General features: G+C 62.9%; 62 protein-coding genes and 3 pseudogenes (1 of these 65 running past the window's edge). 40 read left to right on the top strand and 25 right to left on the bottom strand.

The window, feature by feature from the left end:
- The 7 genes in view from MESCI2_RS0118470 to MESCI2_RS0118440 are tightly spaced (at most 11 nt apart) and all read left to right on the top strand, a layout consistent with a single transcriptional unit that may run on beyond the window.
- Nucleotides 1-2,996 carry the 3' portion of a phage tail tape measure protein gene (locus tag MESCI2_RS0118470; RefSeq protein WP_027037876.1) on the top strand. It extends 223 nt beyond the left edge of the window, so only the last 2,996 of its 3,219 coding nucleotides appear in the window; its start codon lies beyond the left edge, outside the window; it ends in the stop codon at nt 2,994-2,996.
- The gene (locus MESCI2_RS0118465; RefSeq protein WP_027037875.1) at nt 2,997-3,437 is read left to right on the top strand and encodes a hypothetical protein; all 441 of its coding nucleotides are present in this window, start codon (nt 2,997-2,999) and stop codon (nt 3,435-3,437) included.
- Between the two features lie 3 nt (nt 3,438-3,440).
- Nucleotides 3,441-5,216: a hypothetical protein gene (locus MESCI2_RS0118460; RefSeq protein ID WP_027037874.1), complete on the top strand. Its 1,776-nt coding sequence runs from the start codon at nt 3,441-3,443 to the stop codon at nt 5,214-5,216.
- Nucleotides 5,216-5,656 carry a hypothetical protein gene (locus MESCI2_RS0118455; protein ID WP_027037873.1) on the top strand — a complete coding sequence of 147 codons (441 nt, stop codon included), beginning with the start codon at nt 5,216-5,218 and terminating at the stop codon, nt 5,654-5,656. The genes MESCI2_RS0118460 and MESCI2_RS0118455 overlap by 1 nt, the downstream gene beginning before the upstream one ends.
- A gap of 11 nt (nt 5,657-5,667) precedes the next feature.
- The gene (locus tag MESCI2_RS0118450) at nt 5,668-6,228 is read left to right on the top strand and encodes a hypothetical protein (RefSeq protein ID WP_027037872.1); all 561 of its coding nucleotides are present in this window, start codon (nt 5,668-5,670) and stop codon (nt 6,226-6,228) included.
- Complete coding sequence (locus MESCI2_RS0118445) at nt 6,228-7,109, top strand: hypothetical protein (protein ID WP_027037871.1); 882 nt, start codon at nt 6,228-6,230, stop codon at nt 7,107-7,109. The genes MESCI2_RS0118450 and MESCI2_RS0118445 overlap by 1 nt, the downstream gene beginning before the upstream one ends.
- A complete protein-coding gene (locus tag MESCI2_RS0118440; RefSeq protein WP_027037870.1) occupies nt 7,106-7,750 on the top strand; it encodes a hypothetical protein in 645 nt (214 codons plus the stop codon). Before MESCI2_RS0118445 ends, MESCI2_RS0118440 begins: the two co-directional genes overlap by 4 nt.
- Here the strand turns inward: MESCI2_RS0118440 and MESCI2_RS0118435 are convergent.
- The gene (locus tag MESCI2_RS0118435) at nt 7,747-7,953 is read right to left on the bottom strand and encodes a hypothetical protein (RefSeq protein WP_027037869.1); all 207 of its coding nucleotides are present in this window, start codon (nt 7,951-7,953) and stop codon (nt 7,747-7,749) included. The genes MESCI2_RS0118440 and MESCI2_RS0118435 overlap by 4 nt on opposite strands.
- Nucleotides 7,954-8,006: 53 nt before the next feature.
- Between MESCI2_RS0118435 and MESCI2_RS1000000136990 the strand changes: the two genes are divergently transcribed.
- From MESCI2_RS1000000136990 to MESCI2_RS0118410, 5 genes are read left to right on the top strand one after another with little or no spacing between them, the layout of a single operon-like run.
- Nucleotides 8,007-9,125 carry an N-acetylmuramidase domain-containing protein gene (locus MESCI2_RS1000000136990; protein WP_081738791.1) on the top strand — a complete coding sequence of 373 codons (1,119 nt, stop codon included), beginning with the start codon at nt 8,007-8,009 and terminating at the stop codon, nt 9,123-9,125.
- Complete coding sequence (locus MESCI2_RS0118425) at nt 9,122-9,418, top strand: DUF6527 family protein (protein ID WP_027037868.1); 297 nt, start codon at nt 9,122-9,124, stop codon at nt 9,416-9,418. Before MESCI2_RS1000000136990 ends, MESCI2_RS0118425 begins: the two co-directional genes overlap by 4 nt.
- Nucleotides 9,418-9,711 (top strand): hypothetical protein, encoded by a 294-nt coding sequence (locus MESCI2_RS1000000137975; RefSeq protein WP_155936631.1) that lies wholly within the window; start codon nt 9,418-9,420, stop codon nt 9,709-9,711. The genes MESCI2_RS0118425 and MESCI2_RS1000000137975 overlap by 1 nt, the downstream gene beginning before the upstream one ends.
- Nucleotides 9,698-9,868, top strand: a complete 171-nt coding sequence (locus MESCI2_RS1000000138860) for a hypothetical protein (RefSeq protein WP_245270385.1) — start codon at nt 9,698-9,700, stop codon at nt 9,866-9,868. The genes MESCI2_RS1000000137975 and MESCI2_RS1000000138860 overlap by 14 nt, the downstream gene beginning before the upstream one ends.
- Nucleotides 9,869-9,895: 27 nt before the next feature.
- Nucleotides 9,896-10,300, top strand: coding sequence for a DUF1515 family protein (locus MESCI2_RS0118410; RefSeq protein WP_027037866.1), 405 nt, complete (start codon nt 9,896-9,898; stop codon nt 10,298-10,300).
- Here the strand turns inward: MESCI2_RS0118410 and MESCI2_RS01000000134860 are convergent.
- A complete protein-coding gene (locus tag MESCI2_RS01000000134860; protein ID WP_081738805.1) occupies nt 10,258-10,509 on the bottom strand; it encodes a hypothetical protein in 252 nt (83 codons plus the stop codon). The two genes, MESCI2_RS0118410 and MESCI2_RS01000000134860, sit on opposite strands and share 43 nt — an antisense overlap.
- A gap of 82 nt (nt 10,510-10,591) precedes the next feature.
- Here MESCI2_RS01000000134860 and MESCI2_RS0118400 point away from each other — a divergent pair, with 82 nt between their 5' ends.
- Together MESCI2_RS0118400 and MESCI2_RS0118395 are read left to right on the top strand one after the other, a co-directional pair.
- A complete protein-coding gene (locus tag MESCI2_RS0118400; protein ID WP_032900953.1) occupies nt 10,592-11,479 on the top strand; it encodes an RNA ligase family protein in 888 nt (295 codons plus the stop codon).
- 31 nt (nt 11,480-11,510) lie between these two features.
- The gene (locus tag MESCI2_RS0118395) at nt 11,511-11,828 is read left to right on the top strand and encodes a hypothetical protein (RefSeq protein WP_027037864.1); all 318 of its coding nucleotides are present in this window, start codon (nt 11,511-11,513) and stop codon (nt 11,826-11,828) included.
- 236 nt (nt 11,829-12,064) lie between these two features.
- Here MESCI2_RS0118395 and MESCI2_RS0118385 read toward each other — a convergent pair whose 3' ends face one another.
- Genes MESCI2_RS0118385 through MESCI2_RS0118380 form a run of 3 tightly spaced genes read right to left on the bottom strand, consistent with a single transcriptional unit; the run spans nt 12,065 to nt 12,945 of the window.
- The gene (locus MESCI2_RS0118385) at nt 12,065-12,340 is read right to left on the bottom strand and encodes a hypothetical protein (protein WP_027037863.1); all 276 of its coding nucleotides are present in this window, start codon (nt 12,338-12,340) and stop codon (nt 12,065-12,067) included.
- Between the two features lie 39 nt (nt 12,341-12,379).
- Nucleotides 12,380-12,661: a helix-turn-helix domain-containing protein gene (locus tag MESCI2_RS1000000136985; RefSeq protein ID WP_081738790.1), complete on the bottom strand. Its 282-nt coding sequence runs from the start codon at nt 12,659-12,661 to the stop codon at nt 12,380-12,382.
- The gene (locus MESCI2_RS0118380; protein ID WP_027037862.1) at nt 12,658-12,945 is read right to left on the bottom strand and encodes a hypothetical protein; all 288 of its coding nucleotides are present in this window, start codon (nt 12,943-12,945) and stop codon (nt 12,658-12,660) included. The genes MESCI2_RS1000000136985 and MESCI2_RS0118380 overlap by 4 nt, the downstream gene beginning before the upstream one ends.
- Nucleotides 12,946-13,251: 306 nt before the next feature.
- On the opposite strand from MESCI2_RS0118380, the gene MESCI2_RS0118375 reads away from it, so the two are divergent.
- The 3 genes from MESCI2_RS0118375 (at nt 13,252) to MESCI2_RS0118365 (ending at nt 15,879) form a co-directional block, all read left to right on the top strand.
- Entirely contained in the window at nt 13,252-13,473 is a 222-nt protein-coding gene (locus MESCI2_RS0118375) for a hypothetical protein (RefSeq protein ID WP_027037861.1), read from the top strand.
- A gap of 256 nt (nt 13,474-13,729) precedes the next feature.
- Nucleotides 13,730-14,518, top strand: coding sequence for a GGDEF domain-containing protein (locus MESCI2_RS0118370; RefSeq protein WP_027037860.1), 789 nt, complete (start codon nt 13,730-13,732; stop codon nt 14,516-14,518).
- A 134-nt stretch (nt 14,519-14,652) separates the two neighbouring features.
- Nucleotides 14,653-15,879: an anion transporter gene (locus tag MESCI2_RS0118365; RefSeq protein WP_027037859.1), complete on the top strand. Its 1,227-nt coding sequence runs from the start codon at nt 14,653-14,655 to the stop codon at nt 15,877-15,879.
- A gap of 75 nt (nt 15,880-15,954) precedes the next feature.
- Here the strand turns inward: MESCI2_RS0118365 and MESCI2_RS0118360 are convergent, their stop codons facing one another.
- Entirely contained in the window at nt 15,955-16,542 is a 588-nt protein-coding gene (locus tag MESCI2_RS0118360; protein WP_027037858.1) for a TetR/AcrR family transcriptional regulator, read from the bottom strand.
- Between the two features lie 88 nt (nt 16,543-16,630).
- Between MESCI2_RS0118360 and MESCI2_RS0118355 the strand changes: the two genes are divergently transcribed.
- A complete protein-coding gene (locus tag MESCI2_RS0118355) occupies nt 16,631-17,491 on the top strand; it encodes a crotonase/enoyl-CoA hydratase family protein (RefSeq protein ID WP_027037857.1) in 861 nt (286 codons plus the stop codon).
- A 63-nt stretch (nt 17,492-17,554) separates the two neighbouring features.
- On the opposite strand, the gene MESCI2_RS0118350 is transcribed toward MESCI2_RS0118355, so the two are convergent.
- The 4 genes and pseudogenes from MESCI2_RS0118350 to MESCI2_RS0118335 all read right to left on the bottom strand — a co-directional run bounded on the left by MESCI2_RS0118350 (nt 17,555) and on the right by MESCI2_RS0118335 (nt 21,331).
- Entirely contained in the window at nt 17,555-18,616 is a 1,062-nt protein-coding gene (locus tag MESCI2_RS0118350) for an HPP family protein (protein ID WP_027037856.1), read from the bottom strand.
- 125 nt (nt 18,617-18,741) lie between these two features.
- A complete protein-coding gene (locus MESCI2_RS0118345) occupies nt 18,742-19,920 on the bottom strand; it encodes a cystathionine beta-lyase (protein ID WP_027037855.1) in 1,179 nt (392 codons plus the stop codon).
- Nucleotides 19,921-20,151: 231 nt separating this feature from the next.
- Nucleotides 20,152-20,390: pseudogene (locus MESCI2_RS1000000138855) on the bottom strand (MFS transporter); the annotation flags it as partial.
- A gap of 41 nt (nt 20,391-20,431) precedes the next feature.
- Nucleotides 20,432-21,331 (bottom strand): NAD(P)-dependent oxidoreductase, encoded by a 900-nt coding sequence (locus MESCI2_RS0118335; protein WP_430981669.1) that lies wholly within the window; start codon nt 21,329-21,331, stop codon nt 20,432-20,434.
- Nucleotides 21,332-21,730: 399 nt separating this feature from the next.
- Here MESCI2_RS0118335 and MESCI2_RS0118330 point away from each other — a divergent pair, with 399 nt between their 5' ends.
- The 7 genes from MESCI2_RS0118330 to MESCI2_RS0118300 all read left to right on the top strand — a co-directional run bounded on the left by MESCI2_RS0118330 (nt 21,731) and on the right by MESCI2_RS0118300 (nt 28,745).
- A complete protein-coding gene (locus MESCI2_RS0118330; protein ID WP_027037853.1) occupies nt 21,731-22,366 on the top strand; it encodes a DUF1326 domain-containing protein in 636 nt (211 codons plus the stop codon).
- Between the two features lie 9 nt (nt 22,367-22,375).
- On the top strand, nt 22,376-23,251 hold the full coding sequence (locus tag MESCI2_RS0118325; protein ID WP_027037852.1) for a DUF2182 domain-containing protein: 876 nt from the start codon (nt 22,376-22,378) through the stop codon (nt 23,249-23,251).
- 440 nt (nt 23,252-23,691) lie between these two features.
- Nucleotides 23,692-24,720 (top strand): amino acid ABC transporter substrate-binding protein, encoded by a 1,029-nt coding sequence (locus tag MESCI2_RS0118320; protein WP_027037851.1) that lies wholly within the window; start codon nt 23,692-23,694, stop codon nt 24,718-24,720.
- A gap of 63 nt (nt 24,721-24,783) precedes the next feature.
- A complete protein-coding gene (locus tag MESCI2_RS0118315; protein WP_023814121.1) occupies nt 24,784-25,971 on the top strand; it encodes an amino acid ABC transporter permease in 1,188 nt (395 codons plus the stop codon).
- A gap of 9 nt (nt 25,972-25,980) precedes the next feature.
- Nucleotides 25,981-27,138: an amino acid ABC transporter permease gene (locus MESCI2_RS0118310; protein WP_027037850.1), complete on the top strand. Its 1,158-nt coding sequence runs from the start codon at nt 25,981-25,983 to the stop codon at nt 27,136-27,138.
- Between the two features lie 78 nt (nt 27,139-27,216).
- Entirely contained in the window at nt 27,217-27,966 is a 750-nt protein-coding gene (locus tag MESCI2_RS0118305; protein WP_031260969.1) for an amino acid ABC transporter ATP-binding protein, read from the top strand.
- A 110-nt stretch (nt 27,967-28,076) separates the two neighbouring features.
- On the top strand, nt 28,077-28,745 hold the full coding sequence (locus tag MESCI2_RS0118300; protein ID WP_027037848.1) for a TIGR02117 family protein: 669 nt from the start codon (nt 28,077-28,079) through the stop codon (nt 28,743-28,745).
- A gap of 15 nt (nt 28,746-28,760) precedes the next feature.
- Here the strand turns inward: MESCI2_RS0118300 and MESCI2_RS0118295 are convergent, their stop codons facing one another.
- The 4 genes from MESCI2_RS0118295 to MESCI2_RS0118280 form a co-directional block, all read right to left on the bottom strand.
- Nucleotides 28,761-29,084 carry a BrnA antitoxin family protein gene (locus tag MESCI2_RS0118295; protein WP_027037847.1) on the bottom strand — a complete coding sequence of 108 codons (324 nt, stop codon included), beginning with the start codon at nt 29,082-29,084 and terminating at the stop codon, nt 28,761-28,763.
- Nucleotides 29,062-29,352 carry a BrnT family toxin gene (locus MESCI2_RS1000000136970; RefSeq protein WP_081738787.1) on the bottom strand — a complete coding sequence of 97 codons (291 nt, stop codon included), beginning with the start codon at nt 29,350-29,352 and terminating at the stop codon, nt 29,062-29,064. The genes MESCI2_RS0118295 and MESCI2_RS1000000136970 overlap by 23 nt, the downstream gene beginning before the upstream one ends.
- A 71-nt stretch (nt 29,353-29,423) precedes the next feature.
- The gene (locus tag MESCI2_RS0118285; protein WP_027037846.1) at nt 29,424-30,650 is read right to left on the bottom strand and encodes an FAD-dependent monooxygenase; all 1,227 of its coding nucleotides are present in this window, start codon (nt 30,648-30,650) and stop codon (nt 29,424-29,426) included.
- Between the two features lie 19 nt (nt 30,651-30,669).
- Nucleotides 30,670-30,915 carry a zinc-finger domain-containing protein gene (locus MESCI2_RS0118280; RefSeq protein ID WP_027037845.1) on the bottom strand — a complete coding sequence of 82 codons (246 nt, stop codon included), beginning with the start codon at nt 30,913-30,915 and terminating at the stop codon, nt 30,670-30,672.
- 209 nt (nt 30,916-31,124) lie between these two features.
- Here MESCI2_RS0118280 and MESCI2_RS0118275 point away from each other — a divergent pair, with 209 nt between their 5' ends.
- Together MESCI2_RS0118275 and ppx are read left to right on the top strand one after the other, a co-directional pair.
- Entirely contained in the window at nt 31,125-33,326 is a 2,202-nt protein-coding gene (locus MESCI2_RS0118275) for an RNA degradosome polyphosphate kinase (protein ID WP_027037844.1), read from the top strand.
- Entirely contained in the window at nt 33,326-34,861 is a 1,536-nt protein-coding gene (gene ppx / locus MESCI2_RS0118270) for an exopolyphosphatase (RefSeq protein ID WP_027037843.1), read from the top strand. Before MESCI2_RS0118275 ends, ppx begins: the two co-directional genes overlap by 1 nt.
- A gap of 244 nt (nt 34,862-35,105) precedes the next feature.
- Here the strand turns inward: ppx and MESCI2_RS0118265 are convergent, their stop codons facing one another.
- From MESCI2_RS0118265 to betI, 5 genes are all read right to left on the bottom strand, one after another.
- Nucleotides 35,106-35,510 carry a DoxX family protein gene (locus MESCI2_RS0118265; protein WP_027037842.1) on the bottom strand — a complete coding sequence of 135 codons (405 nt, stop codon included), beginning with the start codon at nt 35,508-35,510 and terminating at the stop codon, nt 35,106-35,108.
- A 157-nt stretch (nt 35,511-35,667) separates the two neighbouring features.
- Nucleotides 35,668-36,087: a DoxX family protein gene (locus MESCI2_RS0118260; RefSeq protein WP_027037841.1), complete on the bottom strand. Its 420-nt coding sequence runs from the start codon at nt 36,085-36,087 to the stop codon at nt 35,668-35,670.
- Between the two features lie 236 nt (nt 36,088-36,323).
- The gene (gene fumC, locus MESCI2_RS0118255; RefSeq protein ID WP_027037840.1) at nt 36,324-37,721 is read right to left on the bottom strand and encodes a class II fumarate hydratase; all 1,398 of its coding nucleotides are present in this window, start codon (nt 37,719-37,721) and stop codon (nt 36,324-36,326) included.
- Between the two features lie 289 nt (nt 37,722-38,010).
- The gene (locus tag MESCI2_RS0118250) at nt 38,011-38,769 is read right to left on the bottom strand and encodes an SDR family NAD(P)-dependent oxidoreductase (RefSeq protein WP_027037839.1); all 759 of its coding nucleotides are present in this window, start codon (nt 38,767-38,769) and stop codon (nt 38,011-38,013) included.
- Between the two features lie 123 nt (nt 38,770-38,892).
- Nucleotides 38,893-39,531 (bottom strand): choline-binding transcriptional repressor BetI, encoded by a 639-nt coding sequence (gene betI / locus MESCI2_RS0118245; RefSeq protein WP_027037838.1) that lies wholly within the window; start codon nt 39,529-39,531, stop codon nt 38,893-38,895.
- Nucleotides 39,532-39,612: 81 nt separating this feature from the next.
- On the opposite strand from betI, the gene choX reads away from it, so the two are divergent.
- Together choX and MESCI2_RS0118235 are read left to right on the top strand one after the other, a co-directional pair.
- Nucleotides 39,613-40,551 (top strand): choline ABC transporter substrate-binding protein, encoded by a 939-nt coding sequence (choX, locus tag MESCI2_RS0118240; protein WP_027037837.1) that lies wholly within the window; start codon nt 39,613-39,615, stop codon nt 40,549-40,551.
- Between the two features lie 8 nt (nt 40,552-40,559).
- Entirely contained in the window at nt 40,560-41,372 is an 813-nt protein-coding gene (locus MESCI2_RS0118235) for an alpha/beta fold hydrolase (RefSeq protein ID WP_027037836.1), read from the top strand.
- On the opposite strand, the gene MESCI2_RS0118230 is transcribed toward MESCI2_RS0118235, so the two are convergent.
- Nucleotides 41,369-42,145 carry an NIPSNAP family protein gene (locus MESCI2_RS0118230; protein WP_027037835.1) on the bottom strand — a complete coding sequence of 259 codons (777 nt, stop codon included), beginning with the start codon at nt 42,143-42,145 and terminating at the stop codon, nt 41,369-41,371. The genes MESCI2_RS0118235 and MESCI2_RS0118230 overlap by 4 nt on opposite strands.
- Nucleotides 42,146-42,241: 96 nt before the next feature.
- Between MESCI2_RS0118230 and MESCI2_RS0118225 the strand changes: the two genes are divergently transcribed.
- Entirely contained in the window at nt 42,242-42,916 is a 675-nt protein-coding gene (locus MESCI2_RS0118225) for a TetR/AcrR family transcriptional regulator (protein WP_027037834.1), read from the top strand.
- Between the two features lie 63 nt (nt 42,917-42,979).
- Here the strand turns inward: MESCI2_RS0118225 and MESCI2_RS0118220 are convergent, their stop codons facing one another.
- Nucleotides 42,980-43,690, bottom strand: a complete 711-nt coding sequence (locus MESCI2_RS0118220; protein ID WP_245270384.1) for a hypothetical protein — start codon at nt 43,688-43,690, stop codon at nt 42,980-42,982.
- Nucleotides 43,691-43,703: 13 nt separating this feature from the next.
- On the opposite strand from MESCI2_RS0118220, the gene MESCI2_RS0118215 reads away from it, so the two are divergent.
- Entirely contained in the window at nt 43,704-44,834 is a 1,131-nt protein-coding gene (locus MESCI2_RS0118215; RefSeq protein WP_027037832.1) for a metallophosphoesterase, read from the top strand.
- A 57-nt stretch (nt 44,835-44,891) separates the two neighbouring features.
- On the opposite strand, the gene MESCI2_RS0118210 is transcribed toward MESCI2_RS0118215, so the two are convergent.
- A complete protein-coding gene (locus tag MESCI2_RS0118210) occupies nt 44,892-45,071 on the bottom strand; it encodes a CsbD family protein (RefSeq protein WP_027037831.1) in 180 nt (59 codons plus the stop codon).
- A gap of 198 nt (nt 45,072-45,269) precedes the next feature.
- Between MESCI2_RS0118210 and MESCI2_RS0118205 the strand changes: the two genes are divergently transcribed.
- The 7 genes from MESCI2_RS0118205 (at nt 45,270) to MESCI2_RS0118175 (ending at nt 48,795) form a co-directional block, all read left to right on the top strand.
- On the top strand, nt 45,270-45,923 hold the full coding sequence (locus tag MESCI2_RS0118205) for a glutathione S-transferase family protein (RefSeq protein WP_027037830.1): 654 nt from the start codon (nt 45,270-45,272) through the stop codon (nt 45,921-45,923).
- A gap of 425 nt (nt 45,924-46,348) precedes the next feature.
- The gene (locus MESCI2_RS01000000134855) at nt 46,349-46,558 is read left to right on the top strand and encodes a cold-shock protein (protein ID WP_010915421.1); all 210 of its coding nucleotides are present in this window, start codon (nt 46,349-46,351) and stop codon (nt 46,556-46,558) included.
- A 364-nt stretch (nt 46,559-46,922) separates the two neighbouring features.
- Complete coding sequence (locus tag MESCI2_RS0118195; protein ID WP_013532399.1) at nt 46,923-47,150, top strand: hypothetical protein; 228 nt, start codon at nt 46,923-46,925, stop codon at nt 47,148-47,150.
- Nucleotides 47,150-47,557, top strand: a complete 408-nt coding sequence (locus MESCI2_RS0118190) for a hypothetical protein (protein ID WP_027037829.1) — start codon at nt 47,150-47,152, stop codon at nt 47,555-47,557. Before MESCI2_RS0118195 ends, MESCI2_RS0118190 begins: the two co-directional genes overlap by 1 nt.
- 1 nt (nt 47,558) lies before the next feature.
- Entirely contained in the window at nt 47,559-47,726 is a 168-nt protein-coding gene (locus tag MESCI2_RS1000000136965) for a hypothetical protein (RefSeq protein ID WP_081738785.1), read from the top strand.
- Nucleotides 47,727-47,781: 55 nt separating this feature from the next.
- A complete protein-coding gene (locus MESCI2_RS0118180) occupies nt 47,782-48,102 on the top strand; it encodes a YkgJ family cysteine cluster protein (RefSeq protein ID WP_050596584.1) in 321 nt (106 codons plus the stop codon).
- An 81-nt stretch (nt 48,103-48,183) separates the two neighbouring features.
- Nucleotides 48,184-48,795, top strand: coding sequence for a LysE family translocator (locus tag MESCI2_RS0118175; protein ID WP_027037827.1), 612 nt, complete (start codon nt 48,184-48,186; stop codon nt 48,793-48,795).
- A 99-nt stretch (nt 48,796-48,894) separates the two neighbouring features.
- Here the strand turns inward: MESCI2_RS0118175 and MESCI2_RS01000000134850 are convergent.
- From MESCI2_RS01000000134850 to MESCI2_RS0118160, 3 genes and pseudogenes are all read right to left on the bottom strand, one after another.
- Nucleotides 48,895-49,282, bottom strand: a pseudogene (locus MESCI2_RS01000000134850) (nuclear transport factor 2 family protein).
- Between the two features lie 16 nt (nt 49,283-49,298).
- On the bottom strand, nt 49,299-49,745 hold the full coding sequence (locus tag MESCI2_RS0118165; protein WP_027037826.1) for an OsmC family protein: 447 nt from the start codon (nt 49,743-49,745) through the stop codon (nt 49,299-49,301).
- A 33-nt stretch (nt 49,746-49,778) separates the two neighbouring features.
- A complete protein-coding gene (locus MESCI2_RS0118160; protein WP_027037825.1) occupies nt 49,779-50,786 on the bottom strand; it encodes a zinc-dependent alcohol dehydrogenase family protein in 1,008 nt (335 codons plus the stop codon).
- 102 nt (nt 50,787-50,888) lie between these two features.
- Between MESCI2_RS0118160 and MESCI2_RS0118155 the strand changes: the two genes are divergently transcribed.
- Both MESCI2_RS0118155 and MESCI2_RS01000000134845 read left to right on the top strand, forming a co-directional pair.
- Nucleotides 50,889-51,497 carry a TetR/AcrR family transcriptional regulator gene (locus MESCI2_RS0118155; protein WP_027037824.1) on the top strand — a complete coding sequence of 203 codons (609 nt, stop codon included), beginning with the start codon at nt 50,889-50,891 and terminating at the stop codon, nt 51,495-51,497.
- Nucleotides 51,498-51,607: 110 nt separating this feature from the next.
- A pseudogene (locus MESCI2_RS01000000134845) lies at nt 51,608-51,830 on the top strand (IS5/IS1182 family transposase); the annotation flags it as partial.

The raw sequence follows: 51,830 nt of genomic DNA, 5'->3' as shown, positions 1-51,830 counted from the left end.
AGAACGTCGGCAAGACACTGACGACGAATCTGACGCTGCCTATCGTCGGTCTCGGTGCGGGCATCCTCAAGCAGGCCGGCGACTTCGAACGGGCGATGAACAGTTTTGCCGTGAACGCCAGCGTTGCGGGCAAGGCGCTCGATGAGGCCAAGACCAAGGCGCAGGAACTCGGCCAGGCGTCGGTGTTCTCGTCGACCGAAGCCGCGGAGGGCATGACCGAACTGGCCAAGGTCGGGCTCGACTTCCAGACCATCATGGGCGGTGCCGCCAAGGCGATGGTCGATCTCGCCGCCGCGAATGACGGTGCCACCCTTACATCAGCCGCTGCGGCCCTCGGAGATGTAATCAACCAGTTCGGGTTGAGTACATCGCAACTGCCAGGGATTGTTGACCAGATCACTGGCGCGACGATCCAATCGAAGCTGGCCTTCGATGACTATCGCGGGGCGATCGGTCAGGCTGGTGGCGCGGCCGGCGCGCTCGGCGTTTCGTTCGAGGACATGAACGCCGTGCTGGCGGCGACCGCCTCCAGCTTCAGTTCCGGGTCGGATGCGGGTACGTCGTTCAAGACCTTCCTCACCCGCCTTGTGCCGCAGTCCAAGCAGGCGGCCGCGGCGATGGACAAGCTCGGGCTGAAGTTCTTCGACGCGAACGGCAAAGCCCTGACGATGTCGCAGACGGCGCAGTTGCTCCAGGACAAGCTCGGCAAGCTGTCGCAGGAGGACCTGACCGACAACGTCCAGAACATCTTCGGCACCGATGCCATGCGCACCGCCATTGCGCTGATGAAGCAGGGCGGCAAAGGCATCGACGAGATGCTGGCCAAGCTGAAGAACACCGATTCCGCCGAGATCGCCGCGACCCGCGTGAAGGGTCTCTGGGGCGAGATCGACCAGCTCAAGAGCGCACTCGAAAATCTTTCCATCGCCATCGGTAAATCCGGCTTCCTCGACTTCGCCACCAACATCGTCATCCAGTTGACCGACTGGACGCAGGCGCTGGCGACGTTGAGTCCTGGCATGCTCGAATTGGGCACGATCATCGCCGGTGTCGTGGCAACCATCGGCCCGCTGTTGTTCGGCCTCGGTTTACTGACGCGCGGCTTCGGTCTCGTGCTCACGGGCGTCGCCACCTTGAGCGCTGCTTTCCGCGGGCTTTCGGCGGCTCTTCTGTTCATCAGCACCAATCCATTTGGCGCTGCCTTGGCGGTTATCGCCACCGGCCTGGCGCTTTGGGCAACCCGCGCAGATTCGGCAACGGCCGCACTTGGCGAGCACCGGAGAATTGTCGACGACGTCAAGGCTGCCTATGACAAGGCGCAGGGGTCGGCCAAGAATTGGGCCGATGTCATCGAGCACACCACTGTTCTGCAGGCGGTTGCCAGCCTACAAAATCTCACGGCGGCTGCTCAAGAAGCCCGGAAGGCCATGGAATTCGAAGGACCGGGCACGGGCGCAGCGGATGCCCTCACCGGTACGACCAAGGACCAGGTTACCGCACTTAGGGAACTCGCGCTGGAGTTTGCAAAGACTGGCGGCGATGTCGATGCCTTCAAGAAGAAAGTGGGAGATATTGCCGCCGCTTCCAGTGATGGTCAGATCCAGGCGCTGGCCCTCGGAATGCAAAATGCGGCCGATAAATTTCGCGAAACCGAAACCGCAGTTTCCCAGGCAAAAGACGTCGTCACCGCTTTCAAAGGGTCGGCTGAGGAAGCCAATGCGGCGATGGAACGCCTGGCTGGAAAGTCGAAGGATAGCTTCAGGCCGCTCGCCGACAGCGCCAAAGGTGCTGGAACAGCCCTCGACGAGACGGGCAAGAAGGTTGACGAACTTGGTCAGAAGATCACCGTGTTTCGCGGCGGCGGCGCCGGTGGTCAGCTTTCGAAGGAAGTGTTCGACGTCGTCAATGGCGTTGCCACCAGCGCGGAGAAGTCGAAGGCTGCGCTGGACGGCGTAGGCGAGAGCGCAAAGGCCACTGGCGACAAGGTCAAAGCAGTTGCCGACGACATCGCCAGCCACATCAGGACGGTGCCCGATTCTCTAACCACGAATTCGATCACGCCGGCCGTCGACGGCATCATTACGGATATCAACCGGATCAAGCCCGCGGCGGATCTCGCGGCAGGCGGGTTGCGCGATGCGCTGGCGCCGGTCGATGCTGAAGGCGGTGGCCTTGGTGTTGCTATCACACAGACCGTTGATGGTGTCGTTGTCGACCTTGGCCGCCTGCCTCCAGCGGCTGCAGAAGCCGTTGGCGGGCTGAACGATGCACTTGCCGGCATCGACCCAAGCGCCGCCCAGCAGGCCGCTGCGGCGGTGGCAGACCCGTTCAAGGCGCTGCCGTCGATCTTCTCCAGCATCTTCTCCGGTCTGGGTGGGCTGATCACTGGCGGCTTCGGTAGCCTGACCTCGGTTATTCGCAGCGTGGCAAGCCAGATCCGCTCCGAGATCAATTCCATCCTGTCCGCGCTTCGTGAGGCGGTTGCGCAAGCCCAGCGGCTTCGGTCGCAGGCCTCGTCTTCCTCGTCGTCAGGTGGCGGCTCGCAGGGCGGGTTTGCCACCGGTGGCTATCTCGCAAGCGGTCCCGGCACGCCGACCAGCGACAGCATTCCGATCATGGCTTCGGTCAAGGAATTCATCATGCAGGCCAAGGCCACGGCCTATTACGGGCCGGGCTTCATGCATGCGCTGAACAAGATGAAAATCCCGCGCGAGTTCTTCCGGGCGGCCAGAGGGTTCAGGGTTGGCGGCATGGTCGACGGCTTTAACCGCTCCATGTCGGTGCAGCGGTTTGCCGGAGGCGGCAGCGTCAAGGCGCAGTTGCCGGCTTCTGGTTCCGAAGGCGGTACCATGCGCGTCCAACTCGATTTCGGGCTCGGGCCATCCGACATCTTCGACATGGTGACCGACACATTCACCGCCAACCGCTTCCAGCAGTTCGCCTTGAAGGAAGCCAACAGCAGCGCCGGGCGGGCGCCATCGCGGGGTGTCAGGTAAATGCCTGCTCTGACCTATCTGCGCCTCGACCCGATCGGGGTGCCGCCCTATTCGGCGCGCGGCATCACCGAGGATTTTTCGCTCGATGGTTCGTCCCAGCTTGCCCGCACCATCAACAACGAGGCGATCGACCTCGGCGACGATGAAGAGAGCAAGTTCAAGCTGACCATCACCTGCACCGACCAGAATATGCCGGCGCTCGATGGGGTCAGGCGCGGCATGGTGCTGACCGTCGATTGCGCCACGGAATTTTCATACCCGACATCAGGGGGCTCGCCGTCGCGTTCGGTCGCATCGACCACGGATGACCCAGCTACGCGAACCGAAGGCGCCTTCACCTTCTACAGGCCGCGCCTGACCATGCTGGTGGCCGACTACCGGCTGTCCTTCGATGAATGGGGCGCCGACTGCAACTGGTCGCTCGACCTGGTCGAGGTCTGACCGATGGCCAGCCGCTTCTTCTTTGCTTGGGTCGCACCGACCGAGACCACCTTCGGCATCGAGCATCAGGTCGAGGACGAGAAGATCGTCGACCTCTCGCTGGGGCACAATGAAGGCGCTTTCGCGACGCTTGTTGTCACGGTCAGGAATCCGCGCGTCGGCCTGCTGGCGGCGGGTCGCGACCAATGGGCGTGGCTGTCCTGGTATGACACCGAAAACCCGACGGGCGGCGCGGTGCCGATCGCGTTCTGCCGCGTCGTCGGCGTGCCGGAAAGCCCGCAGGCCAATTCGGTAAAGCTGTCCTTCCTGGCCCGGCCGGCCGACTACGATGCCCGCAAGCGCGCGCTGGCCGAGACCATGAAGGTCGCGCCGTTCTGGGATCCGCTGTTCCTCACGCCGGAAAGCCGCGACGATCCCGATACCGTGCTGGAGACCTATATCCACGCATGGCATATCGACCGCGTCGACCATGCGGTCAGCGCCTCGCATATGCTCAATGGCGAGGACGGGCTGCTCGATTTCGGTTCCGACTTCATCAAGGGAACGCTCGACATCCAGATCGGCCAGCCGCCGCTGCGTCAGGTCAAGGTGTCTGGCACCATCAACTGGGATCAGGTCGCTACCGGCAGCGTCGATTTCTCCAAGCAACTGGTCGACGCCTTCAAGGCCATCGGCTCGGCCGACAAATACGCCGTCAAGTCGCTGACCGGCCAGGGGTTCATGAAGAAATTCCCGGTCGAGGGTGGCCGTATCGGCGGCGGCTGGACCTGGGGTGTCTGCTCGATCACCCGCACCGACGGCGTCGTCGTGCCGGAAGATTATCACCAGGTCATCATGACCAACGGAACCGGCCAGTTCTGGGTCTGGACCATGACGCCGGTGCTAGTCGCCGACTATGACGTGACGCGCAAGCGCACCGAGACGGTGGAATTCACGCTTGAAGCCGACTGCCAGGCGCTGCTGACCGATCCCGGCGACGAGGAAAGCCAGGAGATCAAGGTCAATGGCGATGCCGACGAGGCCTGCGATCCCGCCGATACCGACAATCCGGACGGCGCCATGCCGATCGGCGACGTCAGGAAGCGGTCCTATCTCACCACCACGCGCGGCCGCCAGAGCATCGACTATCTGATCTGTCTGGCGCGCGGTGCGATCCTGGTTCGGTCGAGGGCGGTAACGGTCACCTTTTCCGTTCCGTTCCGCGCCGGGCTCGACCTGTCCTGCCGCAAGAATGCCCGCATCGTTGACCCGCATATTCCGGGTGGTGAGGCGACGGGCAAGATCATCGGCTATGCGCTCAACGTGCAGAATGGCGCGCTGGTCGCCTCCATCACCATCGGCTGCACCATCGGCAAGGGCAACACCGTGACCACGGTTCCCGGCGAACCGGTCTATGCCGAGGAAGGCATTTTGGAAACCGGCATCCAGGCCTATAGCGGCCGCACGGTGATGCCGGTTGCCGGCGAGGTGACGCTGTCGGAAGACTACCTGCTGATCCCGCCCAACGATGACGGCGTCAATTTCTTCGATATGCGCGCCGCCGATCTGGTCGAGGACATCACCGTCTTCAACGGCATCGCCGAGCAGCGCACCGTCCTAAATGCCTTCATGGCCGACCTGTCGGCGGCGATCGAGGCGCTGAACCAGGTTCCGACCATCGTCGACGGCGATTTCAAGAAGCTGACGCTGTCCCGCGACGATCCTCCCTTCATCACCGACTATCCGCTCACCGTCAGCGCGCAGATGGTGCCGAAGACGCTCGATCTCGAGGCTGCCTGATGGACATCATCGGTCTTTCCAATCCATGGCAGGCCGGCCGCAATTCGAGCGGCGCCCGCATCTCGATCATCAATCGCGTCGGCAATGGCGAGGACGTGCTGAAACGGGCGCTGGCACGCGTTCCGGCGGAAGGCGACGGCGAGGCGCATTTCCGTTTTGGCGGGCCGTCGAGTTTCACACTGACCCAGCCGGATGCCAAGTCCAATCCGGGCACCACGGTGACATGGCCTGACGACGGCAACCAGGACGACGAGCCGAAGGATATCCACATCATCGAGTTCGACGAGGTGTCGCGCTGCTGGGAAACGATCCGGGTCGAAAATCCCGACGATGCCGAACAGTACGTGATGGTTCGAAACACCACGCGCATCGTTTTCCTTGGCCGTGACGATCAGCAATACCGCGCGTTCAACCTGGCCAAGGCCGACGAATACAAATGAGGACGCAATAGATGGCCGCACTGACCTATGTAGGCAACGGCGCCTGGGGCACCGGCAAGGGCGAACCACTCAGCCAGCCCGAATTCGACGGCAACATCTGGGAGCTCGCATCGCGCGTCGCCGCCATCCTGGCCGACCTGCCGTCGCCGATCGAGATTTCCAACATCTATGCCGTCGGCACGCAGATGCACATCGTCAAGGAGGATGCGACCGAGTACGTCATCACTATCCCCCAGGCGCAGTTCCGGCCGAGCCGTGCCGGCGCACTAGATGCCCCGACCGATGGTGTGTATGCCGTCACCGATGGCGATTTCAACCGTTACTGGCGCTATGCTGGATCCTCAGACCTGACCATCGAACTGCCGGCAACAGCGACCGCCGACATGGAAGTCTCCTTTCGCGTCACCGGGTCCGGCGAACTGCTGTTTCCGTCTTCGACCGACGTCACCGTCAACGGCTATGAAGGTTTCCTCAACCAGACCGCCGGCCCCGGTTCGGTTGTTACCTGCAAATTCGTCGCAGATGGCGTCTGGGACCTTATCGGCCGGCTGGCAGAAGACGTGACCGCCTGATGGCGCAGGCTTACGGCTCCGTCGCGCATCCGGCCGACCTTGGCCCGTTCAGCCGCATCGTCGAAGTGCATTGGGCATCGCCGGTCCAGTATATCTCGTTTCCGATGCTGATCATGCGCCGCTCTGTGGTCAAGGATTATCCGTTCCCGGCCCAAGCCATCGGCGAGACCGGCCAGACACAGCAGCCGGTCGATTGGACCGTTGACGCCGAAGGTGCACCCACACCAGGCGCCGGGCCGAGCGGCCAGACCACTTATGTCACCGGCTTCCAGTATGAATGGGCGTCATCGGACACCATCCCGTCGCCGGGCTATGGCGGTTTCGGCAAGGGCAATTCCGGCGAGTGGGGACCGTTGAAAATCGACGCATTCGAGGGCATGCCCAGTCTTCCTGATGTGCGCTCGCTGTCGCCTTGGGCGGTGCTGTTCTTCGTCGGCGGCTTCACCAATACGGTGCTGAGCTGGTGGCCCCGTGCTGAGTATCAACCTCTGGTCGGCGCGGCATTGCCGGACCAAGGCATCCCGAATCATGAGAGCATCGGCTTTCAGGCGGCGGCCAATGCCGTCCTACAGATGCGCGGCACTGAGTTCCTGACCGGTCCCAACACCGGGGGCGAGTTCGATCTGCAGCGCAGCCCCTACACCGACACGCCGTTCAACGTAAAGACCGGCACCACAGGCCCGATCAATCCCGGCACCGAGGAAGGCATCGACTTCATCTTCGAGACGCTGTCGATTGATGTGTCTGGTGTCAGCGTCATTTACAAGGGCAAGACCTATCGAGGCATTGGGGCAGCCGTGCAGCCGGATGGCGATACCGTCGCCCCGACAACACCCGGCGTTCTGTGGATTCTATGCGAGAAAGAGGGCGTGACATCATGATGCCAGGTGTTGCGGCGCAGCCGCTCGGCGGCCGAAGCGTGTTTTCGCCGACCGTTCTGGCCGATGCCGACTATATCGGCGGCGTTTATGAACTCGCCGGATCGCCGCTCGCCGCATCCGACATCATCGACAAGCCGGGTCGCATCGGCGCCAGCGGCCTGGAAATTCTCGACAACGATGTCGATGGCATTGTCTCGGCAATCGGCGATTATCTGGCGCTATTGCTGACGCTCAACTGGACCGTCGTCATCGAATGGGAAGAGCTGACGAGCAGCGGCTATACCGAACTGCTCTTGCTTGAGGAGTTCGGAAACAACCATTCGATGGGCATTGATCGCGTCGGCAGCGCCGGCTTGCCCATGCAAGGATATGAATCCGGCGTTCAAGGCAGGGAAGTCAACAACACCGACACTTATGGTCCTGGCGTTCACAAGGTCGCTTTCACCAGTACCGTCTCGGGGATCAGCATGTCGACGGATGGCGGCGCGGTGTCGTCGGATTCCAGCCCTCGAGATATCGATCCGTTGGTCGCGGCCTCATTTGGTGGGCCAGCCGACGGCTCATACAATGGAACCTTCATCCGCAGGGTGACGCTTTATGCGCCGCTGGATGACATCTGGCTGCCGTCGCTATCGGCCTAGTTCGCCTTCCGCAGCGCATTGAGGATCACATCGGCATCGTTGCGGTCGCCGCTCGCGATCACCTCCCATTGACCATCGACAAGCCGGAGATGCCCGCCGTCACAGGTGCGGATTTCGCCGGCTTCCTCGATCACCCGAGCGCGCAACTCCGGCAGTAGCTCCAGCCACGGCTTCGGCAGCGAAAACCAGTCGCGTCGTTTCATCCCGGCTCCTCCCGGCGCCGAACATAGCCAATCATCAAGCGAAGGAACATCCCATGTTCGATGCGCCGACTTTGAAGGCGATCGGCGACATTGCCGATCATCTCAAATGCGAGCCCTCTGCCTTGCAGGCGGTTGCCGAGGTGGAAAGCGCCGGTCAGGTGACCGCGATGGTCAAGGGCAGGATGGAGCCCCTGATTCGATGGGAGGGGCATTACTTCGACCAGCGCCTGACCGGTTCCCAGCGGGCCGTCGCCCGGGCGCAGGGGCTTGCCAGCCCGACGGCCGGCGCCGTGAAAAACCCGGCGAGCCAGGCGAAGCGCTGGGAGATCGTCACGCGCGCCACGCTGATCAACCGCCAGGCGGCGCTCGAAAGCTTCTCGATCGGTCTCGGCCAGGTGATGACGGCGCATTGGAAGCGGCTTGGCTTTGCCAGCGTCGACGCCATGATCGCTCGCGCCCGCGACAGCGCGGCCGGCCAGATCGACATCATGGCCCGCTTCATCGAAAAATTCGGCCTTGCCGACGAGTTGCAGCGGCTGGACTTCACCGGCTTTGCCCGCGGCTATAACGGCTCCGGCTTCCGCAAGAACGGCTACCACCTGAAAATGGCGGCCGCCTACCAGCGCCTGTCGGGCAGCGCACCAGTCTCTGCCGCCACCGGCATGCTGCGGATGGGATCGCGGGGCGCCAAGGTGCGCGAATTGCAGACGCTGCTGGTGCGCGCCGGCTATGCGGTCAAGGTCGACGGCGACTATGGCCCGTCGACCAATGACGCCGTCAAGGATTTTCAGCGAGCGCAGAAGATCAAGGCCGACGGCGTCGCCGGTCCCGAGACGCTGCGCAGGCTCGACGCCTTCAAGCAGAGTGCCGACGAACAGCCGGGCCAGCAGTTGGTCAGCGATGTTCCCGAGGTCAAGGACGCGACGAAGGCCGGCGGCTTCATGGTGCTTGTCGTGGCCGCGCGCGACCAGGTGGCCGAAACGGCGAGCTACCTGACCGGCATACAGGCCGACACGGCGCAGACCGTTGCCAATGTCCTGCTGGCAGGATCCGGCGCGATCGGCCTTGGCCTGGCCGGCTACGCCATCTGGGGATGGTTCAAGAGCCGGCGCACCGACGAGGGCGACATCGTTCAGGGTGAAGCGCCGATGTCGGACCCGGCGCTGCCATGAGCGAGGTCAAGACGCAGCCCGTCAATGCTCAGCTTGTCGACAGCATTCTCGACGGCCCGGCCGGCAGCATCAAGTTCTATGACGCCGAGGGCCATTCGCCATCGGGCTTCCATTTTCAATGTCCGTGCGGGTGCGGCGACATCGGCGCAGTGAAGGTGGCGGGCGCCGGCGCATGGACGTTCTGGAACGGCTCCCGCGACAAACCGACGGTCAGGGAATCTGTAGCCCTCACGACGAATGGCGGAGCTCACTGGCACGGTTATCTGACCGACGGCGTCTGGGTATCGTGCTGATGTCCTGGCTCATCACCGTCATCGCCGGTCTTACAGGCATCCCCCGGCCGGTCACCGGCATCCTCGCATGGGCTGTCATCGCGCTCGCCGTCTCCGGCACGGTCTGGGGCGGCTACGAACTCATCAAACATTGGGGCGCGCAGGAAGTGCGCGACCAGATCGAAAAGGACAATCAGGATGCGATACGCAAGGGCATTGAGGCGAGCCGGTCTTTTGACGACTGCATTGCTGCTCACGGCGTGTGGGACTTCCGGCGTCAACGGTGTTCCGTCGCTGCGCTTGGCCCTCGGTAGCAGCCTTGCAGGGGCGCAGGGCAAGACGATCGAGGATCAGGCAAGGATCGACCACACAGTCGCGCCCGGCTGCGCCATCGGGCTCTATACACCGGCTGAGTGCGACCGGCAGACCAAGGCCAGCGCCAAGCGGCGGGCGGAACTGAACGGCATCTGAAGCAGTGCATGGGGCAGGGGAAATCGCATGGCAGCATCGGCAGGGGCCAAAAGCCTGGAAATGATGGTCGGCGGCCTTGTCGCCGCCATGGAAGGCGTCCAGCGCGACGTCACCGAGATCCGCCGGGACATCAAGGACAGCGATGCGCGCGCCGCCTTGAGCTACGAGCAGTCGGAGCAGCGTGCCGCCGCCAGCCGGTCGAAGATGTATGCCAAGACCGACGAGCTGGTCGACCGGCTGGCCGAAACGGAAGCTGCGGTCAGGACGCTCACCGAGGACATGACCGAGGTCAAGGCAGTGACGGCCGAAGTCACCCGCTGGAAGCTGATGGGTATGGGCGCGCTCGGCGTCACCGGCATCGCCTTCGCCTCGATGGGCTCCCTGATCACCTATTTCTGGACCGACATCTGGCGCGCGCTGCGCGGCATGTGATCCGGCGGCTTCACCGCTGCCTGAAGTTGCAACCGCTCCACCGTCACCACAATGGCCACAGAGATAGCCTCCGCCTCGTCCATCAACCCTGGCCCGTAAAGCCCGTTGACGGCTTCCTCGCTGGGTAGCACGCCCGGCGGGCAGTGTTCCTCGATCGTGCGCCGGATCAGCGTCAGCGCCGCCCGACATTCGCTTGCTTCGATCTTCATCAACCATTTCCACATTCAATTCGGCTAAAATGCAACCAAACCGACCATCGCGCCTTGTCAGGCAGTTGGAGTTTCGAGTTGCATGGGTAACGCCGCAGACCGGCTGAAGTTCATCAAGCCGCAGGAACCCGTCCTGGTGCTGGAGCCGCCGGTCAGCGACGACTGGCTGCACGAAATCAAATATGATGGCTTCCGCACCCAGATCATCCTCGACTGGGCCGGTGCCCGGGCCTTCACCCGCACCGGCATCGATTGGTCGAAGCGCTACTGGCCTATCGTTACCGCGGCCGAGCAGCTGAAAGCAAAATCCTTCATCCTCGACGGCGAGATGATCGCGCCCGAGCCGGACGGCCGGCCGAACTTCCACGCGATGCATTCGCGCATGGCCTGGAATGCCGAGCTGCTCGCCTTCGTCGCCTTCGACATCCTGTATCTGGACGGCGAAGATCTGCGACCCCGGCCGGCGATCGAGCGCAAGGCCATCCTGTGGGATCTGGTCAAGCCGGCCAAGGGCATCATCCAGTACAGCCAGCACGTCGAGGGCGGCGGCGCCGACTTCTACGAGGCGGCTGAGAAGATGGGCCTTGAAGGTATGGTATCGAAGCGCAGGTCGAGCCCTTACCGCAGCGGCGCCAAGGATGAAGCCTGGCTGAAAATCAAATGCTGGGACATCGGCGACTTCGATCTGATCGGCATCAAGCGAAAAACCGGCGAGTGGACCGAGGGGCTGTTCGCGCGGGACGGCAAATATGTCGGCAAGGCCGTGATCGCCACGACGGACGCGATCAAGGACCGCCTCTGGAAGCGCGTGCGGAAGGCCAAGGCAACGCCGCCGCACGGTGTTCCCACGGCGCAAATCTCGCCTGACGTCGAATGGGTCAAGCCCGGCATCATCGGCACCGTGCGAACGCTGCGCGGCGAGCCCAAGCTGCGCCACGCCTCGGTGCAGGATTTCCGCGAGGAGGATTGACGGCCTTGACGGTTGTTCCTATTTCGTTCTCATGCCGGAACAATATGCCCCGAAGCATCGCGATTATCCGCTGTCGAACCTGAACGACAGCCTGCGCCTGGTGCGCGTGCGCTGCCGCTACTGCAAGCGCAGCCACAATTATTTCCCGTCCGACCTGATCCAGATCTTTGGCGACGTCGACGTCGATTCGCTGATGTACCGGATGAAATGCGAGAACGCCGCCGATCACGGCTACCTCGACGTCGAAGCCTTTGTGCCGACCGGCAAGGAAGCCGTCGGCCTGCGCATCCGCCGCCTGGTGGCGATCAAGATCCAGCGCGTTCCGGTGTGGCGGGAGGAGGGGCGCTAGTTGCACGATGATGCAAACGTGGTTCCAAGTTTCGCGCTATGTTCCGCATGTTAGCACCTGCGCAAAGTCGGAACTATCGGTGGAAACTCTCAATTTCTTTCGGCCTTCTAAGCCGATGGTCACAGGTTCGAATCCTGTCGGGATCGCCAAAGCCTTTCGGGTCCGTTCCGGACACATAGGTTACGGTTTATACCGGAGACATGGGCTTTCAGAGAGCGGCATCAGGCCTCGTGCGCTCAAACCGCCGCGGCCAGAAGCAGCGTTACCCCCAGGACCGTCGACACATAGATCGTCGCCAGAAGCACGATCGGCCGAGGATACTCGGTCGGTGTTGCGAGGCCGGCAAGGTCGGGACCTCGAACCATTTCGGTGCCGGGCCACGGGACGTCGGCGGGAGCGTTGTCATTGCAAGCTCGCACAGAAAAACGCTGGGCTATATCGGCGGCGATCAGGGGATCGTCCGCCACCAATTTCGACCAGTCCGAAACAATGCCGATTTCACGTTTGAACATCGCGCGCCTCCCGTTTGGGATCTAACAGCGCTATCTAAATTATGTTCCACCCATAGTTTGACGAGGCGGACCGCTCTTGGTCACTGCTGCCTTCTGATCGATGAAAACCACGCCCGCAGCCTCCAACCCTCGACGGATGGCTGCCAGCTTGGCCGAACTCGGAACCCTTCGTCCGCTTTCAAAACTGCCAATCGTTCCTTCGCTAAGGCCGCACTTCGCGGCGAGTCGCACCTGCGACCACTTCAGCATCGCTCGTGCAGATCTGCACTGCTGGGACGTAAGGGGTTGGATCCCTGAGCCGGTGGAGCTTCGCTTGTTCACATCCTGAGACCCCTTCGCTTCGGCGGAACGTGACTTTGCACCAGGCGCACCTTGTCCGGATTCACCATGACCATTGTCCCGAGCGACACCGCGATCTTGTCGCCGTCGATCCGCGTAACGTCGCCGGAGAATTCCATCTGCTGGCCCCTGGTCAGCCTGGTCGCCGGATCAGCGACCGAATGTGGAAAATTGTAAACGGGGACCGACACGCTGACGCGGTCTTCCGTGACGCGCTTCAGCACCGTCGCCATGACCGCCACCTCGTCGCCGACTTTTGTTGCCATGCCTCTGATTCTGGGGCGGCATCTGCCGGCGTCAAGGATTAGCTGGGCCTGATATAGCAAAATCGTGGAATCAGCTTTCTCCATGCCGCGGAGGCCCCGACAGCGGCAGATACCGCAAGCCATTCAACTCTGTTCGATGATGAGGATCTGGCATGGCTCGGGCAGCCGCCCGGCGCTGCGTATTATTTCGTTACCCGGCCTTTCCGGAACCTTCCCGCGCACGGCGCGTTCGGCCCGCTGTATTCGCGGACCCTCATATAAAAGTGGACAGGCGGGAGGCAAACAAGGGTGGGGAGGAGTGTTGCCATGTCGAAGCGAGAAATAGGGATATCTTCGGCTCTGGATCGGCGAATCGCCGATCTCAAGGCCAGGATGCAGGACGCCCGGATCACGGAATACGAAATGAAGACCTTTCAAAAAGTGGCTTCAGCCATGGGAGGCGACGGAGGCTCCCTGCGTCTCGATGCCGACGACCTGATCGCGGCATCCTTTGTCGTCGATGCGCTGGGTGAACCGACGCTCAACTGACGACGGGCGGTCTGGCTTCGCGCCGTTTTGCCCTCGCTCGGCCGGCAATGGCCCACGCCTTCAAGCTCTGAAACAGGATGGCCGCTTTCCGGCGGCCGTCTTGTGGCGTCTGCGCAAGCATCTGTCGCAAGTCATCGACAGGGGCTGGCTGGCCTGTGGTTTGATTCCGCCGCCCGACATCGAATTGGAGGGAAAGTCTTATCAATTTGTTTGGGTTGGTGCGTCATAGTAGCGACGGCTAACGGAGTTGAACGCGATGAAGCTCGATCTGTCGCCGACGAGCTGGGGCAGGGTGATCGCTGTCACGGTAGTCGGTACGGCATTCTTCATCGCCGTCGCGTTCTTCGTCGATTCCTTCAATTTTCCCTATCTTTCGCCCGAGGCCGTGTGGCGGGCGCAGATGACCGACCTGATGCTGCCTTTGGTGCTGGGCGGCTCGTTTCTGTTTTTCCTGATGTGGAAGATTCGCCAGCTGGCCATCGCGCAGCGCGATCTCAGTATCATCGCCGCGACCGACAGCCTGACGGCGGTGCTGAACCGTGGCGCCTTCTCGATGCTGGTCGAAGCCTATCTCGAGCAGACCCGCAAGCAGGAGCAGACCCGCTCGGGGGCGCTGCTGATCATCGACGCCGACCACTTCAAGTCGATCAATGACCGGCTGGGCCATGATTGCGGCGATCAGGCGCTCAAACTGATAGCGCAGGCGATCAAAGGGCAACTGCGTGGCGGCGATATCGTCGGCCGCATCGGCGGCGAAGAATTCGGCGTGTTTCTGCCCGGCGTGGATCCCTCGCAATCCTGGGTGGTTGCCGAAAGCATCCGCCGGCGTATCAGGGAGATGGAATTCTCACCCGGCGGCAGGCCTTGTCCGCTTTCCGTCAGCATCGGCGGCACAAGCTTTACCGGCCCGATCACCTATGAGGAAATCTTCTCCGCTGCCGACAAAAGGCTTTACACGGCCAAGTCGAACGGACGCGATCAAGTCAGCTTCGATCCGGCGGGCGCCACTCCGGTACCTCCGCTCAGCGCCGCCACCGTGCATTGACAAGAACCTTGGGCACAGCACGCTGATTTGTGCAGCCTATCGCGCAAACGGCGCTTTCGCTTTGCCGATATCACGCTAAATGTGGTGCCCGGTGCCCCGACGGGGCTGGATGGATCGGGCAGGGCCTTCTTCGCATGACACTTATCGGCGCGGCGGCACTGCTGATCCTGATCCTGACTTACGCCGGTGTCGCCATTGGCCGCATCCCCGGCCTGCGCCTCGACCGGGCGGGGATCGCGCTTCTCGGCGGCGCCGCGATGATCGCCATCGGCGCGCTCAGCATGGAGGATGCCTACCGGGCGATCAATTTCGACACCATCACGCTTCTGCTCGGCATGATGATCGTGGTGGCGCATCTGAAAGTGTCAGGCGCCTTTCGCGGCCTGGGCGCCGTCGCCATCGAGCACGCGCACGCGCCCTTCATGCTCTTGGTGATGGTGACGCTGCTGACCGGCGTGTTGTCGGCCTTCCTGGTCAACGACGCCATCTGCCTCGTCATGGCGCCGATCGTCGTCCATGTCACCCGTGTGATCAAGCGCAACCCGATCCCCTACCTGATCGCCACCGCCACCGCGTCGAATTGCGGCAGCGTCGCCACCATCACCGGCAATCCGCAAAACATGGTCATCGGCGCGCTGTCGGGCATTTCCTATCCGGCCTTTTCGGCAGCGCTGGCTCCGGTCGCCCTGTTCGGCCTTGTCGCGGTCGTTGTCATCATCCGTATCGTCTACCGGGCAGAATTCGTCCGCACCGTGCAACTGACGCCAGAGGTGTCGCGTGGCCGCATGCACAAGGGGCAGGTGCTGAAGGCGGTGGTGGTCTGCATCGGGCTGGCAATTGCCTTCTTCGCCGGCGTGCCCGTCGCCAAGGCCGCACTCATCGGCGGTGCCATCCTCTTGCTCACCCGGGCGATCAAGCCCGAACGCATCTACCGCGAGATCGACGGTCCGTTGCTGTTCATGTTCGCTGGTCTGTTCGTGGTCGTCGCCGGCGCCGAAAAGACGCTTCTTTCGCCCGACATGATCGCTTCGGCCAAGAACCTCGGGCTGGACGACGTCTGGCGGCTGTCCGGTTTCACCGCGGTGCTCTCCAACATCATGAGCAATGTGCCGGCCGTGCTGGCGCTCCGGCCCTTCATACCCGGCCTGGAAAACCCCGATCGCGCCTGGCTGGTCGTCGCCATGAGTTCGACACTGGCCGGCAACTTCACGCTGCTGGGTTCGGTCGCCAACCTGATCGTCGCCGAACAGGCACGGGCCGCCGGTACGACGCTGTCGTTCGGCGCTTTTTTCAAGGTCGGCTTGCCGTTGACGCTGATAACGCTGGCCGCCGGCACCGCATGGCTGGCGTTTGGGTTCTAATGCATGTCGCCCAAAAGTGCCCCGGTTTTGGGGCAACGACATGCATAAAACCAAAGGCTTAAAGCGCGTCGCGCTTTAGACCTGACTGCCTGAAATTCGTGCCCGCACCAGCGTCGCCGCGGCGCGGCCGGCGGCCTCGATGTAATCGGGGTTGCGGTGGATCAGCATGATCGAAAAGCAGCCGTCGATCAAAACCACGATCTCGCGTGCCAGGGTTTGCGGCTCCGCGACGCCGTGGTCCGACAAGGCGCCGGCCAGCCATGTTTCGAAATTCAGCTTGTGCCGTGCGCCGACCTTGACCGCTGGATGTCCCGGCATCGAGGCGAGTTCGGCGGCCGTGCGCAGGAAGCCGCATCCTTTCCATTTCGGGTGGCGAGCGGACCTCGCCAGATTGGTGAAGATCGCCTCGACCTTGCGATCCGCGCCGCCTTCGGCGGCATCGAACCAGCCGGCCATCCGCTTCAGATTGGGTTGGTCGCGGCCATCGAGATAGGCGGCGATCAGGTCGTCCTTGCTCTTGAAATGGTAGTAGAGCGTGCGCTTGGTGAGGCCCGCTTCCTCGGCGACGGCATCGACGCTGACACGACCGATTCCTTCGGCATAGAAGAGCCTGGTGGCGGCCTCGACAATGCGTTTGCGGGTAGGGCTTTGCGTGTCAGGCATGACCTCATGTATACTGACTAGTGAATATACACAAGCGACAAAGGGCATAGTCTTCCAGCCATGAGCATGATGGAGAAGGAAGAGCCAAATGACAGATCTTGTCTTCAACGAAACCAGGGATGGGATTGCCATCCTCACCCTCAACCGGCCGGAAAAACTCAACGCGTTGAACTATGCCCTGATCGATCGCCTGCTTGCGGTCCTTGACGACATTGAAGTCGATGACAGCGTCCGCGCGATCATTCTCACCGGAGCAGGGGAGCGGGCGTTTTCGGCGGGCGGCGACATTCACGAGTTCTCGGCCAGCGTGGCGCTTGGCGTCGATGTCGCGATGCGGGACTTCGTCATGCGCGGACAGCGGCTGACGGCGAGGCTGGAAGCGTTTCGCAAGCCCATCATCGCGGCCGTCAACGGCATTGCCTTTGGTGGCGGCTGCGAAATCACCGAGGCGGTGCCGCTGGCTATCGCCAGTGACCGCGCTTTGTTCGCCAAGCCGGAAATCAACTTGGCAATGCCGCCGACCTTTGGCGGAACGCAGCGCCTGCCCAGGCTCGCCGGGCGCAAGCGGGCCCTCGAACTGCTGTTGACCGGCGACTGGTTCGCGCCGCCGCGGGCGCTTGAGCTGGGTCTCGTCAACGAGGTTGTGCCGCATGCGGAGTTGATACCGGCCGCGATCGGCTTGGCCAGGCGTATCCTGCGGCACTCCGATCTGGCGATTGCCGGCATCCTCACGGCAGTGGCGCGCGGCCTCAACCAGAGCATCGCCGAAGGTTTGCTGGTCGAGGCCGAGCAATTCGCCCGCATGGCCCCGACCGCTGATCTGCGCGAAGGGCTGAATGCCTGGATCGCACGCCGCGAGCCAGGCTATGACGGCTCGTGGACGCATATCGCGCGCCCCGGCGAGGCGCGCAGGACCGCACGGCGACAGGATCGGTTCGTGTCGCCATAGCACGGCCTTGGCTGGCGCCTTAGCCTCCGCCCGCGCACCAGGCTTCTGGGCTGTTAGACTTTGTCAGGCAGCCTGCAGGCGCGCCGTGGCCGCCAACAGATCGGTCTGGGTGATCAGCCCGAGAATCCGCTTGTCGTCGTCGACGATGATGACGGCGTGGCTGCGGCCGTCGGTGAGCACGGGCAGCAGGCCCATGGCGGCGAAGCCGGCGGCGGCTGTTGCCGCGGGCGATATAACGGATCCGACCGTCCCGGAGGCCTGGGTGAGTTCGCGCAACCCTACGGTGCCTGCCAACCTGGCCTCCGCATTGACGACCGGCAGGGTCCGGATGTTGTGGTCAAGCAGCAATTGGCGCGCCGCCTCGGTGGAGGTGTGAGCATCGACCGAGATCACATCGCGCGACATGATGTCCTCGCACAGAAGGGTCTTGTGCGCGCGCACCATCGCCTGCAATTCGACCTGCCGCAGCAGCCGGTCGAGATCGTTGCGATCGATATCGAACGTCTCGTCGAGTGCGCCAAGTGCGGCATCGATGTCTTCGGAGCGGAAGCCGACGCGCAGTTGCGCCGGCGGATCGCCGGTGCCGTGGCTGTTCGCCGGCGCTGCAACCGGTACATGCGGATAATTGCGCCGGGCCAGCCTGTGGAAGCCATAGCCGAGCGCCACCAGCAGGATCGAGTTCAGCGCCACCGGCACAAATGGAAACAGGAAGCCGGCGCTGATGACGGCAGGCCCTCCCAGCACTGCGGTCAGCGCGGCCGCTCCGCCCGGCGGATGCAGGCAGCGCGTGAACGACATGGCGGCGATGGCCAGTGCCACCGCGATGCCGCTGGCAAGGGCGGTTTCGTGGATGAAATGCGCCACGATCACGCCGACCAGTGCCGATATCGTGTTGCCGCCGATGATCGACCATGGCTGCGCCAGCGGACTGGCGGGCACGGCGAACAGCAGCACCGCCGACGCCCCCATCGGCGCCACCAGCAGCGGCACATGCGGGCCGTTGCCGAGCACAAGGCTGGCGATCACGCCGGTGAGCGCAATGCCGATCGTCGCGCCGATACAAGCGACGAGACGCTCGCGCAGCGTCGCGCCGGCAAGAATGGGAACAAAAAGGCGGAAAGCCATGGATCGAAAACTCTGCCGGTATTCCAGGGGAAGTCGAAAATGTGCTGATCCGCAATGACGCGGCATCTTTGAATTTGAAAGCCAAACTGATCCGGTAAACCGCAATTTTAGGGAATAGAATTCCGCTACGCAGCCGTCGCGGCGGTCAGGCCGCGCGAGATGTCGGCCTTCAGGTCGTCGACGTCCTCGAGGCCGATCTGCAGGCGGATCAACGGCCCCTCATAGCGTGCTTTCGCGACAACACGGTCGCCGAGCCAGACCGGCACGGCAAGGCTCTCATAGCCGCCCCAGGAATAACCGAGGCCGAAGATCCGCAGCGCGTCCAGGAAAGCGTGCTGCTGCTTCTGGCCGCCACCGGCAAGCACGATGGAAAAGATGCCGCTCGAGCCGGAAAAATCCCGCTTCCACAGATCATGGTCCGGGTGGCTGGGAAGGGCAGGGTGCAGCACGCGGGCCACGCCCTTCTGGCCCTCGAGCCAGGAAGCGATGGCCAGCGTGCTGCGCTGATGGTGCTCCAGGCGTACGCCCATGCTGCGCAGGCCGCGCAACACCTGGTAGACGTCGTCGGGTCCGGCGCAGCAGCCAAGCGTGCAGAAGCTCTCGTAAAGATGCTTCCAGCAGCTCTCATTGGCCGACACCGTGCCAAGCAGCACGTCGGAATGGCCGGCCGGGTATTTGGTCGCCGCATGGATCGAGATGTCGACGCCGTGGTCGAGCGGGCGGAAATACAGTGGCGTCGCCCAGGTGTTGTCCATCATGACGATGACGCCCGCGGCGTGCGCCGCCTTGGCGATGGCCGGGATGTCCTGCACCTCGAACGTGTTGGAGGCCGGCGATTCCGTGAACACCACCTTGGTGTTGGGCTTGATCAACGCCGCGATGCCGGCGCCGACATCGGGGGCGTAATACTCGACCTCGACGCCCAGCCGCTTCAGCATCGTGTCGGCGAAATTACGGGTCGGATGATAGACGGTATCGACGATCAGCAGATGGTCGCCGGCCGACACAAAGGCGAGCAGCGGCACCGTCACCGCCGCAAGGCCCGACGGCACCAAGATCGTGCCGGCCGAGCCTTCCAGCGCGTCCATGGCATGGGCAAGCGCATCGGTCGTCGGTGTGCCGCGCGTGCCGTAAGTATATTTCTGGGTGCGCGCCGCCATTGAAGCCGCGTCGCGAAACAGCACGGTGGAAGCATGCACCACCGGCGGATTGACGAAGCCGAAATAGTCGTGCGGATTGTTGCCCGAATGGGCAAGCCGCGTGTTGATGCCCATCCCGCCGTGCTCGCTGCCGTCTTTCGCCATTCTGCGTCGCCTTGTTTGACAAGCCGCTAGCCATAGTGCGGCGCTATGGACCGTGCAACAGCCACTGTCCGCCAGGAGTTGGACTTCGAATATGCCAATTCGTCGGGGCAAAAACAGCGATGCGGGGGTACGGCGTGACTCTAGCGGTGTGCATCGTCGGCAACTGCGCTAGCCCGAAGCATCTCGTAGGGTGCACGTTGCTCGCACTGTTGTCGTGGTTGCTCTCAGCATAGCGCTGACGGCCGCGCCAAGCAGTCCAGCTATAGCCACGATGATCAATGCGACCGCGAGCTTGCGATTTTCGAGCGGCACGATGAGCAACAATCCCAACCCATAGCCAATCTGCGTCAGCGTAACGATCAGCCCCCGGCTCTTGGCGAGAGGCCGAGGGCGGCGCCGATCGGACCGACAAGGAGTTGGGCAAAATAAATGTTGGCGGCGATCAGCCCGGATGCGCAGGCCAGCAGCATGGAAAGCCCGCGCAAGGAGGATGGCGCCTCTGCTGCTATGGTCACTGCTGCGCTGCACGGCGCGTGGAAACACGCGACAGCGCGGCCCAATCCAGATGGCCTTCGCCGTGCGCCACGCTATCTAGATGATTGTCGCGGAGAACGCTGCCTATAGGCATCGGGACGTTGACCTTCTCCCCGGCTTCCAGAGCGAGACGCACATCCTTCAGACCAAGCGTCAGCCTGAAGCCGGCCGGCTCGAAGCGTTCCTCCGCAATCGCGCCGCCATAACCCTTGTAAACGGGAGCGGCGAAGATCGTGGATGTGATCAGATCGATGAAATTGCCCTTGGGGACACCATAACCTTGCGCGAGCGCCACGGCCTCGCCCATCGTCCCTATAGCACTGCCGATCATGAAATTCACGGCTAGCTTGATGGCGTTGGCCTGTTCGGGCTGGCTTCCGAAACACCATGTCTTCTGCCCAAGAATATCGAACAGCGGCTGTACGCGTCCCAAAGCTTCAGTATCACCTGCCGCAAGGATGTTGAGCTGACCAGCTTCGGCCACGTTCACCCGCCCGAGAACCGGAGCCGCGACATACCCGACGCCTTTTTCCCGGTGCAGTAGCTCCATTACGTTCGCGAAGGCGACCGAGACCGTCGCCATGTTGATGTGGATCGCGCCCGGCTTCAGTGCGTCCAGCACCTGGCCGTCGATGACGACGGCGCGCGTGGCCGCATCATCCGCGAGCATGGAGATGAGCACCTCCGCGCCTTCGGCCGCCTGGCGTGGATCGGTTCCTATCTCGGCGCCGAGCGCGGCAAGAGCGGCAACTGGCTCTTGCGAACGGTTCCACACCCGGACCCTGTATCCGGCTTTGACAAGGTTTGCGGCCATGGGTTTGCCCATGGTTCCCAGGCCCAAGAATCCAATCTGCATCACGGAAGCGTCCTTCATAATTCGGAAATTTCGTTTTCTAATTGAGGAAGAAAGTTAGTGGAGTGACTTGATGGCGATGTCCACAACCTCGAAGCGGACCGGCAGGCCGAGTGCATCTACGACGGCATGCAGCTTGGTGCCGAGCCTGGGCTTCTTATCCCCTGTTACGCCGGGTCCCTGCAGCTTGGGCCTAAGCGCGGCGTCGATCCTCAGCCGTTCAAATCGGAATCGCTGCTCGGAGTCCTACCTTTGCCGATCGGCCTATTGTGGGCGGCTGTGAATGGTATATGATTAATAGCTAATATTAATCGCCGGATTGCTTCGATCAGATGCTGCCGGATGGTTGCTGCCGGTTGACTTCTGGTCCTCCACGATCCGGATCGCGCTCATGAAGCGTGAGTGCGGCAAGGGAGGAATGACATGCCGGACGTCAAATGGGCCATGAAGGCCAGCGAATTCATCAACTGCAACTGCGCCTATGGCTGCCCGTGCCAGTTCAACGCCATGCCGACATACGGATTCTGCCAGGCGGTCGCCGGCATGGAAATCGAAAGCGGCCATCACGGCGACACCAAGCTCGACGGGTTGCGGTTCGTCGGGATTTTCAGTTGGCCCGGCGCCATACACGAGGGCAGGGGCGAGGCCGCGGTGATTATCGATGAAAGGGCGACGGAAGCCCAACGTGGCGCGCTGCTTCGCATATTGGGCGGTCTGGACACCGAGCCGGGCGCAACGATATTCCAGGTCTTCTCGACCACGCTGGAGAAATTCCACGATCCGATCTTCGCCCCGATCGAATTCAAGATCGACGTCGACGCGCGAACCAGTCAGCTGCATGTCGAGGGTATAACCGACGGTCGCGGCGAACCGATCCGGAATCCGGTCACCGGCGCCGCGCATCAGGCGCGCATCGACTTGCCGCACGGCTTCGAATACGCGATCGCCGAGGTCGGGCGCGGCTGGACCAAGGCGACGGGCCCGATCAAGTTCGAGCTGGCCGATACGCACAGCCATTTCGCCAATCTGCATCTTACGCAGAGCGGCATCGTGCATTGACCTGATCCAATGGGCGATACGGCCCTCGAGGCGGTGCTGCGGCGCGATCGCGCGGTCGTGATGGCCGCGCTCGTGGTGATTGCCGTGCTCGCCTGGGCCTATGTGCTGTGGCTCGCCGCCGACATGGTCACGCCCGGCTCCCCCTTGCCGGACAGCGGAGGCGGTGACATGGCCGGAATGGACATGTCGAATATGGACGGGTCGAACATGGGTATGGCCGGCATGGATATGGGCGCCGCCGTGGCGCCCGGCTTCCGGGCCTGGGCATTGGCCGATTTCGCTTTCACCTTCACCATGTGGGCGGTGATGATGGTCGGCATGATGACGCCTTCGGTCGCACCGATGTTGCTGCTCTATGCCGGTGTCGGCCGTAAGGCCCGGGCGGATGGCAGGCCCATCGCTTCGACGGGATGGTTTTTTGCCGGCTACCTCGCCGTCTGGGTCGTCTTCAGCCTCGTGGCGACCGGTGCGCAATGGCTTCTCGCCCGTCTTGCCTTGCTCGATCCCTCGATGGCGGCCGGCAGCGCGGTCCTCGGCGGCCTCGTCCTTATCGCCGCCGGTCTCTATCAATGGACGCCGATGAAGGGTGTCTGCCTGCGCCAATGTCAGGCGCCGATCGCGTTCCTGGCCGGCCATGGCGGATTCCGCTCCGCTCCGCTCGGCGCGCTTCGGCTGGGCATCGATCACGGCGCCTACTGTCTGGGATGCTGCTGGGCGCTGATGGCCCTGCTGTTCGTCGGTGGCGTCATGAACGTGCTGTGGATCGCCGGCATCGCCATCCTTGTTCTGCTGGAGAAGACCGTGCCGACCGGGCAGCTGATTCCGCGCGTTTCAGGCGCGTTGATGGCTGCCATCGGGACCTGGATCGTCTTTCAAGCTTTTTGAGAACGGTCTTCGTCCGCGATCTGTATTGGACTGCAGCCGCCAGTAAATCGTCAGATGACAATCTTGGGACCTGGCAGTTCGCCGCACGCGGAGGTCAACAACGACGAGATATTGCCCGGGATGGATTTCGCTGCCGCGGCCCGTATTGGCCCCGCTTTGGCGTTGCATGAGCTTGCCGCCTTTATTGGCCCTGCTGACCAATTCGCAGGCGCGTTTGTCTGTAAATCAGGCATTTGCGGCAATCGGTTTTCAAACTCTTTGGGTTTGGGTCATTTCCCTTGACCTCACGGGAATTATCGCCTTCGATGACATTTGTGAATGGGAGGCGGCGCGTCGGTTACGATGCGGGGTTTTGGGATGGGCCGGGATGAAGCCGCGTTCACACGGGAGAAAAAAATCAGGATTTACTCCTGAAAAACAGAGAAAAGGGTCTGTGGGTCATGAAACATATTGCTATCGGCATTCTGGGCGCCGCCACGCTTGGATTGATGGCGTCCGCCGCGTCGGCGGCCACGCTCGACACCGTCAAGGCAAAGGGCTTCGTCCAGTGCGGCGTCTCGACCGGCCTGGCCGGCTTTTCGGCACCGGACGACAAGGGTGACTGGCAAGGCATCGATGCAGACTTCTGCCGCGCTGTCGCGGCCGCCGTCTTCGGTGACGGCTCCAAGGTCAAGTTCACGCCGCTCAGCGCCAAGGAGCGGTTCACCGCGCTGCAGTCGGGCGAGATCGACATCCTGTCGCGCAACACCACCTGGACCATCAACCGCGACACGGCACTCGGCCTGAATTTCATCGGCGTCACCTACTATGACGGCCAGGGTTTCATGATCAACGCCAAGAAGCTGCCGGGCGTCAATTCGGCATTGCAGCTTTCGGGCGCCGCCGTCTGCGTGCAGAGCGGCACCACCACCGAGCTGAACCTCGCCGACTACTTCAAGGCCAACAAGATGGAGTACAATCCCGTCGTCTTCGAAAAGCTGGAAGAGGTCAACGCCGCCTATGACGCCGGCCGCTGCGACGTCTACACCACCGATCAGTCGGGCCTCTATGGCATCCGCCTGACGCTGGGAGCGCCGGCCGACCATGTCGTGCTGCCCGAGATCATCTCCAAGGAGCCGCTCGGACCGGCCGTTCGCCAGGGCGACGACCAGTGGTACCACATCGTCAAGTGGACCTATTTCGCTTTGCTCCAGGCTGAAGAGCTCGGCATCACCAAGGCCAATGTCGATGAGATGAAGAACTCGGCCAGTCCCGAGATCAAGCGCGTGCTCGGCCAGGAAGCCGATACCAAGATCGGCACCGACCTCGGCGTCTCCAATGACTGGGTGGTCAACATCGTCAAGGCCGTCGGCAATTATGGCGAAATGTTCGAGCGCAATGTCGGCTCGGGCAGCCCGCTGAAGATCGCGCGCGGCATCAACGCGCTGTGGACCAAGGGCGGCCTGCAATACGCGCCGCCGATCCGCTGATCGAAATGTGATCCGGGAGGCAGATCATCTGCCTCCCGGTTTCTCTTTCCAGGGGACGGTCGAATGGCATCGCAGGACGTACTTCGCGAGGAGCCCAGCCGCGGCTCCTTCATCAACGATCCGAAAATCCGGGGCATATTCTTCCAGGTGCTGGTCGTCGTGCTGCTGGTGGCGGGCGTCTGGTGGATTGCCCACAACGTCATCGACAACCTGACGCGGCTGCGCATCGCTTCAGGCTTCGGCTTCCTCAAGGGCCGCGCCGGCTTCGACATCAGCGAGAGCGCGATCGCCTATTCGTCGGATTCGACCTATGGCCGCGCCATTCTGGTCGGCCTCCTCAACACGCTCATCGTCGCCATCGTCGGCATCATCACCGCGACAATCATCGGCTTCGTCATCGGCATCGGCCGGCTCTCGCAGAACTGGCTGATCCGGAAGATCTGCACCGTCTATGTCGAGGTCTTCCGCAACATCCCGCCGCTGCTGGTCATCTTCTTCTGGTATTCCGGCGTGCTGGCCGTGCTACCGGCACCACGCGACAGCTACAACCTGCCGTTCGGCTCCTTCCTCAACCAGCGCGGCTTCTATTTTCCGCGCGCCGTATGGGGCGACGGCTCCTGGCTGATCTTCGTCGCCTTGCTCGTCGGCATCGCCATGGCGTGGTTCGTCGCGCGCAAGGCGCGGCAACGGCAGATGGCGACCGGCCAGCAATTCCCGGTGTTTTGGACATCCGCGGCGCTGATCGTCGGGCTGCCGCTGCTCGCCTATGCGCTGAGCGGCTTTCCCCTGAGTTTCGACTACCCGAAGCAGTCGACTTTCAACCTGACCGGCGGCTTCCAGGTCCGGCCGGAGTTCCTGTCGCTTTATCTGGCGCTGTCCTGCTATACCGCCGCCTTCATCGCCGAGATCGTGCGCGCCGGCATCAGGGGTGTCAGCGCGGGCCAGACGGAAGCTGCCGCTGCGTTGGGGTTGCGGTCCGGATCGATCCTGCGGCTGGTCGTCGTGCCGCAGGCCATGCGCATCGTCATTCCGCCGCTGACCAGCCAGTATCTCAACCTGACCAAGAACTCGTCGCTGGCCATCGCCATCGGCTATCCGGACCTGACGGCGACCGCCGGGACAGTGCTGAATCAGACCGGCCAGGCCGTCGAGGGCGTGGTGATCATGATGGTGATCTATCTCGCCATCAGCCTCCTGACCTCGCTTGTGATGAACTGGTTCAACGCCAAGATGGCGCTGGTGGAGAGGTGAGGTAAGGACATGCAAGAACATGATATGTCCTGGGTGCGCACCGAAATGGTGCTGGCGCAGCCGGCGCCGGCCGGCGTCACCGGTCTCGGTGCGTGGGTGCGCAAGAACCTGATCGCTTCCACCGGCGACACCATTTTGACAATCGTCGGCATCGCCCTGGTGGCGATGATCCTGCCGCAAATCATCAATTGGGCGTTCATCAACGCCGTGTGGACGGGACCGGACCGGACCGTATGCGCCACGGTGGCGCAAGGCGGCATCCAGCCGGATGGCTGGACCGGCGCCTGCTGGGCTTTCGTCAACGCCAAGTTCGGCCAGTTCATGCTCGGCCGCTATCCCATCGAGGAGCGCTGGCGGCCGATCCTGGTCGCTATCCTGTTCGTGGCGCTGCTGGTGCCGATGCTGATCCCGAAGGTGCCGCGCAAAGGCCTGAATGCGGTTCTGCTGTTCTTTGTGCTGCCGATCGTTGCGTTCGTCCTGCTGGTCGGCGGCATGTTCGGCCTGCCGCATGTCGAGACCTCGCTGTGGGGCGGGCTCTTGGTAACCCTCAGCCTGTCTTTCGTCGGCATCGCTGTGTCGCTGCCGCTCGGCATCGTGCTGGCGCTCGGCCGCCGTTCCAAGATGCCGATCATCAAGACGCTGTGCGTCGTCTTCATCGAGACGGTGCGCGGCATCCCGCTGATCACCGTGCTGTTCTTCGCCAGCGTCATGCTGCCCCTGTTCCTGCCGGAGGGTGTCTCGTTCGACAAGTTCCTGCGCGCGCTGATCGGCGTGTCGCTGTTTGCCGCCGCCTATATGGCCGAAGTGGTGCGCGGCGGCCTGCAGGCGATCCCCAAGGGCCAGTATGAAGGTGCCGATTCGCTCGGCCTCGGCTATTGGCAGAAGATGTATTTCATCGTCATGCCGCAGGCGCTGAAACTGGTCATCCCGGGCATCGTCAACACCTTCATCGGCATGTTCAAGGACACCAGCCTGGTCATCATCATCTCGATGTTCGACCTGCTCGGCATCGTCAAACAGAATTTTTCCGATGCAAACTGGGCAACCGCGCAGACGGCGAGATCCGGCCTGATCTTCGCCGCCTTCGTCTTCTGGCTGTTCTGTTTCGGCATGTCGCGCTATTCAATGTACACCGAACGCCGGCTCGACACCGGCCACAAACGCTAAACAAAAGAAAAAGGGGATCCTGTCATGGCCACCGAAAATGCCGTCAGCGCCGAAGAGATCAAGGTCAACGCCGCCAAGATGCAGATTTCCACGACCGATGTCGCCATCGACATCATCGCCATGCACAAATGGTACGGCGAGTTCCATGTGCTGAAGGACATCAACCTGAAAGTGATGCGCGGCGAGCGTATCGTCATCTGCGGCCCCTCCGGCTCCGGCAAATCGACCATGATCCGCTGCATCAACCGTCTGGAGGAGCACCAGAAGGGCAAGATCATCGTCGACGGCAAGGAACTGACCAACGATCTCAAGAAGATCGACGAGGTGCGCCGCGAGGTCGGCATGGTGTTCCAGCACTTCAACCTGTTCCCGCATCTGACCATCCTGGAGAACTGCACGCTGGCGCCGATCTGGGTGCGCAAGACGCCCAAGAAGCAGGCCGAGGAAATCGCCATGCATTTCCTCAAGCGCGTCAAGATCCCGGAACAGGCCCACAAATATCCCGGCCAGCTTTCCGGCGGCCAGCAGCAGCGTGTGGCGATTGCCCGCTCGCTGTGCATGAACCCGCGCATCATGCTGTTCGACGAGCCGACCTCGGCGCTCGATCCGGAGATGATCAAGGAAGTGCTGGAGACGATGGTTGGCCTTGCCGAGGAAGGCATGACCATGCTGTGCGTCACCCACGAGATGGGCTTCGCCCGCAAGGTCGCCAACCGGGTGATCTTCATGGACCAGGGCCAGATCGTCGAGCAGAACACGCCGGCCGAGTTCTTCGACCACCCGCGCCACGAGCGCACGAAGCTGTTCCTGTCGCAGATCCTGCACTAGGCCTCGAAGGCCACGAAGAGCCCGGCTGAAACACTGCCGGGCTCTTTTGCGTATGGGATAACAGGCGGACGTTCGTGTCGCGCCGGAGCGCGTTTGCAGGGCCGCCTTGCATGAAAAGACTGGGACGTTTTCTAGGTCTTCTGTTGGTTGTCGTCGCACTCGCCGTGGCGACGGGCACCTTCGTGCCACGGCCGCTGTGGCCGGCGGCCGCCGCCATGCCCGCCGCGACGCGCCACATCCTGGTGCTGAACAATCCGATCCACACCGACATCGCCATCCCGGTCGACGACGCCGTGCGTCAGCGCTTCCGCTTCCTGGTCGACGCCGGCATACCGGCCGACAGGCCGGAAGTCCGCTACATCGTCTTCGGCTGGGGCGGCCGCGCCTTCTACCTGGAGACGCCGACATGGTCCGAGCTGAAGGCGGTGCCGGTGATGAAGGCACTGACCCTCGACGCGTCGGTCATGCATGTCGATGTCGCCGGTGACATCGTCGAACCGCGCCCCGATATCGCGGGATTCGATATCACAGAGGACCGGTTCGCGGCGCTGCTCGATTTCATCGATGCGAGTTTCCAGCGGGGACCGGAAGGCCCAATCCGCATTCCGGACGCAGCCTATTCCAGGTTCGACGGCTTCTACGAAGCCAATGGCCATTTCAACGCACTGGTCGGCTGCAACACCTGGACGGCGGCGGCCTTGCGCACCGCCGGCCTGCGCACCGGCTGGTGGAACCCGCTGCCTGTATCGCTTGGCCTGTCGATGCGGCTGTATAATTGAAGGCCGTTCCGGTGATCAGCCGGCCTTGCGATCCTGTTTGGACACATATTCTCGAAGCGCTCTGTTGATTGCACTCTGGTAGCCGCGACCATCCGGTGCGCGCCTTTTGAACCAGGCGACGAGGTCAGAATCGAGACGCAGGGTCAGTTGTTGCTTGACCGGCTTGAAATAAGGATTTCGGACGGCGTTCTGCCAGAATTCCTCGGTCAATTCGGGAATGTCGCTCGTGTCGACATCATCCTCTGGTCGCGCCTTCAAAGCCGCGATCTCCGCTTTCTGTGCTTCTGTCAGAGGAGGCGGATTGGCCGGGTCGAATTCATATCGAACGATTTTGCGCATAATGCCTTTTCTCTTTGGACGTAGCTCGCCGCGCTGAAATGATGCGGATCACCTCGATCCCGTCTTCCTCTCGATCTGCGTGTGCAACCAGCAATATCAATGCGGTGTCAACCAAGCCGGTTGTCTGCCGACGATATTCGCGCCCTTCAATTCGATCATGCTCCAATAGCGCGAAAGGATCGGCGAAAACACGAACGGCGGTGTCGAAGCTTACGCCATGCTTGCGGAAATTGGATTTCGCCTTTTCGGCGTCCCATTCAAATCGCAATTTGCGCCTCGTTGACTACAAAAATGTAACTACAAATTGCCATTACGTCAAGGTCGACCGATGTAAGCATTCTAATGAGCCCGCCAGCCGTAGAGCCAGTCCAGATCCGCCGCGAGTTTTTCCGACGAGCGCACCTTCAGGAACACATTGCGCGCAATCGCCACTGGACCCGAGGCATGCCAGGCCAGCCGGTTGACAGCGCCGCGTCGGGCGACCTGCGCGACACGCGGCCGCCGTGACTGCTCCCAGACGGCAAGTGCGGCCAGGGGGTCGGCAGGGAAGTCGGCGATGATGTCGGCAAGCGTCGCCGCATCCTCGATCGCCATGGCCGCACCCTGCGCCGCGAACGGCGTCATCGCATGCGCGGCGTCGCCGATCAGTGCGGTGCCGTTCGGTGTTGTCCAGGGCTGTTGCGGGTCAACAGTGTGGATCGGCCATGCGGTCCACGGGCCGGCCTGCTCGACCAGACGGGCAAGTTCTGTCGCGGTGCCGCGCAGGGCTCGGGTCAGGATCCCAGCGTCGGCGTTGCCGGACCAGCCCTCGGCAATGCGGTCGCCCCGGGTGAAGGCCGCGAGATTGAAGGCCGCACCCTTGCTGACGGGATAGGCGACCATATGGAAGCCGGGATGCAGGAAGGTGGTGACGCAGTCCCTGGCGCCGATGGCGGCAAAGCTCCGACCGGCGGCACTGCCGGCCGCGACGGTGGCGCGCCAGGCCAGTTCGCCGGAGAAATGGTTCCTTGGCGAAGCCGACCCCTTGGCCGAATCGACAAGTGCGCGCACCGACGACCAGACGCCATCGGCCCCAACCAGCAGGAAACCCTCCGCCTCGATGGTCTTGCCGCCGATCTCGGCCGTCGCGGTGATGCCATCCGGGCCGGTGTCAACGTCGCCGATGCGGGCGCCGGTGGTGAGATGGATATCCGGCATCTCGGCAACGCGCGCGGTCAGTGCGCTCTGCAGATCGGCCCTGTGAGCGACGAGATAGGGTGCCTGCCAGCGCGTTTCGGCGGCTTGCCCCAGCGGCACCCGCGCCAGTTCGCGCAGGGTCGCGGCCTCCTTCAACACCACGGCTTCGGGCCGCACCGCCGCCGGCAGCAGCCGGTCGAGCACGCCAAGCTGGCGAAGGATACGGGTCGCGTTTGGAGAGAGCTGGATGCCGGCGCCGGCAGCTTCCAGGCGCTGCGCCTGTTCGAACACCCGAACAAGGTAGCCGCGTTCGGCGAACGCGAGGGCTGCGGTCAATCCGGCGACACCCGCCCCGGCGATGACAATTTGCCGGGAGCGCGTGTCGTTCATCGGGCTGGTCGCGAAAGACTCAGGCGGCTTGTTCTATGTAGATGCAGCCGGCCGGCAGCGTTTCCGTTGCCTTCAGCTTCGGAGAATAGCGGTAGAGCGTCGAGCAATAGGGGCAGACTTTTTCGTTGTCGTCGCCCATGTCCAGAAACACATGCGGGTGGTCGAAAGGCGGATTGGCGCCCGTGCACATGAATTCCTTCACGCCGATGTCGATTGCCTGATAGCCCGCATCGTTCTGAAAATGGGGAATGGAACCGCCTGCCATCGTCGTCTCCTTAACGCAGTCTCGTCTGCATCTGGATCATATCAGGCCTCTTTGCAAGTTCGATGAAATGAAACTGTCGCAAAAGCCTGTCAGAGGATAAGTTAAGCCGGTTAACCCATGACCCGAAAACCAATTTCGGTTTTCGGGAGGGACCATGGGTCGCTATAGAGACTGGCTAACCGGCTGACGGCACGGGAAGAGCGGGAATCATGAACGAACTGAAGCCGGTGCAGAACGAATTCGTGGATGTCGAGGTGGCTCGCCCGGAGGGCGGCAATCCGGACCGGTTTGTCAACCGCGAGTTTTCCTGGCTGCAGTTCAACCGGCGCGTTCTCGAGGAATCGCTGAACCTCAATCATCCGCTGCTGGAGCGCGTCCGCTTCCTGTCGATCTCGGCCGCCAACCTCGACGAGTTCTTCATGGTCCGTGTTGCCGGTCTTGCCGGCCAGGTGCGCGAGGGCATCACGCTGAAGAGCCCTGACGGCCGCACCCCCGAACAGCAGCTCGAACAGCTGCTGCGTGAGGTCGAGCGACTGCAGGAAGACCAGCAGAAGAGCCTTTCGGCGCTGACCGTGCTGCTCAACAAGGAAGGCATCGAGAGCATCACCCGCGATGCGCTGACCAAGGACGAGAAGATTTGGCTGGAAGACCATTTCCAGGAACAGGTTTTCCCGGTGCTCACCCCGCTGTCGATCGACCCGGCGCATCCGTTTCCGTTCATCCCCAATCTCGGCTTCTCGATGGCGCTGCAATTGCGCCATCGCAAGAATGGCGAGGAGATGAGCGCGCTGCTGCGCCTGCCGGTGGCGCTGAAGCGCTTCATCCGTCTGCCGGACCGCAAGCATCATGTCCGCTTCATCCCGCTGGAAGAGGCGGTCGGCCTCTATATCGGCAAGCTCTTCCCCGGCTATGAGGTCAAGGGCTCCGGCACGTTTCGCATCATTCGCGACAGCGATATCGAGGTCGAGGAGGAGTCCGAGGATTTGGTTCGCCTGTTCGAAACGGCGCTGAAGCGGCGGCGGCGCGGTTCGGTGATCCGCATCGAATTCGACAGGCTGATGCCTGGCGAATTGCGCGACTTCGTCGCCGGCGAGCTTGGCGTGTCGTCCAGCCGCATCAGCGTGCTCACCGGGCCGCTGGCGCTCAGCCAGATTTCCGAGATCGTCGCCGTCCCTCGCGACGACCTGAAATTCATGCCCTACAATCCGCGTTTTCCCGAGCGTATCCGCGAGCATGGCGGCGATTGTTTCGCCGCCATCCGCGAGAAGGACATCGTCGTCCATCACCCCTACGAATCGTTTGACGTCGTGGTGCAGTTCCTGCGCCAGGCGATGGCCGATCCGGAGGTGGTGGCAATCAAGCAGACGCTTTACCGCACCTCCAATGACAGCCCGATCGTGCGTGCGCTGGTCGACGCGGCCGAGGCCGGCAAGTCGGTCACCGCACTGGTCGAGCTCAAGGCGCGCTTCGACGAAGAAGCCAACATTCGCTGGGCGCGCGACCTGGAGCGTGCCGGCGTGCAGGTCGTGTTCGGCTTTCTCGAGCTGAAAACCCATTCGAAAATGTCGCTGGTGGTGCGGCGCGAGGACGGCAAGCTGCGCAACTACGTGCACCTCGGCACCGGCAACTACCATCCGGTAACGGCGCGCATCTACACCGACCTGTCCTTCTTCACCACCGATCCGACGATTGCCCGCGATGTCGCCCAGCTGTTCAATTTCATCACCGGCTATGCCGAGCCGACGGACGAAATGCGGCTGGCGATCTCGCCGTTCACGCTGAGAAGCCGCATCCTGAAGCACATTGCCGACGAGATTGCCTACGCGGTGCAGGGGAAACCGGCACGCATCTGGATGAAGATGAACGCACTCGTCGATCCGATCATCATCGACGCGCTCTACGATGCCAGCCGCGCCGGCGTCGAGATCGATCTTGTCGTGCGCGGCATCTGCTGCCTGCGGCCTCAGGTTCCGGGCCTGTCGGAAAACATCCGCGTAAAATCGATCGTCGGCCGTTTTCTCGAACACAGCCGCATTTACTGTTTCGGCAATGGGTACGGCCTGCCGTCGGACGAGGCGATCGTCTACATCTCTTCGGCCGACCTGATGCCGCGCAATCTCGACCGCCGCGTCGAAACCATGGTGCCGATCACCAATCCAACTGTGCATGAACAGATCCTTGGCCAGATCATGCTGGGCAACATCATGGACAATCAGCAAAGTTTCGACGTATTGGCTGATGGAACCTCCCGGCGCGTCGTGCTGGAGGAGGGCGAGGAACCGTTCAACGCGCAGGAATATTTCATGACCAATCCGAGCCTGTCGGGACGGGGTGACGCGCTGAAGTCGCATGCGCCCAAGCGCATCGCGCAGTTCAAGCGCCGCAAGAAGAACGCCGCAGCGTCCGGCTGATGCTGTCTGATTCCCAGGGCCGGCTGCAGGACCGCCGACCGCTGTCCATCATCGACATCGGATCGAACTCGATCCGTCTCGTCGTCTATGAGGGACTGGCGCGCTCGCCGACCATGCTGTTCAACGAAAAGATGCTGGCCGGTCTCGGCCGCGGCATCGTTTCGACCGGCAAGCTCGACCCCGAGGCGGTGACGCGCTCGATGGAAGAGTTCCGCCGCTTTCGCGCGCTTTCCGACCAGGCCGGCGCCGAGCATATGTATGTGCTGGCCACCGCCGCGGCCCGCGAGGCGGTCAACGGCCCTGATTTCATTCACCGCGCCGAGGAGGTGCTGAAGACCGAGATCCGTGTCATCAGCGGCCGTCAGGAAGCGTATTATTCGGCGCTCGGCGTCATTTCCGGCTTCCATCCGGCCGACGGCATCGCCGGCGATCTGGGCGGCGGCAGCCTCGAACTGGTCGACGTCGCCGGCGAAGCGATCGGCGACGGCATCACGCTGCCGCTGGGCGGTCTGCGCCTGCAGGACATGGCGAAGAACTCGCTGGCTCAGGCGGCCAAGATCACGCGTGACGAACTGGCGAAGGCCAAGCTGTTGAAAGGCGGGCAGGGCAGGCCCTTCTACGCCGTCGGCGGCACCTGGCGAAATCTCGCCCGGCTGCACATGGAGATGACCAACTATCCGCTTGGCGTCATGCACCATTACGAGATCTCGGCCGAAAGCGCGGCGAATTTCCTCAAGCAGGTGGCCAAGGCCGAGATCGAGAAGGTCAAGGGCATCGAAGGCGTTTCCAAGAACCGCCGTTCGCTGCTGCCCTATGGCGCCATCGTGCTGCAGGAGATCATGGCGGCGATGCAGCCGTCGAAGATCATCGTCTCGGCTCTGGGTGTACGCGAAGGCTTTCTCTATTCGCTGCTCGATGAGGCCGAGCAGAAGGCCGACCCCTTGATTTCGGCGTCGGAGGAACTCGCCCGCCTGCGCTCGCGCTCCGTCGCCCATGCGCATGAACTTGTCGACTGGACCGCCAAAACCTTTGCCGCTTTCGGCATCGACGAGACCGAAGACGAGGCGCGCTACCGCCACGCGGCCGCATTGCTGGCCGATATCGGCTGGCGCGCGCATCCCGAATATCGCGGCAAGCAATCGCTCAACATCATTGCGCACGCCTCCTTCTTCGGCGTCGACCATCCCGGCCGTGCTTTCCTGGCCATGGCCAACGCCTATCGTCACGACGGCATCTTCAACGAAGCCATCGCCCCCGAGATCAAGGCGCTGGCGCCGCCGCGTTATCTGGAGCGCGCCCGCGTGCTCGCCGCGATGATGCGCGTCGTCTACCTGCTGACGGCGTCGATGCCCGGCATCATGCCCAGGCTGAAATGGGAACAGCGCGCCAACGGCGTGCTGGCGCTGGTCTTGCCGGCATCGCTGGCCGATCTCTATGGCGAGCGGCCGGCCGGGCGCCTGGCACAGCTGGCCAGGATCACCAACCGCCGGCTGGTGCTGGCTGTCGAGGGCGGCCCGAGCCTTTCAGTGAAATGAACACGGCCTACCAGAGCGTGATTTATCAGCGGCTTCGCGTTTGAGGACCGGCTTCCCCCAATCCGTCGCTGCTTCGCAGCGCCACCTTTCCCCCCTCCGGAGGGAAAGGAAGGGAGCCTCGTTGGAAGAGCGTTGGCGGCAATAGGCTCGCGCCCTTCCTCTACCCCGTCGATCGGGGGAGGTGGCTCGGCGAAGCCGAGACGGAGTGGGGGTCGACCAGCTCGGGCGCGTGTAAGCAAAGATATCAAACCGCACCGCGCCCGTCGATCGACCATGCGCCCGCACCGGCCATCGCCAGCGCAACAAACCCGCCTGATATCGCAATGTCCTTCATCAGCATCTGCTGGTGCAGGAAGGCGAGCATCCCGTCGCCGTCGCCCTGGCCGTAATGGCCGATGAAGCCGGCGGCAATGCAGAAGGCAGCGAGCAGCAGCGCCGCGATCCGGGTCTGGAAACCGACCAGGATGAGCAGCCCGGCGATCAGTTCGAACAGTCCCGTGCCCCAGGCGGCAAGTGCCGGCAGCGGCAGGCCGAGGCCGGCGAAATAACCTGTGGTGCCCGCAATGTCGCTCAATGCCTGGAAACCGGAAGGCACGAACAGGGCGGCGAGCAGCAACCGGGAGAGCAGGAGCAGCGCGTCGCGGGGCATGTTCACCTCCATCGTCGGCCGCCGGCCGACGCCATCCCGATAGCCTCGATCCTATCAGAAACTTCGGCCGACAGATCGGCGGGCATGTACCAACAACGAAAAAGCGGCGCGGAAAATTCCGCGCCGCTTTTTTGTTCGGCTATTGCCAGTTTTTGGATCAGCCGCGCTTGGCGTCGATCGAATAGGCGCCGGCGCCCGAGGAAGCCAGCAGGAGGAAGCCGCCCGCAATCGCGAGGTTCTTGAGAAACTGGATCATCTGCATCTGGTCGGCCCAACCGGTATGGGCGACCAAACCGGTAGCGACGGTGAAGATCGCCAGCACCCAGGCAACAATCCGCGTCTTGAAGCCGACGAGGATGGCGAGGCCGCCGAGAAGCTCGATCAGGCCGACGACAATGGCCGTTACGGTCGGCAAGGGCAGGCCGAGGGCACCGAAATAGCCGGCCGTGCCGGTGATGGCGGTCAGCTTGCCGAAGCCTGAAAGCAGGAAGATGACGGCAAGCAGGACGCGGCCGAGGAGGATGGTGGTCGAGGCATTGGATGCGCCGGAACCGGCGACTGAAGTGTTGATGGACATGGTGGCTCTCCGGGATGGGTTGATACCGGGGAGATAGAGCAAGCCGACTGTTCACCAAAGCCACCAGGTTGGCGACACATTGTTCACAGTACTTACGTTTCCGTGATCGGGCGGCCTGCGCAAAATTCGCTTCGCGTCACGTCGTGACGGGAGTAAATTCTCCCGTCACGAAACACCCGGCTTTTGGTTGACGCAATTCCGGACGGAAAACCGCAAGGCACTTTTCCTGGAATTGCCTACCCCGGATGCGTCATGTCCTCCGGCCGCACCAGCCGGTCGTAGTCGGCCTCGCTGACCAGCCCGGTGGCGAGCGCTTCCTCGCGCAAAGTGGTGCCCTTCTTGTGCGCGGTCTTGGCGATCTTGGCGGCATTGTCGTAGCCGATGGTCGGCGCCAGCGCCGTCACCAGCATCAGCGAGCGGTCGAGTGCCGCCTTGATGTTGTCTTCGCGGGCCTCGATGCCGACGACGCAATTGTCGGTGAAGGAGACCGAGGCGTCGGCGAGCAGCTGCACCGACTGCAGGAAGTTGTAGGCCATCAGCGGGTTGTAGACGTTGAGCTCGAAATGACCCTGGCTGCCGGCGAAGGTGAGCGCCGCATTGTTGCCGAACACCTGCACGCAGACCTGCGTCAGCGCCTCGCATTGGGTCGGGTTGACCTTGCCCGGCATGATGGACGAGCCCGGTTCGTTTTCCGGCAGCGACAGTTCGCCGAGGCCCGAACGCGGGCCGGACCCGAGGAACCGGATGTCGTTGGCGATCTTGAACAGTGCGGCGGCCGCCGCATTGATGGCGCCGTGCGAAAACACCATGGAATCATGGGCCGCGAGCGCCTCGAACTTGTTCGGCGCGGTGACGAAGGCAATGCCGGTGATGGAGGCGATGCGATCCGCCACCCGTTCGGCGAAGCCGACCGGCGCGTTGAGGCCGGTGCCGACGGCGGTGCCGCCCTGCGCCAGTTCCTGCAGGCCGGGCAGCGTCAGCTCGATGCGCTTGATCGACGAGGCGACCTGCGCGGCGTAGCCCGAAAATTCCTGGCCGAGGGTCAGGGGGGTGGCATCCTGCGTGTGCGTGCGGCCGATCTTGATGATGTGATTGAACTCTCTGCTCTTGGCGGCGAGCGCCTTGTGCAGGTGCTTCAGCGCCGGCAACAGATCGTGCACGATGCGTTCGGCGCAGGCGATGTGCATGGCCGTCGGATAGGTGTCGTTCGACGACTGGCTCATATTGACGTGGTCGTTGGGATGCACCGGCTTCTTGGAGCCCATGACGCCGCCCAGCATCTCGATCGCCCGGTTGGAGATCACCTCGTTGGCGTTCATGTTGGACTGTGTGCCCGAGCCGGTCTGCCAGACCACCAGCGGGAAATGCTCATCGAGCTTGCCGTCGATGACCTCTTGCGCCGCCTCGACAATTGTCTTGCCGATCGAAGGATCGAGGCGTTTGAGCTCCATGTTGGCTTCGGCCGCCGCTCGCTTGACGACGCCCAGCGCGCGCACGATCGACGCCGGCTGCTTCTCCCAGCCGATCTTGAAATTGCCAAGCGAACGCTGCGCCTGCGCGCCCCAATAGCGATCGGCGGCGACTTCGATCGGGCCGAACGTGTCGGTTTCGGTTCTGGTCTTTGCAGCGGTCACGGGTCTCTCCTTGTCGAAGTCGGCAACGGCGTATCGCGTTGCACAAACGGCTTCAAGCGGAGATTGCTGGTGGGATTGATGCAAATCGGTTGAAGGTGATCTCCCCCCTTGAGGGGGAGATGTCGCCGGAGGCGACAGAGGGGGTCGGTTCGACCGGGCGCGACCTCCTGCCGCCGCCGGAAGAAGGTTGGCGCTCCATGTGAGGCGACCCCCTCTGGCCTGCCCGTCCTCCGCAGCAGCTGCGGAGGGTGGACCGGCCATCTCCCCCTCAAGGAGGGAGAAAAGCAGCTCACCCCGCCGTGTATCCCCCATCGATCGAAAAAATCCCGCCACTGGTCCAGGCGGCCTCGTCGCTGGCCAGGTAAACAGCCATCCCGGCCAAATCGTCGGGGCGGCCGATTCTGCCGAGCGGATAGCTGCGCTCGACATAGGCCCTCAGTTCCGCCTTTGCCTCGGCTGGCAAATTGTCGACGGTCTTGCGCCGCATGGCGGTGTCGACCGTGCCGGGCGCGATGGCGTTGACGCGGATGCCGCGCGGGCCGAGTTCAAAGGCGAGCGACTTGGTCAGCGAGTTCAACGCGCCCTTCGACAGGGAATAGAGGCTCGACGGCCGCTTCGGGATCATCTTGTTGGCGAAATAGGACGAGATGTTGATAACCGATGCGCCGACTGCCAGATGCGGCAGCAGGCCCTGGGTGAGGAAGAACACAGCAGTGACATTGAGCGCGAAGGATTGCTGGAACTGCGCCTCGCTGACGGTTTCGAACGGCACCAGGAAAGCCACTCCGGCATTGTTGACGAGGATATCGAGAGGCCTGCCCGACTTTTTCACATGCTCGACGACGGCCGCGATGCCGGCCGATGTGGCAAGATCGGCCGACAGCGTCTCGATAGTGTCGCCGAGGCGCTCGCGGGCGGCGTCGAGCTTCTTGGTGTCGCGGCCGACGATCAGGACGTCCGCGCCCTCGCGCGAAAAGGCCTCGGCGATCGCCAGGCCGATACCGTCCGACCCGCCGGTGACCAGCGCGCGCTTGTTGTGAAGTCTCATGGGATGCTCCGAGATTTCTGCGTCGTCGAGAGCACCGTATAGTGGCGGCCAAGGTCAAGCCGTCAGCCTATCCCACGGTATGAACTTCGACGGCTTCCATCCGGCAGGCCAGCCGAGGCTGGTTTAAGCGCCGGCGGTCGCAAGCTCCCGCAGGGCCAGCCGCCCCGCGACATAATTCTTGACCTGGCGGACCGCCTGTTCGCGCGACACGCTGCCCGGCTGCAGGCCGAGCCGCAGCCAAAGCCCGTCGATCAGCGCGGTGACGCCAAGCGCGATGTCGTCGGCTTCTCCAGGCGAGGCGAGGCCGCGCAGGCCCGACAACAGGTTCGAGCGCATGCGCGCGTGGATCACCCTCTGGATACGGGCCATCTTCTCATCGCGCGGCACCTCGGCGCAGAGCGACAGCCAGGCATGGCACAGAGGCGGCTGGAACAGATGCTCCTCGAAATTGCCCTCGATCACCGCATCCATGCGCTCCATCGGCGTCCGCGCCCGGCGAAGCCGCGCGATGACCGCCTGGCACAGGACGGCATTGGCCTCGCGCATCGCGTGCTCGAACAATTCCTGCTTGTTGCGGAAATAGTGCAGCACGATGCCCTTTGAGGCCCCCGCCTGCGCCGCCACCTTTTCCAGGGTCGCACCGGCAATGCCTTCGCGCTCCAGCACGGCGAAGGCCGCCTGCCTCAGCTCCTTGCGGCGGATATCACTGAGACGCTTGAGTTTCACGGGATCGATCCATGCATTTCGAATCCACGTTGACATTTTCGCCCGCTCAGATCAAGAATTGACCCATGGGACAATAAAAAGACCAAGTGGTCAATTCAGCGAATGAGGAGAACCGAAATGTTGCGCATCCTTGTAAATGGCGTCTGCCTTGCCGCCCTCATGGTGGCCACTCATGCGGCCCAGGCGGCCGAGGCCGAAGAGTGCAGGACGGTCCGCATGGCCGAACCCGGCTGGAACGACCTTGCCTTCACCACAGCGGTCGCCAACGTCTTGTTGGAGGCGCTCGGCTATCAGCCGCAAAGCCAGGTGCTCGGCATCAACGTCATCTATGAGGGCATGAAAAACAGGGATCTCGACCTGTTCCTCGGCTACTGGGACCCGGCCATGGTCACCTATTACGAGCCCTACAAGAAAGACGGTTCTGTCGAGAATGTGCGCGTCAATCTCGTAGGCGCCAAATACACCTTCGCCGTCCCGACTTACGCCTGGGATGCCGGCGTCAAGGACATTTCCGACCTGCACAAATTCGCCGACAAGTTCGGCAAGAAAATGTACGGCATCGAGCCCGGCTCCAACCAGTTGATGATGGACGCCGTCGCCGATCCGGCCTTTGGCCTGGACGGCTGGCAGGTGGTCGAGTCCAGCGAAGCCGGCATGCTTTCCGAGGTCGGCTACGAGATCAAGGAAAAGCAGTTCATCGTCTTCCAGGGCTGGGCGCCGCATCCGATGAACACGATGTACGACTTCAAGTACCTGACCGGCGGCGACAAGTTCTTCGGCCCGAACTTCGGCGCCGCGACGGTGACGACGCAGGTGCGCAAGGGCTATCTGCAGCAATGCCCGAACGTCGCGCAGTTCTTGAAAAACCTCGCCTTCGACATCGATTTCGAGAATGTCGGCATGGGTTATCTGATCAATGACGGCATGAAGCCGGAGGACGGCGCGCTGAAGGCAATCACGGCCAACAAGAGCCGTCTCGATGCCTGGCTCGCCGGTGTCACCACTTTTGATGGCCAACCCGGCCTTGCCGCGGTCAAGGAAAAGCTCGGCCTGTGAGGGCGGCGGTGCTGAATGCCTGCGCGGAACAGGACGCCTGGGCCGGCCGCAAGCAGTTCGTCACTGTCGGCGATATCGACATCGCCTATGTCGAGATATCAGGCGCCGAGCCGGCACTGCTGTTGGTGCACGGCTTCACCGATACCAGCCGAAGCTTTTCGCTTCTGGCGCCATATCTGGCCGGCCGCCGTCTGATCATGCCGGATCTGCGCGGCCACGGCGCCTCGCAGGCTGGCAAGAACTGCGGCATCGCCGATCTTGCCGATGATCTCGCCGGGCTGATCCAGAGTTTACAACTCGACCGGCCGCTCGTCGTCGGCCATTCGCTAGGCGCCATGGTGGCCATCGCCTTGGCCGGGCGACACAGCGAACTGATCGGCGGCCTGGTGGTCCTGGCCGGCACGTTGAAGCCCGATTTCGCGCCAGACCATCCTCTGGTCGCGGGCGTCGAGGCGCTGCGTGATCCGATATCGCCGGCCGATCCGTTCTATGCCTGGTGGCATGCCTGTGGTCCCGACGTGCCAGCAGCCTTTCTCGCCGGCTTGGCGCAAGAGGCCTCGGCGATGCCGACGCCGCGCTGGCGCGCGATCCTCGAGGAAATCCGCCGCGCCGATCTGACCGATGCGGCCTGGGCCGTGCAGGCTCGGACGCTGATCATCGCCGGCGCGTGCGACCCGCTGTTCGGCGAGGCGCACCAGCAGGCGTTGCGATCCGCTCTTGCCGGAGCCGTCTTCGTTCGGGCCGAGAGCTGTGGCCACAACCCGCATTGGGAAGATCCAGGCCTCGTCGCCAAGGCCATCATCGAGGCATTGGAGGTCTAACGCCCGACCAGCGATTGCGATGTCGGCGACAGCCGCAAGGTCTCCGTTGGTCTGGTCAGGCCGAGCTGCGCGGCCTGCCAAAAATCCTGCCATACCGGAGAGGCGGCAAGCGCAGCCTTGTGGCGGGCATGCGCTTCAGTGCTGGCAAAACCCATGACGCCGATGAAGACGTTTTCTTCAGCCCGTACCGGCAGGCGCGGAAAACTGTTTTCGGCATGCTCGGTAGCGAAAGCGGCGAGCAGGCGTGCGTCGGCCGTCATCAGGCACGCCGTCTCGATCTCGAAGCGAGTGGCGAAATCTGCCTCTGTGCCGGGCTGCAAATGATGAATCTCGATGACAACGATGCCGGTCAGCGGTTTGTTTTGAATGGGCTTTTCGTCGGCCAGACTTGGCCGCTGGGCGCCCGCTAGGTCGAAGCCGGCGCCCGGCCACGCCGGCTTGAGCAGCAGCACATCGTCGGAATCGATCATCGTTGCATTGGCCGCATCACTGTGCGCCGCCCAGACCGGCCCGCCATAGAATTCGGCGAGAGCATTTTTCCGCGCGACCATGCCATCGAAGCCGCGCATCCAGACGAACATGTCAGGCCGATCGAGGTCCCGGAACTGGCCGATGATGGTCATGCCGGCGTCCTCCTGGCCGTCGATCAGCCTGCTGTCGAAGATGTCGATGAGCGTGTCGCGCCGGCCGGGCTTCAGCGTGTATTGCCGAAGCTCGACGACAGGCGAAGCGAGCGCTGAGGGTTTCGTCGCGACGTTCTGGGGCAGGTTCATCCGACATTCTCCAAAACAGGGTGATCATCCTGTTTTGTAAAACAGACCGGTTGTCCTGTTTTGTCAACATGCTAAAGTTCGGCAATGTCAACAGAGATGACCGTCCAGCCAAAACCGCGCCCGGGAAAACGCATCAACGACCCTGAAGGCATGCGCAAGAAAGTGCTCGATGTCGCCGAGGACGCGTTCCAGGCGCGCGGCTATCACGCCTCCAGCATCGGCGACCTGATGGCGGCGGCTGATGTCAGCGGCGGAGCGCTGCATCACCATTTTGCGACCAAGAAGGCGCTGGCGCTGGCGGTGATCGACGAGCGTGTGGCGGCAGCGGTCGAAGAGACATGGATCGCGCCGGTGCTGGCGGCGGCGTCGGCCCGCGAAGGCGTGCGCGCGGTGTTCGAGGCCGTGGCGGCGGAACTGGAGCAGCAGGGTTTCGTCCGCGGCTGCCCGCTCAACAATCTGGCGCACGAACTGTCGCTTGCCGATCCGGATTTCCGCATTGCCCTTGCCGGGATTTTTGCCGGGTGGCGGCGCGCGATTGCCGACAAGGTGCGTGCCGACCAGCAGGCGGGCAGGGACGAGGGCACGGACCCCGAACGCTTTGCGGCGCTGACGGTCGCCGCCTATTCCGGGGCGATGTCGATGGCCAAGACGGCGCAGGATGCCGGTGTGCTGCGGGATTGTCTGGCGGGGCTGGAGCGCAGCGCGCCGTCGCAGGGCGGATCGGTTGCCAGGCGGCGCAACAGGATACTGCCACGGCCGAGAACCCCTTGACTTCGCGGCGCTGCGTTCTTCAGCCGATGCTGGGCGAGGTGGGGACGCCGGGCTCTGGTTCAGCTACTCGGCCAGCGGTTTGATCGTTTCGTAGCCGTTGACGGATTCCGAACTCGTGCCTTCATCGTAGCGCCGCGCGAGCGCGGCTTGCAGATCGGGCGCATAGAGGGCGGTGAATGAGTCCAGCGTCTCGCCGGCGCCGTTCTTGAAGGTCTCCTTGACCGCCAGGACATTGTATTTGCACGCGCCCAGACTGAATGTCTCCTTGCCCTTGACGACCAGGCTCAGCGTCTTGGTGCCCTTCGGCGGCTTGTTCGGCGACAGCTCGACGAACTCTACCGCGGCCTTTGCCCCCGCCTTCAGCGGGAACAGCTTTCGCAGATCGGAAAACGGGATCATCGCCTGGCGGCCGGTGTCGCTGTCGCGAAACACCTCGATCAGGCCGGCGAACAAATATTGGGTTTGCGGCGATTGCGATTCGTAGGTGTTGATAACCGACATCATCCCGCCAGCCACGGGCCGAAATTCGCTCTGGATGCCGGGTCTCGCCAGAACGAAACCCTTCCTGACGGACTTGGCGTCGACGCAACCGGCGGCATGCGCGGTGCTCGCGCACATCATCGCGGCCAGGTTCATGCAGACCAGAATCATGCAGCTAGGTGCGGCTTTCATTTTTCGTCCTCCTCCGCTCGCGCAAGGGAGACATGCCAGACCCATCGCGTCATGTCGATGATGGCGGGGCGCAGAGACGCTGGACGACCGGCTGCTGCCCATGCTGAATCAGCGTATGATGAATCGCCGTTCGACTGGATCGCTTTCCCGACGCAACTTCCTGGCGCAGGCTGCGGGATTTGCCGCGGCCGGCGCCTTGCCGCGCCCGGCCTTCGGCCAGACCGGGCAACGCGTCCAGTCGATCGACGCCACCTTCCTGTTCATCGCCGATGTCCATGCCTGCCGCATGGCGAGCGGCTTGAGCCCCAACTGCCTGCAGGAAGGCAAGACCGACGCCGCGCTGCTGCGCAACGTGGCGGTGCTGAATGCGCTTGGCGACAAGGACTGGCCGGCCGACATCAATGGCGTCGCCACCGGCCTGCGTTCGGCCGGCAGGATAGGCACGCCGCTCGGCCTTGTCGTCGGCGGCGACATCACCGACGATGGCGGCGGCCAGATCACGCAGCCGAGCGAGGGCACCCAACTGCTCCAGTTCAGCCAGCGCTACAGCCAGGGCGTCGGCCCGGATCGCGTGCACATGCCGGTCTATATCGGGCTCGGCAACCATGATCTCGACCAGAACGGGCCGCCGCACCATGTCGACTGGTACCGGCGCGAATTGCGCGATTACGTCGAGGTCAACCATCGCGCCGGCGTGTTCTTCAAGCCGCCGGTGCCGGCCACCGACTATGATGTCGACACCGACTGCTACTCCTGGGACTGGGGCGGCCTGCATCTGATCCAGACGCATCGCTTCGCCGGCGATACCGGCCACGGCGCCGAGAGCAGCCTGCCATGGCTGAAGCAGGACCTGGCGACCTATGCGGCGGACGGCCGTCCGGTCGTCCTGTTCCAGCATTATGGCTGGGACACTTTCTCGGTGGAACGCTGGGATGCCGCCAACAGGCACTTCGATGATGACGGCACCGGTGCGCCGCACTGGTGGGGCGAGGCCGACCGGCAGGCGTTGCTGGCGGCGCTGAAGGGCTACAATGTCGTCGGCATTTTCCACGGCCACCAGCACGAAACGCCGCTGGTCTATCGCAGGGACGGGATCGACCTGTTCAAGCCGAAGGCTGCCTATATGGGCGGTTTCGCGCTGGCCAGGGTGACCAGCGACGGCATGGACGTGGTGCTGGGCGAGGCGACCGGCGATCATGGCGAGGTCGCCTTCACCGATGCTTTCAGCAAGGGCTGGAGCACCTGAAAAAGGCGGCCTTCGCGACCGCCTTTCCCTCGATAAAGCGCGTTTCTCGATGTCGGATCAGAGCGCCTTCTTGACCTTGTCCTTGACGTCGCCATAGGCCTTCTGCACCTTGCCGGCGATCCTGTCGCCCGTGCCTTCGGCCTGGGTCTGCCTGTTGCCGGTTGCCTTGCCTGCGGCTTCCTTGACCGAGCCCTTGACCTGCTTGGCCACGCCCGCGACCTGATCCTTGTTCACCATTTTTGCGCATCTCCTGGGATTTTTGAATTCGGGGGAATTCATTTGCGGGTAGCTAACGAGCCGGTGTCGGTTAGGTTCCAGGCGTCGCCCGGACAGCAGATCAGGTCGCGCAGCCGCCGCCTGGGGCAAGGCTGGTGGGCTAGGCTGTGAACACGCGCCGACCATGGATTTTGGATGGCCGAGCGTACGGGGAGAAAAATGGCTGAATTCACGCTCTATATCGGCAACAAGTGTTTCTCCTCATGGTCGCTGCGGCCATGGCTGGCGATGAGGCATCTGGAGATCCCGTTCGAGGAAGGTTTCGTGCGGCTGCGGACACCTGAGACCTTTGCCAATCTGGCGAAAGTGTCGCCGACCGGTCAGGTGCCGGTGCTGAATCACAATGGCAAGATCGTCTGGGAAACTCTTGCCATCCTTGAATATCTTGCCGACCTGTTTCCGCAGAAAAAGCTCTGGCCCGCCGATATCGATGCCCGTGCGCTGGCGCGTTCGGCTGCGACCGAGATGCATTCCGGCTTTCGCGAGGTCCGCTATGGCTGGCCGATGAATTTGCGCCGGCCCAAGGGCCACAAGCCGCTCGACGCCGAGGGCGAGGCGCAGCGCGCCCGCATCGAGGCGCTGTGGCGCGCGTGCCGGGAAAAATACGGCAAGGGCGGCCCGTTCCTGTTCGGCCACTTCACCGCGGCCGATGCCATGTATGCGCCTGTTGTCACCCGTTTCGATACCTATGGCGGCACGCTGGCGCCGGATACGCGCGCCTATGTCGACGCCGTGCTGGCAACGCCGGCGATGCGCCACTGGTATACCGAGGCGGGCAGGGAGACGTGGCCGGAACCCGGCCCGGACGAATAGGATCCAAACGAAAACGCCCCTCGCACCTTTTATCGTGCGGGGGGCGTCTTTGCCATCAACTGTTATTCGATTGCTCTCATGAACTGCTGATGACACGGAATAAATGCGCGTCTGCGCAGATGGTTCCAGAGGTGCCGCGAAATTTTTTCAAGGTGGCGCAAGCGCGCTGTTTGGCGCCCCCTTTGCCGTCATGCCAGGTGTTTTGGTCAGGTGTTTTGGACGAATTCCGCAGCTGTGGCTTTATGCAAATTTGACAGCGCACCAAAAGAAGCCTACAAGCAAATCGTCGATATTTGTTTGACTGACTTTTGTTATCCGCGCTTTCGAGCGCGCCTTTGACGAACTTCCCACATCAAAAATCGGGACAAACGACGTTGTGCATCCGCATGGCGTCGAACGAATATTTGCCATGGAAAGGGTTCGTCATGAGCACCGGCACAGTTAAATGGTTCAACGCCACCAAAGGTTTTGGTTTTATTCAGCCTGACGACGGCTCTGCCGACGTTTTTGTCCACATCTCGGCCGTAGAGCGCGCCGGCATGCGCGACATCGTCGAGGGCCAGAAGCTCGGCTACGAGATGGTCCGCGACAACAAGTCGGGCAAGATGTCCGCCGACCAGTTGAAGGCGGCCTGAAAAACGAATTCAGCTCTCCCGGTGACCACGGATGTACTGGCACCGGTGAGTGGCGAATTCGGGCGCATGGCCGCGGGAACCTGAGTTTCCACGGCATATCATGTGCATAAGCAGGGCGTTCCCGTGCATCCCGGTGCATCTTTTTGGATGTCATCCGGTTGCGCGACGCTCTCATGGAAGGTCAGGCGGTGCCTGGCCTTTTTCATTTTGCGCGCCTTGCCGCCGAAAGTGCGCTGCGCGCCGGCCTGGACGTGCTAAGGGACGCTCCAGCAATTTGAATTCGCCACGCGTATTGCTTTGTGCGTGATCCTGACCGAAGACCCGGTCTCGCTCCATCGGCACAGGCTCCTGACAGGAGAAAGATTTGACCACCAGTTCAAAGACAACCGTCGATCAGGCCGTGTCCCTGTTCAGCAAGACGCAAACCCAGTCGATGTCGCTCAACCGCATCAATTCCGAGCGCGACGCCGTCAGCGAGGCACGCGAAGCCAAGACCGCGCGTCTGCGCGAATTGCGCCTGGAGAAGGAGGCCGACGAGATGGCCGCCGCCGCCGCGCTAGCCGCTTTGCCGAAGCGGGCCGGACGACGCTGATGGCCACCAAGCGCGTACCGCCAACACCGATCGCCGCCGACGCAACCATTGCCGACATGGTCGAAGGCCTCGACAAGCCGGTCGAATTCGTCCGGCGTGTGCTGGAAAAGCTCGAACGCTGCAAGCGTGCCCACGGTGATGCCCAGGTGCGCGTCGGCGTGCGCGGCCGCGCCGAATGCCCGAACTACCTGATCGAATATGTCCGCGAAGACGCCAAGACCCATGAGCGGGTGACGTATCAGGACGCCGCCTACAGCGGCAGCACGCATCGCGAGCTGGCGGCCCATCACATCGAGGCGGTGAAAAACTGGTCGCCCGAGGAAATGAACATCACGGCCGTTTCGGCGCTGATCGGCCGCCTGCGCAATCCGCGCGCCCCATCATCGCGCTTCGACGACGAGGACTGACATGGCCATAAAATTCTCCTCCAAGGATCAGCCGGCAGCCTCGGGTGCCGCGGCAAAACCGGCCAAGCCGTTTGCCGCGCCGAAAGCCGGCGACGCCACCGAAGCCGCGACCGATCTGTTCAAGTCGCCGGCGGATTCGCCGAAGGGCAAGACGGCTAAGAAGAAATAGCGCCTTGCCGCAAGACGCCGATCGCAACTCCGCCGCGCCAGGGCTGTCCGCCCTGGTGGCCGCCGCAAGCGTTTTGTCGTCGCAACAGGGCACCTTCGATTGCCAAAGCTGCGGTGCCTGCTGCTCCTATTCGGCCGAGTGGCCGCGCTTTTCCACCGAGGACGACGCACAGCTCGACCGTATCCCGGAAAAATATGTCGCATCTGACCTGTCAGGCATGCGCTGCGAGGGCGTGCGCTGCTCGGCGCTGTCCGGCGAGATCGGCAAGTCTACCGCTTGCGGCATCTACGAGGTCCGGCCGGACGTCTGTCGCGCCTGCATGCCCGGTGACGAGGAGTGTCTGATGGCACGCCAGGCGCTCGGATTGCAGGTGTAGCCAATCTCCAATCGCCTCCGCTTGTGCGCCGACCCGCAGCCCGATACCTTCCTGGCCGGGTAGGGTGCCGGAGGAACCATCGTGAGCATCGAATTTCTGTTGACGTCCCTGATTGTCGTGGCTTCGCCCGGCACCGGCGTTCTCTACACGCTGAGCGCCGGCCTCTCGCGCGGTGCGCGGGCCAGTGTCATCGCCGCCTTCGGCTGCACGCTCGGCATCATCCCACACATGGCCGCCGCCATCACTGGCCTGGCGGCGCTGCTGCACACCAGTGCGCTCGCCTTCGAGACGCTGAAATATCTCGGCGTCGCCTACCTGCTCTACATGGCCTGGAACACGCTGAAGGAAAAGGGCAGCCTCAGCGTCGATCAGGATGTGACGCCGCGTTCGGCCGGCAAGGTGATTGCCACCGGCATCCTCGTCAACGTGCTCAATCCGAAACTCTCGATCTTCTTCTTCGCCTTCCTGCCGCAGTTCGTCAGCACCACGGAGCCCAATGCGCTGTCGAAGATGCTGGAACTGAGTTCCGTCTTTATGCTTTTGACCTTCGTGGTTTTCGTCGGCTACGGCATCTTCGCCGCCTCGATCCGCAGCCACGTCGTCTCGCGGCCAATGGTGTTGACCTGGATGCGCCGGACATTCGCCGGCGCCTTCGTCATGCTCGGCGCGAAGCTGGCGCTGGCCGACCGGTAGCGCTACGGGGAGCGGTTCAGTCTCGCTGATCCGCTCCTCTTTGTTGCGCTATTCCGGGCGAAAAGCCGTTATGCGCTTTCGGGGAATCGCTCGGGCACACTACCCCTTCACATAGCCCATCGCTTCGACGATCCGCCCGTCGGCCACGCGCATGAGGTTGACGCCGCGCAGCGAATTGCCGTCGGTCATGAAATAGCGCCAGCGGATCGTTGCCCGGTCGCCGGCCACAAAGGTTTCCTCGATATCGAAGCGCGTGCCGGCCTGGGTTGCTATCGCCGTCCAAAGCCCGACGCACGCCGCTTGACCGGCAAAACGGGCGCCGTCCGGCGCCGGCACGGTGTTCTCGATCACGCAATCCTCAGCCACCCAGTTCGGCGAGTGCCGAGGGATCATGGCGTTGGAATACGTCGTTGTAGCGTCGCATGATCTCTGCCGTCTGCTGGGACAGATCGTACGCGGTTGCGTCCATGACAAGCTCCTGTGTCATCTTCTTTCTCCTGGCTTCATTGGCCTTTGGTGGCTTCAACGAGCGTTGCCTTGAGGGTGATCTGAGACACGCCGGCAAGGGCCCGCGAGACGAGGCAGCCCGCCTTGGCGGACTGTGCAAGGCGCTCGAATTCATCTTCGGCGAGTCCTGCGGCCTCCACCTCGGTTTCGAGTTCGATACGGGTGATCGTCGGCCCGGCCGCGGTCGCGCCGAGATGCACCTTGGCGATCGTGTGGATATTGCGGGCAACATGGCCGGCGCCGCCCAGTATGGCGCTCAGCGCCATCGAGAAGCAGCCTGCATGCGCTGCGGCGATCAACTCTTCCGGGTTGGTGCCCGGACCGTGCTCGAAACGCGACGGGAAGGAATAGGCGCCTTCGAAGACGCCGCTGCCGAGCCGCAGCCGGCCCGAACCTTCCTTCAGCGTGCCTTGCCATTTGGCCGAGGCTTCACGAATTGTCATTGTCGTTCTCCCTTGGTTTGAGGACTTGATGGGTCAGGCGCCGTCGATGATCACCTTCCCGAAGACGTCGCCCTGCTGGAAATAGCGGTAGGCATCGCCGGCCTCGGTGAAGGCGAAGACCTTGTCGATGACGGGCCGCAGGCGATGCTGCGAGACGGCGCGCAGCATGGCTTCGAGATTGGTCCGGTTGCCGACGAACAGGCGGCTGATGGTGGCGAGGCTGCGCTGGTAAAGTGCCGCCGGTAGCTGGATCGATCCGCCTTTCGCATCCTGCAGCGTCAAGAGCACGATGTGCCCGTAAAGCGTGCTGGCGATCAGCGACTGGGCGAAGGTCGCCGGGCCACCGGTCTCGACGATGAGATCGATGCCCCCGGTCTGGTCGCGGACGGCCGCGCCCCATTGCGGCATATCCGATGTCGAAATCACCAGGTCGGCGCCCAGCGCCCGCAGCCTGTCGGCTTTCTCACCGCGCGAGGTGACGGCGGCGACGCGGCAGCCGAGCAGCTTGGCGAACTGCAGTGCAAACAAAGAGACGCCGCCCGAGCCGATGACCAGAACCCATTGGCCGGGCTTCGGAATTCCGGCGCCCGTCACCGCATTCCAGGCGGTCAGGCCGGCGCAGGTCAGCGTCGCCGCCTCTTGCCAGCCGAGATGATCGGGCAGCCGCACCGCCCATTGTTCGTCGAGAACGGCGTATTCCGCCAGCATGCCGTCCAGCGTGCAGCCGAGCTGATCGATCAGCCCTGCATGGATGCGGCCGTCGATCCAGCGCGCAAAATAGCTGCCTGTCACGCGATCGCCGACGGCAAAGCGGGTGACGGCATCGCCGATGGCGACCACTTCCCCGGCCCCGTCGCTTAGCGGAACGACGCCCTGGCGTGGCTGCAGCGGATAGGTGCCGTTGAGGATCATCGTGTCGCGCCGGTTGAGCGAGGTGGCGCGAACGCGCACCGTGATCTCATGCGGTTTCGGCTCCGGCTGCGCCGTCTCGCGCAGCATCAGGGATTCGGTCCCAGACCCTTCGAGACGGTAGCTTCGCATGTCGTTCCTCCCAAGGAATATATAGACTGATCTACATATTATGTAGACCGATTGTCATATTTTGCGCAAGGCCTATAATGGTTCCTCCTGACAGAGGTTGACATGGCCAACGACACCCGCACCCGCATACTCGAGACGACTGGGCTGCTGCTCAGGCAGCGCGGCTATCACGGCACCTCGCTCAACGACATATTGAGCGCCAGCGGCGCGCCGCGGGGCTCGCTCTATTTTCATTTTCCGGGTGGCAAGGACCAACTGGTCATCGAGGTGACGCGCGCCAGCGCTGCCGACGTGACGGAGAGGCTGGGCGAAGCGCTGGCTGCCGAAAAGGATCCGGCAGTGGCCGTCCATCGTATCTACCAGTCGGTGGGGCGCATGCTGGAAGACAACCAGTTTTCGCTCGGCTGTCCGATCGCGCCTGTCGTGCTGGACGCGCCGACCGACGTGCCGGAACTGGCGGAGTTGTGCCGCTCGGCCTTCGAACAGTGGATAGGCCTGCTGCGCGACGCCTTCGTCAGGGCAGGGGTGCCCGAGCGCCGCGCGTATGCATTGGCACTGCTGGTCGAATCGTCGCTGGAAGGGCTGATGGTGATCGCCCGCGCCACAAGCGACCGCGCCCCGGTACAGGCCGTGGCCGATGAGGTGGCGGCGCTGATCGAAGCCGCGGTGCTTGCCGGCGAGGTAAAGCAACGCGCGGATGCCGCCGTCTGAGAGACGGCCACAGCGACTGCTGCGCAAAACAAAAAGGGCGGCATCTCTGCCGCCCTTCAGGCTGCTGACAAACCCCTGGCATTTGCCGGGGGTTTTTGATTCACTGGGTCATGTTGAAGCGACCCGCCCCTGAACAGACCGCCCTCGAGATGGTAACGCTGGATCAGTTGGTTCCGGCTGATCACCTGTTGCGCAAGATCGACCGTGTGATCGATTTCACCTTCATCCATGATCTGACCGCGCCGCTTTATTGCCCCGACAATGGCCGCCCGCCGCTCGACCCTACCTTGATGTTCAAGGCGCTGTTCATCGGCTACCTGTTTGGAGTTCGCT

Source organism: Mesorhizobium ciceri WSM4083 (genome assembly GCF_000519305.1).
Taxonomy (GTDB): Bacteria; Pseudomonadota; Alphaproteobacteria; order Rhizobiales; family Rhizobiaceae; genus Mesorhizobium; species Mesorhizobium ciceri_B.
The sequence above is the reverse complement of the archived record's forward strand: the minus strand, read 5'-3'. Positions and strand labels throughout refer to the sequence as shown.

Bases quoted from the DNA above. Each gene is read 5' to 3' on its own strand.
- MESCI2_RS0118465 (WP_027037875.1), top strand. From the start codon at position 2,997: ATGCCTGCTCTGACCTATCTGCGCCTCGACCCGATCGGGGTGCCGCCC.
- MESCI2_RS0118460 (WP_027037874.1), top strand. From the start codon at position 3,441: ATGGCCAGCCGCTTCTTCTTTGCTTGGGTCGCACCGACCGAGACCACC.
- MESCI2_RS0118455 (WP_027037873.1), top strand. From the start codon at position 5,216: ATGGACATCATCGGTCTTTCCAATCCATGGCAGGCCGGCCGCAATTCG.
- MESCI2_RS0118450 (WP_027037872.1), top strand. From the start codon at position 5,668: ATGGCCGCACTGACCTATGTAGGCAACGGCGCCTGGGGCACCGGCAAG.
- MESCI2_RS0118445 (WP_027037871.1), top strand. From the start codon at position 6,228: ATGGCGCAGGCTTACGGCTCCGTCGCGCATCCGGCCGACCTTGGCCCG.
- MESCI2_RS0118440 (WP_027037870.1), top strand. From the start codon at position 7,106: ATGATGCCAGGTGTTGCGGCGCAGCCGCTCGGCGGCCGAAGCGTGTTT.
- MESCI2_RS0118435 (WP_027037869.1), bottom strand. From the start codon at position 7,953: ATGAAACGACGCGACTGGTTTTCGCTGCCGAAGCCGTGGCTGGAGCTA.
- MESCI2_RS1000000136990 (WP_081738791.1), top strand. From the start codon at position 8,007: ATGTTCGATGCGCCGACTTTGAAGGCGATCGGCGACATTGCCGATCAT.
- MESCI2_RS0118425 (WP_027037868.1), top strand. From the start codon at position 9,122: ATGAGCGAGGTCAAGACGCAGCCCGTCAATGCTCAGCTTGTCGACAGC.
- MESCI2_RS1000000137975 (WP_155936631.1), top strand. From the start codon at position 9,418: ATGTCCTGGCTCATCACCGTCATCGCCGGTCTTACAGGCATCCCCCGG.
- MESCI2_RS0118410 (WP_027037866.1), top strand. From the start codon at position 9,896: ATGGCAGCATCGGCAGGGGCCAAAAGCCTGGAAATGATGGTCGGCGGC.
- MESCI2_RS01000000134860 (WP_081738805.1), bottom strand. From the start codon at position 10,509: ATGAAGATCGAAGCAAGCGAATGTCGGGCGGCGCTGACGCTGATCCGG.
- MESCI2_RS0118400 (WP_032900953.1), top strand. From the start codon at position 10,592: ATGGGTAACGCCGCAGACCGGCTGAAGTTCATCAAGCCGCAGGAACCC.
- MESCI2_RS0118395 (WP_027037864.1), top strand. From the start codon at position 11,511: ATGCCGGAACAATATGCCCCGAAGCATCGCGATTATCCGCTGTCGAAC.
- MESCI2_RS0118385 (WP_027037863.1), bottom strand. From the start codon at position 12,340: ATGTTCAAACGTGAAATCGGCATTGTTTCGGACTGGTCGAAATTGGTG.
- MESCI2_RS0118380 (WP_027037862.1), bottom strand. From the start codon at position 12,945: ATGGCAACAAAAGTCGGCGACGAGGTGGCGGTCATGGCGACGGTGCTG.
- MESCI2_RS0118375 (WP_027037861.1), top strand. From the start codon at position 13,252: ATGTCGAAGCGAGAAATAGGGATATCTTCGGCTCTGGATCGGCGAATC.
- MESCI2_RS0118370 (WP_027037860.1), top strand. From the start codon at position 13,730: ATGAAGCTCGATCTGTCGCCGACGAGCTGGGGCAGGGTGATCGCTGTC.
- MESCI2_RS0118365 (WP_027037859.1), top strand. From the start codon at position 14,653: ATGACACTTATCGGCGCGGCGGCACTGCTGATCCTGATCCTGACTTAC.
- MESCI2_RS0118360 (WP_027037858.1), bottom strand. From the start codon at position 16,542: ATGCCTGACACGCAAAGCCCTACCCGCAAACGCATTGTCGAGGCCGCC.
- MESCI2_RS0118355 (WP_027037857.1), top strand. From the start codon at position 16,631: ATGACAGATCTTGTCTTCAACGAAACCAGGGATGGGATTGCCATCCTC.
- MESCI2_RS0118350 (WP_027037856.1), bottom strand. From the start codon at position 18,616: ATGGCTTTCCGCCTTTTTGTTCCCATTCTTGCCGGCGCGACGCTGCGC.
- MESCI2_RS0118345 (WP_027037855.1), bottom strand. From the start codon at position 19,920: ATGGCGAAAGACGGCAGCGAGCACGGCGGGATGGGCATCAACACGCGG.
- MESCI2_RS0118330 (WP_027037853.1), top strand. From the start codon at position 21,731: ATGCCGGACGTCAAATGGGCCATGAAGGCCAGCGAATTCATCAACTGC.
- MESCI2_RS0118325 (WP_027037852.1), top strand. From the start codon at position 22,376: ATGGGCGATACGGCCCTCGAGGCGGTGCTGCGGCGCGATCGCGCGGTC.
- MESCI2_RS0118320 (WP_027037851.1), top strand. From the start codon at position 23,692: ATGAAACATATTGCTATCGGCATTCTGGGCGCCGCCACGCTTGGATTG.
- MESCI2_RS0118315 (WP_023814121.1), top strand. From the start codon at position 24,784: ATGGCATCGCAGGACGTACTTCGCGAGGAGCCCAGCCGCGGCTCCTTC.
- MESCI2_RS0118310 (WP_027037850.1), top strand. From the start codon at position 25,981: ATGCAAGAACATGATATGTCCTGGGTGCGCACCGAAATGGTGCTGGCG.
- MESCI2_RS0118305 (WP_031260969.1), top strand. From the start codon at position 27,217: ATGCAGATTTCCACGACCGATGTCGCCATCGACATCATCGCCATGCAC.
- MESCI2_RS0118300 (WP_027037848.1), top strand. From the start codon at position 28,077: ATGAAAAGACTGGGACGTTTTCTAGGTCTTCTGTTGGTTGTCGTCGCA.
- MESCI2_RS0118295 (WP_027037847.1), bottom strand. From the start codon at position 29,084: ATGCGCAAAATCGTTCGATATGAATTCGACCCGGCCAATCCGCCTCCT.
- MESCI2_RS0118285 (WP_027037846.1), bottom strand. From the start codon at position 30,650: ATGAACGACACGCGCTCCCGGCAAATTGTCATCGCCGGGGCGGGTGTC.
- MESCI2_RS0118280 (WP_027037845.1), bottom strand. From the start codon at position 30,915: ATGGCAGGCGGTTCCATTCCCCATTTTCAGAACGATGCGGGCTATCAG.
- MESCI2_RS0118275 (WP_027037844.1), top strand. From the start codon at position 31,125: ATGAACGAACTGAAGCCGGTGCAGAACGAATTCGTGGATGTCGAGGTG.
- ppx (WP_027037843.1), top strand. From the start codon at position 33,326: ATGCTGTCTGATTCCCAGGGCCGGCTGCAGGACCGCCGACCGCTGTCC.
- MESCI2_RS0118265 (WP_027037842.1), bottom strand. From the start codon at position 35,510: ATGCCCCGCGACGCGCTGCTCCTGCTCTCCCGGTTGCTGCTCGCCGCC.
- MESCI2_RS0118260 (WP_027037841.1), bottom strand. From the start codon at position 36,087: ATGTCCATCAACACTTCAGTCGCCGGTTCCGGCGCATCCAATGCCTCG.
- MESCI2_RS0118250 (WP_027037839.1), bottom strand. From the start codon at position 38,769: ATGAGACTTCACAACAAGCGCGCGCTGGTCACCGGCGGGTCGGACGGT.
- betI (WP_027037838.1), bottom strand. From the start codon at position 39,531: ATGTCAACGTGGATTCGAAATGCATGGATCGATCCCGTGAAACTCAAG.
- choX (WP_027037837.1), top strand. From the start codon at position 39,613: ATGTTGCGCATCCTTGTAAATGGCGTCTGCCTTGCCGCCCTCATGGTG.
- MESCI2_RS0118230 (WP_027037835.1), bottom strand. From the start codon at position 42,145: ATGAACCTGCCCCAGAACGTCGCGACGAAACCCTCAGCGCTCGCTTCG.
- MESCI2_RS0118225 (WP_027037834.1), top strand. From the start codon at position 42,242: ATGACCGTCCAGCCAAAACCGCGCCCGGGAAAACGCATCAACGACCCT.
- MESCI2_RS0118220 (WP_245270384.1), bottom strand. From the start codon at position 43,690: ATGGGCAGCAGCCGGTCGTCCAGCGTCTCTGCGCCCCGCCATCATCGA.
- MESCI2_RS0118215 (WP_027037832.1), top strand. From the start codon at position 43,704: ATGATGAATCGCCGTTCGACTGGATCGCTTTCCCGACGCAACTTCCTG.
- MESCI2_RS0118210 (WP_027037831.1), bottom strand. From the start codon at position 45,071: ATGGTGAACAAGGATCAGGTCGCGGGCGTGGCCAAGCAGGTCAAGGGC.
- MESCI2_RS0118205 (WP_027037830.1), top strand. From the start codon at position 45,270: ATGGCTGAATTCACGCTCTATATCGGCAACAAGTGTTTCTCCTCATGG.
- MESCI2_RS01000000134855 (WP_010915421.1), top strand. From the start codon at position 46,349: ATGAGCACCGGCACAGTTAAATGGTTCAACGCCACCAAAGGTTTTGGT.
- MESCI2_RS0118190 (WP_027037829.1), top strand. From the start codon at position 47,150: ATGGCCACCAAGCGCGTACCGCCAACACCGATCGCCGCCGACGCAACC.
- MESCI2_RS1000000136965 (WP_081738785.1), top strand. From the start codon at position 47,559: ATGGCCATAAAATTCTCCTCCAAGGATCAGCCGGCAGCCTCGGGTGCC.
- MESCI2_RS0118165 (WP_027037826.1), bottom strand. From the start codon at position 49,745: ATGACAATTCGTGAAGCCTCGGCCAAATGGCAAGGCACGCTGAAGGAA.
- MESCI2_RS0118160 (WP_027037825.1), bottom strand. From the start codon at position 50,786: ATGCGAAGCTACCGTCTCGAAGGGTCTGGGACCGAATCCCTGATGCTG.
- MESCI2_RS0118155 (WP_027037824.1), top strand. From the start codon at position 50,889: ATGGCCAACGACACCCGCACCCGCATACTCGAGACGACTGGGCTGCTG.